The 57,671-nt window shown below is 65.2% G+C and carries 41 protein-coding genes and 1 pseudogene (2 of these 42 only partly in view); 26 read left to right on the top strand and 16 right to left on the bottom strand.

Going from position 1 to position 57,671, the window contains the following annotated elements:
• The 15 genes and pseudogenes from gltA to AC1PQG_RS14275 form a co-directional block, all read left to right on the top strand.
• Positions 1 to 1,255, top strand: the 3' portion of a protein-coding gene (gene gltA, locus AC1PQG_RS14345) for a citrate synthase (protein WP_481118520.1). Its footprint begins 41 nt before the window's first position; 1,255 of the gene's 1,296 nt are visible here — the last part of the coding sequence; the start codon falls outside the window, past its left edge; it ends in the stop codon at positions 1,253 to 1,255.
• 162 nt (positions 1,256 to 1,417) lie between these two features.
• Positions 1,418 to 4,243, top strand: a complete 2,826-nt coding sequence (locus AC1PQG_RS14340; RefSeq protein WP_481118519.1) for a 2-oxoglutarate dehydrogenase E1 component — start codon at positions 1,418 to 1,420, stop codon at positions 4,241 to 4,243.
• Positions 4,244 to 4,282: 39 nt separating this feature from the next.
• On the top strand, positions 4,283 to 5,467 hold the full coding sequence (gene odhB / locus AC1PQG_RS14335; RefSeq protein ID WP_481118518.1) for a 2-oxoglutarate dehydrogenase complex dihydrolipoyllysine-residue succinyltransferase: 1,185 nt from the start codon (positions 4,283 to 4,285) through the stop codon (positions 5,465 to 5,467).
• Between the two features lie 81 nt (positions 5,468 to 5,548).
• Positions 5,549 to 6,970 carry a dihydrolipoyl dehydrogenase gene (lpdA, locus tag AC1PQG_RS14330; protein WP_481118517.1) on the top strand — a complete coding sequence of 474 codons (1,422 nt, stop codon included), beginning with the start codon at positions 5,549 to 5,551 and terminating at the stop codon, positions 6,968 to 6,970.
• Between the two features lie 140 nt (positions 6,971 to 7,110).
• On the top strand, positions 7,111 to 8,229 hold the full coding sequence (gene zapE, locus AC1PQG_RS14325) for a cell division protein ZapE (RefSeq protein WP_481118516.1): 1,119 nt from the start codon (positions 7,111 to 7,113) through the stop codon (positions 8,227 to 8,229).
• 7 nt (positions 8,230 to 8,236) lie between these two features.
• A complete protein-coding gene (locus AC1PQG_RS14320) occupies positions 8,237 to 9,025 on the top strand; it encodes a hypothetical protein (RefSeq protein WP_481118515.1) in 789 nt (262 codons plus the stop codon).
• A 23-nt stretch (positions 9,026 to 9,048) separates the two neighbouring features.
• Positions 9,049 to 11,004 carry a DNA repair helicase YoaA gene (gene yoaA / locus AC1PQG_RS14315; RefSeq protein WP_481123009.1) on the top strand — a complete coding sequence of 652 codons (1,956 nt, stop codon included), beginning with the start codon at positions 9,049 to 9,051 and terminating at the stop codon, positions 11,002 to 11,004.
• A 517-nt stretch (positions 11,005 to 11,521) separates the two neighbouring features.
• Positions 11,522 to 12,706 (top strand): AAA family ATPase, encoded by a 1,185-nt coding sequence (locus tag AC1PQG_RS14310; protein ID WP_481118514.1) that lies wholly within the window; start codon positions 11,522 to 11,524, stop codon positions 12,704 to 12,706.
• 38 nt (positions 12,707 to 12,744) lie between these two features.
• Positions 12,745 to 13,278, top strand: coding sequence for a DUF4276 family protein (locus AC1PQG_RS14305; protein ID WP_481118513.1), 534 nt, complete (start codon positions 12,745 to 12,747; stop codon positions 13,276 to 13,278).
• 129 nt (positions 13,279 to 13,407) lie between these two features.
• A complete protein-coding gene (mobB, locus tag AC1PQG_RS14300) occupies positions 13,408 to 13,902 on the top strand; it encodes a molybdopterin-guanine dinucleotide biosynthesis protein B (protein WP_481118512.1) in 495 nt (164 codons plus the stop codon).
• A pseudogene (locus tag AC1PQG_RS14295) lies at positions 13,899 to 15,123 on the top strand (molybdopterin molybdotransferase MoeA). The gene mobB and the pseudogene AC1PQG_RS14295 overlap by 4 nt, the downstream one beginning before the upstream one ends.
• The gene (moaD, locus tag AC1PQG_RS14290) at positions 15,120 to 15,374 is read left to right on the top strand and encodes a molybdopterin converting factor subunit 1 (protein ID WP_481118511.1); all 255 of its coding nucleotides are present in this window, start codon (positions 15,120 to 15,122) and stop codon (positions 15,372 to 15,374) included. The pseudogene AC1PQG_RS14295 and the gene moaD overlap by 4 nt, the downstream one beginning before the upstream one ends.
• Before the next feature lies 1 nt (position 15,375).
• Positions 15,376 to 15,867: a molybdopterin synthase catalytic subunit MoaE gene (gene moaE / locus AC1PQG_RS14285; RefSeq protein WP_481118510.1), complete on the top strand. Its 492-nt coding sequence runs from the start codon at positions 15,376 to 15,378 to the stop codon at positions 15,865 to 15,867.
• Positions 15,868 to 16,144: 277 nt separating this feature from the next.
• Entirely contained in the window at positions 16,145 to 19,324 is a 3,180-nt protein-coding gene (locus AC1PQG_RS14280) for an efflux RND transporter permease subunit (protein WP_481118509.1), read from the top strand.
• Complete coding sequence (locus tag AC1PQG_RS14275) at positions 19,321 to 20,559, top strand: efflux RND transporter periplasmic adaptor subunit (protein ID WP_481118508.1); 1,239 nt, start codon at positions 19,321 to 19,323, stop codon at positions 20,557 to 20,559. Before AC1PQG_RS14280 ends, AC1PQG_RS14275 begins: the two co-directional genes overlap by 4 nt.
• 55 nt (positions 20,560 to 20,614) lie before the next feature.
• On the opposite strand, the gene AC1PQG_RS14270 is transcribed toward AC1PQG_RS14275, so the two are convergent.
• The 8 genes from AC1PQG_RS14270 to AC1PQG_RS14235 form a co-directional block, all read right to left on the bottom strand.
• On the bottom strand, positions 20,615 to 22,432 hold the full coding sequence (locus AC1PQG_RS14270; protein ID WP_481118507.1) for a TRAP transporter large permease subunit: 1,818 nt from the start codon (positions 22,430 to 22,432) through the stop codon (positions 20,615 to 20,617).
• Positions 22,433 to 22,554: 122 nt separating this feature from the next.
• Positions 22,555 to 23,559, bottom strand: coding sequence for a TRAP transporter substrate-binding protein (locus AC1PQG_RS14265; RefSeq protein ID WP_481118506.1), 1,005 nt, complete (start codon positions 23,557 to 23,559; stop codon positions 22,555 to 22,557).
• A gap of 67 nt (positions 23,560 to 23,626) precedes the next feature.
• Positions 23,627 to 24,535 (bottom strand): TRAP transporter TatT component family protein, encoded by a 909-nt coding sequence (locus tag AC1PQG_RS14260; RefSeq protein WP_481118505.1) that lies wholly within the window; start codon positions 24,533 to 24,535, stop codon positions 23,627 to 23,629.
• A gap of 120 nt (positions 24,536 to 24,655) precedes the next feature.
• Entirely contained in the window at positions 24,656 to 25,327 is a 672-nt protein-coding gene (locus AC1PQG_RS14255) for a hypothetical protein (RefSeq protein ID WP_481118504.1), read from the bottom strand.
• Between the two features lie 131 nt (positions 25,328 to 25,458).
• On the bottom strand, positions 25,459 to 26,124 hold the full coding sequence (locus AC1PQG_RS14250; protein ID WP_481118503.1) for a hypothetical protein: 666 nt from the start codon (positions 26,122 to 26,124) through the stop codon (positions 25,459 to 25,461).
• Between the two features lie 100 nt (positions 26,125 to 26,224).
• A complete protein-coding gene (locus AC1PQG_RS14245) occupies positions 26,225 to 27,637 on the bottom strand; it encodes an alkaline phosphatase (protein WP_481118502.1) in 1,413 nt (470 codons plus the stop codon).
• A 16-nt stretch (positions 27,638 to 27,653) separates the two neighbouring features.
• Positions 27,654 to 29,069: an alkaline phosphatase gene (locus AC1PQG_RS14240; protein WP_481118501.1), complete on the bottom strand. Its 1,416-nt coding sequence runs from the start codon at positions 29,067 to 29,069 to the stop codon at positions 27,654 to 27,656.
• A 212-nt stretch (positions 29,070 to 29,281) separates the two neighbouring features.
• Positions 29,282 to 30,502: a glycerophosphodiester phosphodiesterase gene (locus tag AC1PQG_RS14235; protein ID WP_481118500.1), complete on the bottom strand. Its 1,221-nt coding sequence runs from the start codon at positions 30,500 to 30,502 to the stop codon at positions 29,282 to 29,284.
• A gap of 161 nt (positions 30,503 to 30,663) precedes the next feature.
• Between AC1PQG_RS14235 and AC1PQG_RS14230 the strand changes: the two genes are divergently transcribed.
• Positions 30,664 to 33,159 carry an alkaline phosphatase D family protein gene (locus tag AC1PQG_RS14230; RefSeq protein ID WP_481118499.1) on the top strand — a complete coding sequence of 832 codons (2,496 nt, stop codon included), beginning with the start codon at positions 30,664 to 30,666 and terminating at the stop codon, positions 33,157 to 33,159.
• A 1-nt stretch (position 33,160) separates the two neighbouring features.
• Here AC1PQG_RS14230 and AC1PQG_RS14225 read toward each other — a convergent pair whose 3' ends face one another.
• The 5 genes from AC1PQG_RS14225 to AC1PQG_RS14205 all read right to left on the bottom strand — a co-directional run bounded on the left by AC1PQG_RS14225 (position 33,161) and on the right by AC1PQG_RS14205 (position 40,959).
• The gene (locus tag AC1PQG_RS14225) at positions 33,161 to 34,774 is read right to left on the bottom strand and encodes a PEP/pyruvate-binding domain-containing protein (RefSeq protein ID WP_481118498.1); all 1,614 of its coding nucleotides are present in this window, start codon (positions 34,772 to 34,774) and stop codon (positions 33,161 to 33,163) included.
• 3 nt (positions 34,775 to 34,777) lie between these two features.
• Positions 34,778 to 36,724 carry a phosphate transport regulator gene (locus tag AC1PQG_RS14220; RefSeq protein ID WP_481118497.1) on the bottom strand — a complete coding sequence of 649 codons (1,947 nt, stop codon included), beginning with the start codon at positions 36,722 to 36,724 and terminating at the stop codon, positions 34,778 to 34,780.
• A 128-nt stretch (positions 36,725 to 36,852) separates the two neighbouring features.
• Positions 36,853 to 37,356, bottom strand: coding sequence for a phasin family protein (locus tag AC1PQG_RS14215; protein WP_481118496.1), 504 nt, complete (start codon positions 37,354 to 37,356; stop codon positions 36,853 to 36,855).
• Positions 37,357 to 37,531: 175 nt separating this feature from the next.
• The gene (locus tag AC1PQG_RS14210; protein ID WP_481118495.1) at positions 37,532 to 39,535 is read right to left on the bottom strand and encodes an acyl CoA:acetate/3-ketoacid CoA transferase; all 2,004 of its coding nucleotides are present in this window, start codon (positions 39,533 to 39,535) and stop codon (positions 37,532 to 37,534) included.
• Positions 39,536 to 39,567: 32 nt separating this feature from the next.
• Complete coding sequence (locus AC1PQG_RS14205) at positions 39,568 to 40,959, bottom strand: GntP family permease (protein WP_481118494.1); 1,392 nt, start codon at positions 40,957 to 40,959, stop codon at positions 39,568 to 39,570.
• A 1,113-nt stretch (positions 40,960 to 42,072) separates the two neighbouring features.
• On the opposite strand from AC1PQG_RS14205, the gene AC1PQG_RS14200 reads away from it, so the two are divergent.
• On the top strand, positions 42,073 to 44,481 hold the full coding sequence (locus AC1PQG_RS14200; protein ID WP_481118493.1) for a putative bifunctional diguanylate cyclase/phosphodiesterase: 2,409 nt from the start codon (positions 42,073 to 42,075) through the stop codon (positions 44,479 to 44,481).
• 33 nt (positions 44,482 to 44,514) lie between these two features.
• Here AC1PQG_RS14200 and AC1PQG_RS14195 read toward each other — a convergent pair whose 3' ends face one another.
• Complete coding sequence (locus AC1PQG_RS14195) at positions 44,515 to 46,194, bottom strand: sigma 54-interacting transcriptional regulator (protein WP_481118492.1); 1,680 nt, start codon at positions 46,192 to 46,194, stop codon at positions 44,515 to 44,517.
• Between the two features lie 192 nt (positions 46,195 to 46,386).
• Here AC1PQG_RS14195 and AC1PQG_RS14190 point away from each other — a divergent pair, with 192 nt between their 5' ends.
• The gene (locus AC1PQG_RS14190; RefSeq protein ID WP_481118491.1) at positions 46,387 to 46,827 is read left to right on the top strand and encodes a 2Fe-2S iron-sulfur cluster-binding protein; all 441 of its coding nucleotides are present in this window, start codon (positions 46,387 to 46,389) and stop codon (positions 46,825 to 46,827) included.
• Between the two features lie 10 nt (positions 46,828 to 46,837).
• On the opposite strand, the gene AC1PQG_RS14185 is transcribed toward AC1PQG_RS14190, so the two are convergent.
• Entirely contained in the window at positions 46,838 to 47,833 is a 996-nt protein-coding gene (locus tag AC1PQG_RS14185; protein ID WP_481118490.1) for a cytochrome-c peroxidase, read from the bottom strand.
• Positions 47,834 to 48,347: 514 nt separating this feature from the next.
• On the opposite strand from AC1PQG_RS14185, the gene AC1PQG_RS14180 reads away from it, so the two are divergent.
• The 8 genes from AC1PQG_RS14180 to AC1PQG_RS14145 all read left to right on the top strand — a co-directional run bounded on the left by AC1PQG_RS14180 (position 48,348) and on the right by AC1PQG_RS14145 (position 56,780).
• Positions 48,348 to 50,804: a TonB-dependent receptor plug domain-containing protein gene (locus tag AC1PQG_RS14180; protein ID WP_481118489.1), complete on the top strand. Its 2,457-nt coding sequence runs from the start codon at positions 48,348 to 48,350 to the stop codon at positions 50,802 to 50,804.
• A gap of 219 nt (positions 50,805 to 51,023) precedes the next feature.
• Positions 51,024 to 51,290 (top strand): phenol hydroxylase subunit, encoded by a 267-nt coding sequence (locus AC1PQG_RS14175; protein ID WP_481118488.1) that lies wholly within the window; start codon positions 51,024 to 51,026, stop codon positions 51,288 to 51,290.
• Between the two features lie 52 nt (positions 51,291 to 51,342).
• Positions 51,343 to 52,341, top strand: coding sequence for an aromatic/alkene monooxygenase hydroxylase subunit beta (locus AC1PQG_RS14170; protein WP_481118487.1), 999 nt, complete (start codon positions 51,343 to 51,345; stop codon positions 52,339 to 52,341).
• A gap of 11 nt (positions 52,342 to 52,352) precedes the next feature.
• Positions 52,353 to 52,622, top strand: a complete 270-nt coding sequence (locus AC1PQG_RS14165; RefSeq protein WP_374483633.1) for an MmoB/DmpM family protein — start codon at positions 52,353 to 52,355, stop codon at positions 52,620 to 52,622.
• A 22-nt stretch (positions 52,623 to 52,644) separates the two neighbouring features.
• Positions 52,645 to 54,201: an aromatic/alkene/methane monooxygenase hydroxylase/oxygenase subunit alpha gene (locus AC1PQG_RS14160; RefSeq protein WP_481118486.1), complete on the top strand. Its 1,557-nt coding sequence runs from the start codon at positions 52,645 to 52,647 to the stop codon at positions 54,199 to 54,201.
• A gap of 75 nt (positions 54,202 to 54,276) precedes the next feature.
• Positions 54,277 to 54,636, top strand: a complete 360-nt coding sequence (locus AC1PQG_RS14155) for a phenol hydroxylase subunit P4 (RefSeq protein WP_481118485.1) — start codon at positions 54,277 to 54,279, stop codon at positions 54,634 to 54,636.
• A gap of 3 nt (positions 54,637 to 54,639) precedes the next feature.
• Positions 54,640 to 55,695 carry a 2Fe-2S iron-sulfur cluster-binding protein gene (locus AC1PQG_RS14150; protein WP_481118484.1) on the top strand — a complete coding sequence of 352 codons (1,056 nt, stop codon included), beginning with the start codon at positions 54,640 to 54,642 and terminating at the stop codon, positions 55,693 to 55,695.
• Between the two features lie 155 nt (positions 55,696 to 55,850).
• A complete protein-coding gene (locus tag AC1PQG_RS14145; RefSeq protein WP_481118483.1) occupies positions 55,851 to 56,780 on the top strand; it encodes a catechol 2,3-dioxygenase in 930 nt (309 codons plus the stop codon).
• A gap of 83 nt (positions 56,781 to 56,863) precedes the next feature.
• Here the strand turns inward: AC1PQG_RS14145 and AC1PQG_RS14140 are convergent, their stop codons facing one another.
• On the bottom strand, positions 56,864 to 57,671 hold the final stretch of the coding sequence (locus AC1PQG_RS14140; protein ID WP_481118482.1) for an EAL domain-containing protein. 2,195 nt of this gene lie beyond the right edge of the window; only the last 808 of its 3,003 coding nucleotides appear in the window; its start codon lies off the right edge, out of view; the stop codon is at positions 56,864 to 56,866.

Genomic DNA, 57,671 nt, shown 5'->3' with positions numbered 1-57,671 from the left:
GGCCGTAGATTTTCCGATCATGTCGGGAACCCATGGCAATGATGTGATCGACATTCGTACCCTGGGTGGTAAGACTGGGTACTTCACGTATGACTCCGGCTTCCTGTCCACGGCCAGCTGCCAGTCCAAGGTCACGTACATCGACGGTGACAAGGGCGAGCTGCTGTACCGCGGCTACCCGATCGAGCAACTGGCCGAGAACTGCAACTTCCTGGAAGTCACCTACCTGCTGAAGAACGGCGAGCTGCCGAACGCCACGCAGAAGACCGACTTCGAAAAGACCATCAAGAACCACACGATGGTCCATGAGCAGCTGACCAAGTTCTACTCCGGCTTCCGCCGCGACGCCCACCCGATGGCCGTCATGACCGGCGTGGTCGGTGCCCTGTCCGCGTTCTACCACGACGCGATGGATTTCTCCGATTCCGAGCATCGCAACATCAGCTTCAACCGCCTTGTTGCCAAGATGCCGACCATCGTTGCGATGGCCTACAAGTACAGCACCGGCATGCCGTTCATGTATCCGGACAACGAGCTGGACTACACCGCCAACTTCATGCGCATGATGTTCGGCAACCCGTGCGAGAAGTACCAACCGAACCCGGTTCTGGTCCGCGCCCTCGACATCATCTTCACGCTGCACGCCGACCACGAGCAGAACGCGTCCACCTCCACCGTCCGTCTGGCCGGTTCCTCCGGTGCCAACCCGTTCGCCTGTATCGCTGCCGGTATCGCCTGCCTGTGGGGCCCGGCGCACGGTGGTGCGAACGAAGCCTGCCTGCAGATGCTGGAAGAAATCGGTGACGTGTCCCGCGTCGGCGAGTACATCAAGCGTGCGAAGGACAAGAACGACTCCTTCAAGCTGATGGGCTTCGGTCACCGCGTCTACAAGAACTTCGATCCGCGCGCCAAGCTGATGGGCAAGGTCTGTGCCGACGTGCTCGGCGAACTGGGCCTCGAGAACGACCGCCTGTTCAAGCTGGCCAAGGAACTCGAAAAGATCGCCCTCGAAGACGAATACTTCGTCGAGAAGAAGCTCTACCCGAACGTGGACTTCTACTCCGGTATCGTCCAGAAGGCGCTCGGCATTCCCACTGAGATGTTCACCTGCATCTTCGCGCTGGCCCGTACGGTCGGCTGGATGACCCAGTGGGAAGAAATGATTACCGATCCCGAGTACAAGATCGGTCGCCCGCGTCAGCTGTACATCGGCGCCGCTCGTCGCGACGTCGTCCCGCTGGCCCAGCGCGGCTAAGTTTGCCCGGAAGGGGAGGGGGAAACAGGGGAGCGAATGCGGGATGGTCGAAGCATCAGGCCATCCCGCTTCGTTTTTCTGAAGAAGTGAATCAAACAGGGATTTCTCCCCACCGAAAGCAAGTACCTTCAAAAAGACAAGATATAAGCCAGGTGGTCGCCCATGATGAAACAGCTTTTTGAGAGCTCCCAACTGTTCGGCAGCAATGCGCCGTTCGTTGAAGAGCTTTACGAGAACTATCTCGACAATCCGGATTCCGTCTCCGACGAATGGCGGACATATTTCGACTCGCTGCAGAATGTGCCCGGCAAGGGCCGCGACGTCGCGCACTACCCTATCATCAACGCCTTTGCCGACATGGCGAAGCGTGGCCCGGTCCGCACCGTCGTGGCGTCCGGCGTGGACCAGAAGCAGGTCAGCGTCCTGCAACTGATCAACGCCCACCGCTTCCTCGGTACCCGCTGGGCCCAGCTCGATCCGCTGAAGCGCACCGAGCGTCCCGAGATCCACGAACTCGAGCTGTCCCACTACGGTTTCACCGAGGCGGATCTCAACCAGTCCTTCAATACCGGTTCGTTCCATGGTCTGCCCGGCGATCACGCCACCCTGCGCGAGATTCTCGACGCGGTGCGCCAGACCTACTGCGGCGCCATCGGCGCCGAGTACATGTACATCACCGACATCGGTGAAAAGCGCTGGATCCAGGCCCGCCTCGAGCCCACCAAGGGCCGTCCCGGCTACCAGGCCGAGCAGCAGCGCCGCATCCTCGAGCGCCTGACCGCCGCTGAGACCCTCGAACGCTACCTGCATACCAAGTACGTTGGCCAGAAGCGCTTCTCCCTCGAAGGCGGTGAGAGCACCATCGTCGCGATGGACGAGCTGATCCGCGTCGCCGGCGGCAAGGGCGTGCAGGAAATCGTCATCGGCATGGCCCACCGTGGCCGCCTGAACGTGCTGGTGAACACCCTCGGCAAGTCGCCGAGCATGCTGTTCTCCGAATTCGAGGGCAAGGCTGCGTCCGACCTGTCGGCCGGCGACGTGAAGTACCACATGGGCTTCTCCAGCGACGTCATGACCGCCGGTGGTCCGGTGCACCTGACCCTGGCCTTCAACCCGTCCCACCTGGAAATCGTCAACCCGGTGGTCGAGGGTTCCGTGTATGCCCGTCAGACCCGTCGTGGCGCCAAGGGCAAGGCCGAGGTCATTCCGGTCCTGATCCACGGTGACGCGGCCGTTGCCGGCCAGGGCGTCAACCAGGAAATGCTGAACTTCGCGCAGACCCGCGGCTACGGCACGGGCGGCACGATCCATATCGTGGTGAACAACCAGATCGGCTTCACCACCTCCGATCCGCGCGACTACCGTTCTTCGCTGTACTGCACCGACATCTTCAAGATGGGCGAGGCGCCGATCTTCCACGTCAATGGCGACGATCCGGAAGCCGTGGCCTTCGTGATGGGCCTGGCCGTCGAATACCGCCAGGAGTTCAAGAAGGACGTCGTCGTCGACATCGTGTGCTACCGCAAGCTGGGCCACAACGAGGCCGACGAGCCGATGGTCACCCAGCCGCTGATGTACAAGAAGATCGCCAAGCACCCCGGCACCCGCAAGCTGTACGCGGACAAGCTGGCCCAGCTGGGCATCGTCAAGGCCGACGAGCCGGATCAGTTCATCAAGGACTACCGCGCTGCCCTCGACAAGGGTGAGTTGCTGTCCAACCCGGTGCTGTCCGACTTCAAGCGCCAGTTCGCGCAGGACTGGGCGCCGTACGCCGGCAAGGCTTACACCGACAAGTGCGACACCACCGTGCCGACCGCCGAGCTCGAGCGTCTGGCTACCGCACTGACCACCACGCCGGAAGGCTTCGTGCTGCACCCCCGCGTGCAGAAGATCATCGACGACCGCAAGGCGATGGGCGCCGGCAAGCTGCCCTTCGACTGGGGCATGGCCGAGAACCTGGCCTACGCCAGCCTGGTGGTACAGGGCTTCGGCATCCGCCTGTCCGGTGAAGACGTCGGCCGTGGCACCTTCTTCCACCGCCACGCCGCGCTGCACGACCAGAACCGCGACCAGTGGCACGACGGCACCTTCTACCCGCTGCAGAACATCCGCGAAGGTCAGGGCCCGTTCTACTGCTACGACTCCGTGCTGTCCGAAGAAGCCGTGCTGGCCTTCGAATACGGTTACGCCTCGGCTGAACCGAACCAGCTCGTGATCTGGGAAGCCCAGTTCGGCGACTTCGCCAACGGCGCCCAGGTGGTGATGGATCAGTTCATCAGCTCCGGCGAAGCCAAGTGGGGCCGTCAGTGCGGCCTCGTCATGATGCTGCCGCACGGCTATGAAGGTCAGGGCCCCGAGCACTCTTCCGCCCGTATCGAGCGCTACATGCAGCTGTGCGCCGAGATGAACATGGAAGTGTGCATCCCGTCCGGCCCGTCGCAGATCTTCCACCTGCTGCGTCGCCAGGCCCTGCGCAAGCTGCGCAAGCCGCTGGTGATCATCACGCCGAAGTCCCTGCTGCGCCACAAGGATGCGATCTCCTCCCTGGACGATCTCTCCAAGGGAACGTTCCAGACCGTCATCGGCGAAGTGGACGAGCTCGACGTCAACAAGGTCAAGCGCGTCGTGATCTGCTCCGGCAAGATCTACTACGAACTGCTGGCCCATCGTCGCGCCAACAACATCGACGACATCGCCCTGGTCCGCCTGGAACAGCTCTACCCGTTCCCGCGCGAAGCCTTCGCGGCCGAGGTCAACAAGTACCCCAACGCCAAGGAAGTGGTGTGGTGCCAGGAAGAGCCCCGCAACCAGGGCGTGTGGTACTGGCTGGCGTCCCGTCACCATCTGGACAGCGCCCTCGGTGACGAGCGCAAGTTCCTGCTGGTGGCCCGTCCCGCTGCCGCCTCGCCGGCGGTCGGTTACTACGCCAAGCACAATGCGCAACAAAAGGCAGTCATCGAAAATGCGTTTGGCGAAATCAACGCCTGATGCAAACGTCCACGCCGAACTGAAAACAAGGGAGAAGATATGCTGATCGAAGTCAAAGTGCCCCAACTGTCCGAGTCCGTTTCCGAAGCCACGCTGGTCAGCTGGCACAAGAAGGAAGGCGACGCCGTTTCCCGTGACGAGAACCTGATCGACATCGAGACCGACAAGGTTGTGCTCGAGACCCCGGCTCCGGCCGATGGCGTGCTGGTCAAGATCGTCAAGAACGGCGGCGACTCGGTGACTTCCGGCGAAGTGATCGCCACCATCGATACCGAAGCGAAGGCTGCCGCCGGCGCTCCGGCTGCTGCTGCGGCTCCCGCTGCGGCCGCTCCTGCTGCAGCCACGGCTGCCGGTGCCGCCAGCCCGTCCGCCCGCAAGATCCTCGACGAGAAGGGCATCGCTGCCGCTGACGTCGCCGGCTCCGGCCGCGGTGGTCGCGTGATCAAGGAAGACGCCGTCGCTGCCCAGCCGAAGGCTGCCGCACCGGCTGCTGCGGCTCCGGTCGTGGCCGTTCCGGCTGGTGATCGCGTCGAACAGCGCGTTCCGATGACCCGCCTGCGTGCCCGCATCGCCGAGCGCCTGCTGCAGTCGAAGAACGAAAACGCCATCCTGACCACGTTCAACGAAGTGAACATGGCTCCGATCATGGCGCTGCGCAAGCAGTACGGCGACAAGTTCGAGAAGGCCCACGGCGTGCGTCTGGGCTTCATGGGCTTCTTCGTGAAGGCTGCCGTTGCCGCCCTCAAGAAGTTCCCGATCCTGAACGCCTCCGTCGATGGCAACGACATCGTGTACCACGGCTACATCGACATCGGCATCGCCGTCGGTTCGCCCCGTGGCCTGGTGGTGCCCATCCTGCGTGATGTGGACAACATGTCCATCGCCGACATCGAGAAGAAGATCGCCGAGTTCGGCCAGAAGGCCAAGGACGGCAAGATCTCCATCGAAGAGCTCACCGGCGGCACGTTCTCCATCTCCAACGGTGGTGTGTTCGGTTCCATGATGTCCACCCCGATCATCAACCCGCCCCAGTCCGCGATCCTCGGCATCCACGCCACCAAGGACCGCGCCGTGGTGGAAAATGGTCAGGTCGTCGTGCGTCCGATCAACTACCTCGCCATGTCCTACGACCACCGCATCATCGACGGCCGCGAAGCCGTCCTGGGCCTGGTCACCATGAAGGAAGCCCTGGAAGATCCGGCCCGTCTGATCCTGGACGTCTGATCTCCCTAACCGCGGGCACGGTTGCACCCCCTCCGGGGGTGTTTCCGTGCCGCGTTTTCATCTGCACAAGGAAGCGACTAAATGGCGAAGCAATTTGACGTGCTGGTCATCGGCGGTGGTCCCGGTGGCTATGTGGCTGCGATCCGCGCCGCACAACTCGGTTTCAACACGGCCTGCGCCGAATCCAATCCCTACGCCGACCCGAAGGGCGAGCCCCGTCTTGGCGGCACCTGCCTGAACGTCGGCTGCATCCCGTCCAAGGCGCTGCTGCACACCTCGCACCTGTTCGAGGAAGCCGGCCACGCCTTCGAGGAGCAGGGCATCTCCGTCGGCACGCCGAAGATCGATGTGGCCAAGATGATCGGCCGCAAGTCCAAGATCGTCGAGCAACTCACCGCCGGCATCAAGGGCCTGTTCAAGAAGAACAAGGTCACCTTCCTGGCTGGCCACGGTGCCTTCATCGGCAAGACCGACGCCGGCTGGCAGGTCAAGGTCGGTGAGGAAGTCGTCGAAGCCAAGCAGGTCATCGTGGCGACCGGCTCCACCGCCCGTCACCTGCCCGGTATCCCGGTCGACAACAAGCTGGTCTGCGACAACATCGGCGCCCTCGACATCGACGCTGTGCCCAAGCGCCTCGGCCTCATCGGCTCCGGCGTGATCGGCCTGGAAATGGGCTCCGTGTGGAAGCGCCTCGGCGCCGAGGTCACCATCCTCGAAGCGATGGACAGCTTCCTCGGCGCTGCCGACCAGGACGTGGCCAAGGAAGCCCTCAAGCTGTTCACCAAGCAAGGCCTCGACATCAAGCTGTCGGTCAAGGTCGGCGCCGTCACCGTCGGCAAGAAGTCCGTCACCGTCGAATACGAAACCAAGGACGGCGCCCAGACGGCTGAATTCGACCGCCTGATCGTCTCCGTCGGTCGCGTGCCCAACACCGCCGGCCTCAACGCCGAAGCGGTCGGCCTCAAGATCGACGAGCGCGGCTTCGTCGAAGTCGACGGCCACAACCGTACCAATCTGGACGGCGTGTGGGCGGTGGGCGACGTGGTGCGTGGCCCGATGCTGGCCCACAAGGCCATGGAAGAAGGTGTCGCGGTGGCCGAGACCATCGCCGGCCAGAAGGGCCACACCAACTTCGACACCATCCCGTGGGTCATCTACACCTCGCCGGAAATCGCCTGGGTCGGCAAGACCGAACAGCAGCTCAAGGCCGAAGGCGCCGCCTACAAGGTCGGCAAGATCCCGTTCATGGCCAATGGCCGTGCGCTGGGTGCCGGCACCCCGGCCGGTTTCGTGAAGATGATCGCCGACGCCAACACCGACCGTATCCTCGGCGTGCACATCATCGGCGCCAACGCCTCCGAGCTGATCGGCGAAGCCGTGGTGACGATGGAGTTCGCCGGTGCGTCCGAAGATCTGGCGCGCATCTGCCACGCTCACCCGACCCTGTCGGAAGTGGTGCACGAAGCCGCCCTGGCGGTGGACAAGCGTCCGCTGCACTTCTGATGACGGCGGCCGGCGCTGTGTAGTCCTTTGTAGCCGGCTCCGCGCATCACCCGGGGGTGGTCAGGCAGTAAAATGCCTGACCACCCCCGTTTCCATAAGTGGCGCGACCTTAGAGCGCCCAGACAACACCTGCCACGACGATGCCCCATCGAATCCTCAAGGTTGCCGAGCACGGCATGCTCGAAGCCTACGACGCCACCCTCAAGGCCCGCGGCTTCAAGTCCGATCCCGCCCAGCGCGCCGCCGCCCAGCGCCTGCAAGGCCTGTATTCCGAGCTCATCGCCTTCAAGGCGGCCCGCAAGGGCACCCTCCGCAAGCTGCTGTCGCGGCCCAAGCAGCCGCGCAGCGTGTACTTCTGGGGCGGCGTGGGGCGCGGCAAGAGCTTCCTGATGGACTGCTTCTACGATTCGGTCCCGTACCAGCGCAAGCGCCGCGTGCACTTCCACGCCTTCATGCAGGAAGTGCAGAACGACCTAAAGAACCTCAACAACGAGGCTGATCCGCTGCAGAAGGTCGCCGACCGCATCGCGCGCCAGACCCGCCTGCTGTGCTTCGACGAGTTCCATGTGTCCGACATCGCCGACGCGATGATCCTCGGCCGCCTGCTCGACGCGCTGTTCGCCCGCGGCACCATCTTCGTGATGACCTCCAACTACCCGCCGGACGGCCTCTACCCCAACGGTCTGCAGCGCATCAACTTCCTGCCGACCATCGACATGATCAAGCGCCGCTTCGACGTGGTCGAGGTGGATCACGGCACCGATTACCGGTTGCGTACGTTGGAGCAGATGGACGCCTTCCTGGTGCCCGCCGACGAGGCTGCCGACAAGCACCTGGCGGCGGATTTCGAGAAGATCGCCTGCACCAAGGGCAAGCCCGGCGAGATCGAGGTGCTGGAGCGCAAGCTGAAGGTTCAGCGCATCGCGCCCGGCGTGATCTGGTTCGACTTCGACACCCTGTGCGGCGGCGCGCGCTCCCAGAACGACTACCTGGAGATCGCCCGCGAGTACCACACGCTGATCCTCTCCCGCGTGCCGAAGATGAGCGCCGCGATGGCCTCCGAGGCGCGCCGCTTCACGTGGCTGATCGACGTGCTCTACGACCACCGGGTCAAGCTGCTGGTCAGCGCCGAATGCCAGGCCTACGACCTCTACGTGGAAGGCCGCCAGGCCAACGAGTTCCACCGCACGGTCAGCCGCCTGATCGAGATGCGCTCCCGCGACTACCTCGCCGAAGCCCACCGGACCTCCGCGGTCTGAGCCCTGTATGAAGCGCCGCCAGGCCTGCCTCGCCCTTGCCTTGCTGGCCGTGCTCGCCACGGCCCGGGCGGAGCCGCGCCTGGAGATCGTCACGCTGCGCCACCGGCCCGCCGAGCAGATCCTGCCCGCGCTGCGGCCGCTGGTGGAGCCCGGCGGGGCCGTGTCCAGCCTGGGCGACAAGTTGTTGCTGCGCGTGTCGCCGGCCAACCTGGCCGAACTGCGTGCCGCCATCGATGCGCTGGATACGCCGCTGCGCCGCCTCGTGGTGTCCGTGCGCCAGGACCAGGACGTGGCGGGGCAGGGCGGCGGTGCCGGCGTCAATGCCCGCCTGTCGCCTGGCAACAGCCGCGTGATCGTCGAGGCCGGCGCCGGCAGCGCCCGCCGCAACGAGCAGCTCAGCCAGCAGGTCCAGGTGGTGGAGGGCGGACGCGCGCTGATCCGCGTCGGCCAGTCCCTGCCCATCGCGATGCGCGAGTGGCGCGCCGGCCCAGCCGGCTGGCAGGCCGTGGACAGCGTGCGCTTCCTGGACGTGGGCAGCGGCTTCATGGCTGCGCCGCAGCTGATCGGCGAGCAGGTCAGCATCGACATCACGCCGGCCGTCGAGCAACTTCGCCCTGACGGCAGCATCGAATCCTCCCGCCTGTCCACCCAGGTCCGCGGCCGCCTCGGCGAGTGGATCCCCCTCGGCGGCAGTCAAACCGACAGCCGCCGCTCCGACTACGGCACCGGCGGCGTCCGCCAGGGCGACAATCAGAGCCGCGGCCAGGTCTGGCTGCGGGTCGACGCCCTCGACTGAGCCGCCCCTTGCTTTTCAGTACCATGAACGTCGAACAAGCCTTCGCGCCCGATGGCCCCCTGGCCAAGGCCATTCCCGGATTCGCGCCGCGCCGCCAGCAGATGGAGATGGCCGAGCACATCGCCTTCACGCTGAAGGAGAACCGCGTGCTCGTCGCCGAGGCCGGCACCGGCACCGGCAAGACCTACGCCTACCTGGTGCCGGCGCTGCTGGGCGGCGGCAAGGTAATCATCTCCACCGGCACCAAGACGCTGCAGGACCAGCTCTTCAACCGCGACCTGCCGACCATCCGCGCCGCCCTCAAGGTGCCCGTCGCGGTGGCGCTGCTGAAGGGCCGCGCCAACTACGTGTGCCACTACCACCTGGCCCGCAACCTGGCCGACGCGCGCCTGCAGACCCCCGAGGACGCCGCCCACCTGCGCGCCATCGGGCGCTTCACGGAGATCAGCCAGACCGGTGACAAGGCCGAATGTCCCGAGGTGCCGGAAGACGCCGCCGCCTGGATGTTCGCCACCTCGTCGCGGGACAACTGCCTGGGCCAGGAATGCCCGAACATCAAGGAGTGCTTCGTCGCCGCGGCACGCCGCAACGCGATGGACGCCGACGTGGTGGTGGTCAATCACCACCTGTTCTTCGCCGACGTGAGCCTGCGCGACGCAGGCATGGGCGAGCTGCTGCCGTCGTGCAACGCGGTCATCTTCGACGAAGCCCACCAGCTGCCGGAAACCGCCAGCCTGTTCTTCGGCGAGAGCGTGTCCACGTCCCAGCTGCTCGAACTGGCCCGCGACACCCGTTCCGAAACCGTGGCTGCCGCCCGCGACTGCCTGGACCTCATCGAAGCCACCCGCAAGCTCGAAAAGGCCACCCGCGACCTGCGCCTGTCCGTGCACGCCGAGAACGCCCGCTTCGGCTTCGCGCAGATGGAAGACAACAAGCCCTTCCACGAAGCGCTGGAAGCCCTCGGCGACGAGCTGGCCGACTTTTGCGCCATCGTCGAGACCCAGGCCGAGCGCTCCGAAGGGCTGGCCAACTGCCTGCGCCGCACCCAGGAACTGCAGGAGATCCTGGCCCGCTGGATCAAGCCCGAGAACACCGACTGGGTGCGCTGGGTGGAGGTCTTCAGCCAGGCCCTGTCCCTCAACGCCACGCCGCTGTCCATCGCCAGCATCTTCAAGCGCCAGATGGACGGCCACCCGCGGGCCTGGGTGTTCACCTCGGCCACGCTGGCGGTCGGCAAGGACTTCGGCCACTACTGCCGCGAGCTGGGCCTGCACTGGGTCGAGCCGCCGATCGAAACGGCCGTGTGGGGCAGCCCCTTCGACTATCCCGCCCAGGCCGTCCTCTACGCCCCCCAGGGCATGCCCGAGCCCAACAGCCCGGACTACCCGGACGCCGTCGCCAAGGTCGCCTTCCCGCTGATCCGCGCCGCCCAGGGGCGCACCTTCGTGCTGTGCACCTCGCTGAAGGCCATGCGGCGCATCCACGAGCTGATCGGCGACTACCTGGAACGGGAAAAGCTCGACCTGCCGCTGCTGATCCAGGGGGAGGGCTCGCGCACCGAGCTCCTCGACCGCTTCCGCCGCCTCGGCAACGCCATCTTGGTGGCCAGCCAGAGCTTCTGGGAAGGCGTGGACGTGCCCGGCGACGCGCTGTCGGTGGTCGTCATCGACAAGCTGCCCTTCGCCCCGCCCGACGATCCGGTGCTCGCCGCACGCATCGAGCACATGCAGAAATCCGGCCGCAGCCCTTTCATGGAGTACCAGCTGCCGCGCGCCGTCATCAACGTCAAGCAGGGCGCCGGCCGCCTGATCCGCACCGAACGCGACAAGGGCGTCCTCGCCATCTGCGACCCGCGCATGCTCACCAAGCCCTACGGCAAACGCGTCTGGCAGAGCCTGCCGCCGATGACCCGCTCGAAGGTCGAGGCGGAAGTCGTCGCCTTCCTCGAAGACCTGCCACCGCCGGCCAGCGGGCGCTGAGATATCGCCGGGGGGGCCGCCAAAACGGCGGGCGCCGAAGCACTTTTCGATGAAATTTGCCGAAAAACGGAATTCAATCATCCGTTGATGGATGGACTCCTTCCAGTCTCGCAACCAGGAATCCGAAATTTCCATCATTTTCATCGAAATTTCGGCCTAATTCATCGAATTGCGGATGGGCGGGCTCGAAGTTTCGGTGATTGAGTTCGAACTTTCGGTGTTTAAGTCCGAATGTTCGAACTCCGAGTCCGAAGTTTCGGACTCAATCATCGAAACTTCGGACTCGGCGCTCGAAAGGTGGAAGGTTTCCTTCCGTTTTCACAGGTGTCGCGCCTCAGTCCTGATGGCGAGCCCGTCTTGTCCCGGTGTAACCTACCGGCCTTTCTCCGGCGGCGTCTGCGGTATGGCATCCGGGCTTGTCCGGGGGCTGTCATTCACCCTCCACAAACCCGTCTTCCCCGCCTGATCTCCGGCCGGCTATCCTTGTCGGACATCGCGCACGAAACAAAAACCCGCCATGCAGATTGAATCCATCGAGATCAAGAACTACCGACTTTTCCGGGATGCAAAGATGCATGCCATACCGCGCTTGTGCGTGTTGGTCGGCGCAAACGGCACTGGAAAGTCCACCCTGTTCGACGTGTTCTCCTTCCTGAAGGATGCGCTGAGCATGAACGTGGGCAAGGCGGTATCCAAGCGTGGGGGCTACAAGGAGCTGGCCAGCCGGGGTTTTGCACAGGAGCCCATCGAACTGACGATGCAGTTCCGCCTGGAGATCACCGGCTATGAACGCTTGGTGACTTACATCCTCAGGATCGAGCCAGACAAGGCGGGACGTGCCGTGGTGGCGCGGGAGATCCTGCGCTACAAGCGCGGTGCCAACGGCAAGCCCTTCCACTTTCTCGACTTCGCCTACGGCAAGGGCTACGCGATTGCCAACGAGGAAGACTTCTCAAAGGTGGATGAAGCCCTGCGGCGCGAGGAGGAGGAACTGGATGCGCCGGACATCCTGGCGGTCAAGGGGCTGGGGCAGTTCGAGCGCTTCAAGGCGGCCAGCGCGTTCCGGCTGATGATCGAGAACTGGCACGTCTCCGATTTTCACGTCTCAGAAGCCCGCCCGAGCCAGGAGGAGGGTTTTGCCGAGCATCTGTCCACGCGGGGCGACAACCTCCCGCTGGTGGCGAACTATCTGTTCGAAAACCACCCGGATCGCTTCAAGCGGGTGCTGTCGTCCATGCAGCGCCGAGTGCCGGGCGTCAGCCTGGTCGAGCCGCGGCAAACGGAAGACGGGCGGCTGGTGCTGCGTTTTCAGGACGGCAGCTTCAAGGATCCGTTCATCGCCCGGCACGTGTCGGACGGCACGATCAAGATGTTCGCGTATCTGGTGCTCTTGAACGATCCCAAGCCTTATCCGCTGCTGGCTGTCGAGGAGCCCGAGAACCAGCTCTATCCGGAACTGCTGCCTGAGTTGGCCGAGGAGTTCCGGGATTACGCCCGGCGCGGTGGGCAGGTCTTCATCTCGTCCCATTCGCCAGATTTCCTGAATGCTCTGGCGCTGGATGAAATCTATTGCCTGCGCAAGGCCCAGGGCTTCACGACGATCACCCGGGCCTGCGAATCGGAAAACCTGCGCTCCTTGTACGACGCGGGCGATCTGCCAGGCTACCTGTGGAAGCAAGGTCTGTTCGAGGGCCTCAATTGATGGCGGGGCGCCTCATCTTTTTGCTCGAAGAACCTTCGATGAAGGCCTTGCTGGATGGATTGCTGCCGCGCCTTTTACCGGGCTGGGAGGCGGAGACGCATTTCAAGTGCGTGCCCCATCAGGGCAAGAGCGATCTGGATACCAGCATTCCCCGCAAGCTAAGTAGCTGGAAGATCCCGGGTGACCGTTTCGTCATCGTGAGGGACAACGACAATGCCGACTGCGTTGATCTGAAGAAGCGCTATCTGGCGACCTGCCATGCCAGTGGGCGGCCGGAGACGCTTGTCCGCTTGGTGTGCCAGGAACTCGAGAGCTGGTATGTCGGTGATCTCGTGGCCCTGGCCGAGGCGTTTGATGATCCGAAACTCAATTCTCCTACGCTGCGAAAGCGCTTCGCCAATCCGGACGAATGGGAGAAGCCGTCCGTCGAGTTGAAGCGGCTGATTCCAAGCTTTCAGAAGACCAGTGCGGCAAGGTCGATGTCGGCATGTCTGCAGATCGAAGGAAACCGCTCAAGGAGTTTCCAGGTCTTCGTGGACGGCGTCCGCAGGCTTGCACGGGAAATGGGTTGAGACGACCGAGGCCGCGTTGAACGTTGATTGGGCCTTGTAGCCAGAATGAGATCCAATCGGGAGTTCGGGCCTTTCGCTCCGCCCCCTTGCTACAATCCCGCGCCTGTCAATCCGTTGGTGGCGCGGCTCATGAAGGTATTCGGGTTTGCCGGCTGGTCCGGTTCGGGCAAGACCACGTTGATCGAGAAGATCATTCCGGAGATCACCGCCCGGGGCTTCCGGGTGTCGGTGATCAAGCATGCGCACCATGGTTTCGACATCGACAAGCCGGGCAAGGATTCCTGGCGGCACCGGGAGGCCGGGGCCAGCGAGATCCTGCTCGTGTCCGACGAGCGCTGGGTGCTGATGCACGAATTGCGCGGGGAGACGGAACCCGATCTGGGCGCCCAACTCCAACGCCTGTCGCCCTGCGACATCGTGCTGGTGGAAGGCTTCAAGGCGGTGCCGATACCCAAGATCGAGGTCTATCGCCCGGCCCATGGCCGTCCGCTGCAGTATCCCGACAATCCGTCCGTCGTCGCGATCGCCACCGACGCGGCACTCGATGCCCCCATGACCTGTCTGAATCTCAACGATGCGGCCGCCGTGGCCGATTTCATCCTCCACCATCAGGGGCTCCTATGAATACTTCCCTGCGTCCTTTCGAAGAGGTGCGCGACGCGCTCTTGGCCGCCGCCGAGCCGGTGACGGCCGTCGAACACGGTGCCCACGTCGGCGGCCCTCGGCCGTGTGCTGGCCGCGGACCAGGTGTCCGGCCTCAACGTGCCGCCCCTCGACAATTCCCACATGGACGGCTACGCGGTGAGCAGCGCCGATCTGCCGGCCGCCGGCAAGCGCCTCGTCATCGGCCAGCGCATCCCGGCCGGCAGCGTCGGCCACACGCTGGCCCGTGGCACGGCGGCGCGCATCTTCACCGGCGCGCCGATCCCCGCTGGCGCCGATGCGGTGGTGATGCAGGAGCTGTGCGAGGCGGACGGCGACGGGGTGGTGATCAACCACCTGCCCAAGCCCGGCGAGTGGGTGCGCCGGGCCGGTGAGGACATCGCCCAGGGTAGCACCGTGCTGTCGGCCGGCGTGCGCCTCAATCCACAGATGCTCGGCCTCGCCGCGTCGGTGGGCTGCGCGACGCTGCCGGTGCTGCGGCGCCTGCGGGTGGCGCTGTTCTCCACCGGCGACGAGCTGGTGATGCCCGGCGAGCCGTTGCCGCCCGGCGCCATCTACAACTCCAACCGCTACGTGCTGCGCGGCCTGCTGGAAGCCCTCGGCTGCGAGGTCAGCGACCTGGGCATCGTGCCGGACAAGCTCGACGCGACCCGCGCCGCGCTGCGCGAGGCGGCCGGCCGGCATGACCTGATCGTCACCAGCGGCGGCGTGTCGATGGGCGAGGAAGACCACATCAAGCCGGCGGTGACGGCCGAAGGGCGGCTGGACTCCTGGCTGATCGCCATGAAGCCCGGCAAGCCGGTGGCCTACGGCCATGTGAACGATCCGGCCGGCCGCGCCGGCGCGGCCTTCATCGGCCTGCCCGGCAACCCGGTGTCGAGTTTCGTCACCTTCATCCTGCTGGTGCGGCCTTTCGTGCTGCGCGCCCAGGGCGTCAAGGACTGCCTGCCCAAGGCGATTCCGCTGGAGGCGGCCTTCGACTGGCCCAAACCCGACCGCCGCCGCGAGTTCCTGCGCGCGCGCCTGGGCGCCGACGGCCGCGTCGAGCTGTATCCCAACCAGGGGCCCGGCGTGCTCACGTCCACCGTGTGGGCCGACGGCCTCGTGGACAATCCCTCCGGGCAGGTCATCAAGGCCGGCGACCGGGTGCGTTTCATTCCTTATTCCGAACTACTGTCATGAGCGTCAAGGTTCTGTATTTCGCCAATCTGCGGGAGACCCTCGGTTATTCCCACGAAACCCTCACGCTGCCCGCCGGCATCGCCACGCTGGGCGACCTGCGCGCCCACCTGGCGCGCCGCGGCGGGGTGTGGGAAGCCCTCGGCGAAGGCCGCAACGTGCGCGCGGCGATCAACCAGGAAATGGTCGGCCCGGACGTGGCGGTGGCGGACCGGGACGAGATCGCCTTTTTCCCGCCGGTCACCGGAGGCTGACATGAGTGAAATTCAGCGGCAGTTCGATTCCGTGGCGGTCCAGGAGGCCGACTTCGACGTTGGCGCGGAGATCGCGGCGCTGTCCGCCGGCCGTGCCGACGTGGGTGCGGTGGCCAGCTTCGTCGGCCTGGTGCGCGCCGACAAGTTGAGCGGGGAAGGCAGCGAGGTATCGGCGATGACCCTCGAACACTATCCCGGCATGACCGAGAAGTCCCTTGAAGCCATCGTCACCGAGGCTTACGGCCGCTGGAGCCTGCTCGGCACGCGGGTGATCCACCGCTTCGGGCGGCTGGTGCCCGGCGAGCGCATCGTCTTCGTCGGCGTGGCGTCGTCCCACCGGGGCGACGCCTTCGCCGCCTGCGAGTTCATCATGGACTACCTGAAGACCCGCGCCCCGTTCTGGAAGAAGGAAGACACGCCGGAAGGCGGGCGCTGGGTGGATGCCCGCGAGGCGGACGACGATGCGGCGTCCCGCTGGGACGCCTGCGACTGAGCGGCCTGCACGCAGCGCAGCAGGGGGCTGTTGGCGGAGTGTTGGTTTTGCCGCAGTCCGTCGTCGTGCCGGCCCTGGGTTCCGCGTCTGGGGCGGGTCTGCGGGGGTGGCGCAATTGCTGCTATTGAATGGGCTTCGGCCCGACTGTTTGTAAGTCCGCACCTGCGCATTTCTCCGGAACTCCAATGCCCATCTTGCGTCGGAGCACCGTTCATTCCTCACTCTCCTGCCAACCGTCCCTGTCGCTTTCCGGGCGCTGACCCAACAAGCCTAGATCATGTGGATCGTCAATATCGCCCTGCGGCGCCCCTACACCTTCATCGTGATGGCGCTGCTCATCTTCCTGGCTACGCCGCTGGTGCTGCTGCGCATCGCCACCGACGTGCTGCCGGAGATCAACATCCCGGTGATCAGCATCATCTGGAGCTACAACGGGCTGTCGCCGCAGGAGATGGCCCAGCGCATCACGACGCCCAATGAGCGCCTGCTGGCCACCACGGTCAGCGACATCGAGCATTTCGAGTCCCAGTCCTACAACGGCATCGCGATCATCAAGGTGTTCCTGCAGCCCAACGCGAGTGTCGACACCGCGATGGCGCAGATCGCCTCGACGGAGGGTGGGGCACTGCGCCAGCTGCCGCCAGGAATCAACCCGCCGCTGGTGATCAAGTATTCCGCGTCGGCGATTCCGGTGGTGCAACTTGGCGTGTCGAGCAAGTCGCTGCCCGAGCAGGGGCTCTTTGACACCACCTTCAACACGCTCAGGCCCAAGCTGGTGTCCATTCCCGGCATCGCCATGCCTTATCCTTACGGCGGCAAGAGCCGGGTGGTGTCGGTGGATATCGACAGCGGCGCGCTGCAGGCCAAGGGTCTGGCGCCGCTGGACGTGGTCAACGCGATCAACGCGCAGAACCTGATCCTGCCCGGCGGCACTGCCAAGCTCGGCGAGACCGAGTTCAACGTCAAGATGAACGGCTCGACGCGCACCGTCGAGGAACTCAACGACCTGCCGGTGCGGGTCGGCAACGGCCAGGCCATCTACCTGCGCGATGTGGCGGTGGTGCGCGACGGCTTCTCGCCGCAGACCAACATCGTGCGCATGGACGGCAACCGCGGCGTCGTGCAGTCGGTGCTGAAGAGCGGCGGCGCGTCCACGCTGCAGGTCATCGACGCGCTGCGCACGGCCTTGTCGGAGGCGCTGCCGAGCCTGCCCGACGACATCCAGGTCACGCCGCTGTTCGACCAGTCGGTGTTCGTCAAGGCGGCGATCTCCGGCGTGGTCCATGAGGGCCTGATCGCCGCTTGCCTGACCGCGGCGATGATCCTGCTGTTCCTCGGCAACTGGCGCACCACCTGCATCATCGCGATCTCTATCCCGCTGTCGGTACTGTCGTCGATCATCGTGCTGTATGCGCTGGGGCAGACCATCAACATCATGACCCTCGGCGGCCTGGCGCTGGCGGTGGGGATCCTGGTGGACGACGCGACGGTGACCATCGAGAACATCGAGCGCTACCTGCACCTGGGCCACGACCTGGAAACCGCGATCCGCGAAGGCGCGGGGGAAATCGCCGTACCGGCGCTGGTGTCGACGCTGTGCATCTGTATCGTCTTCGTGCCGATGTTCTTCCTCACCGGCGTGGCGCGTTTCCTGTTCGTGCCGCTGGCCGAGGCGGTGATCTTCGCGATGATCGCCTCCTACATCCTGTCGCGGACCCTGGTGCCGACGCTGGCCCTGCTGTTCATGAAGAACATGCAGCACGGGGCCGCGGCGCCGGACAGCCTGCTGCAGCGGGTGTACCGGCGCTTCGACGCCGGCTTCGAGCGCATGCGCGGCGGCTACATCGTGATCCTCAGCGCGCTGCTGCCGCGCCGCCGCAGCTTCATCGCGATCTTCCTGGGCGGCTGCGTGCTGTCGTCGGGGCTGTATTTCTTCCTCGGGCGGGATTTCTTCCCGGCGGCCGACGCGGGCATCATCCGCCTGCATTTCCGCGCCCCGACCGGCACCCGCATCGAGGAGACGGCGCGCCTGGCCGACCGCATCGACGCGGTGATCCGCGAGCAGATCCCGGCCGACGAGCTGGACACCATCCTCGACAATCTGGGTCTGCCCTACAGCGGCATCAACTTGTCCTACAGCAACGCCGGCACCATCGGCACGTTGGACGGGGAGATCCAGATCGCCCTCAAGGAGAATCACGGCTCGTCGGCCCACTACATCGACCGCCTGCGGGAGGAGTTGCCGCGCCGCTTCCCAGGTGTGGAGTTCTTCTTCCAGCCCGCCGACGTGGTGACCCAGATCCTCAACTTCGGCCTGCCGGCGGCCATCGACGTGCAGGTGGCGGGCAGCAAGCTGCAGGACAACTACCGCTTCGCCGCCATGGTAGAGAAAGCGGTGCGCCAGGTGCCGGGGGCGGTGGATGTGCATATCCATCAGCGTCTCGACCAGCCGTCCCTGCGCCTCGACATGGACCGCAGCCGCCTGCAGCAGATGGGACTGAGCGCCGCCAACGTGGCGCAGAACGTGCTGATCCCGCTGTCCGGCAGCTCCCAGACTGCGCCGAGCTTCTGGCTCAACCCGAAGAACGGGGTGTCCTACAGCATCTCCGTGCAGGCGCCCCAGTACCGGGTGGATTCCATCGACTCGCTGCTGCAGATCCCGGTGGCGGGGGCCAGCGGGGTGCCCAACCAGTTGCTCAGCAACCTGGTCCAGGTGTCGTCGGCGCGGGAGCCGGCCATCGTGTCGAGCTACAACATCGAGCCGGTGATCGACCTCTACGTGAGCGTGCGCGGGCGTGATCTCGGTTCGGTGGTGGCCGACGTGGAGCGCATCGTCGAGGAACTCAAGCCGCAGCTGGCGAAGGGCAGCAAGGTCACGCTGCGCGGCCAGGCGCGCACGATGAACTCGTCCTTTATCGGCCTCGGCATCGGCGTGGTGATGGCCATCGTGCTGGTCTATCTGCTGATCGTCGTGAATTTCCAGTCGTGGGTGGACGCCTTCATCATCATCACCGCGCTGCCGGCGGCCCTGGCGGGCATCGCCTGGATGCTGATGCTGACCGGCACCACGCTCAGTGTGCCGGCACTGACCGGGGCGATCATGACCATCGGTGTGGCCACCGCCAACAGCATCCTGATGGTGTCCTTCGCGCGTCAGCGCCTGCTGGCCGGCGAGCCACCGCTGTCGGCGGCATTGGAGGCCGGGGCGACCCGCCTGCGCCCGGTGCTGATGACGGCGCTGGCGATGATCATGGGCATGCTGCCGATGGCCATCGGTCTCGGCGAGGGCGGGGAGCAGAACGCACCCCTCGGCCGCGCCGCGATCGGCGGCCTGCTGTTCGCGACGCTGTCCACACTGGTTTTCGTGCCGCTGGTGTTTGCCTCGGTGCATCAATATTTTGCCCGCCGGGCCGCCGCTGCCCCAAGGCGGCCTTGCCGAAGGACATTCCTGACATGACTGACAATCGCCATTCCAGTATCGGCATCCATGGCCTGCACGCCCATGAGGGCGCCCAGGGAATCCACCGCCTGCGCCTGCTCAAGCGCACCCGCAACGTGGCCCTGGTGGGGCTCGCGGTGCTCGGGGCCGGCCTTGCCGGCGTCGTCGTCCATCGCTCGGCCACCGCCCGCGATCTGGCCACGGCGGCGGACATCCACGCCGCCCGCCATGTGAGCGTGGTGTCGCCGAAGGACAGTAGTAGCGACAGCGTGCTGAGTCTGCCCGGCACGCTGCAGGGCTACACGGAGGCGCCGATCTACGCGCGGACCAGCGGCTACCTGGCCGCCTGGTACAAGGACATCGGCGACGGTGTGAAGCAGGGCGAACTGCTGGCCCGCATCGACACGCCGGAAGTGGCCCAGCAACTGGTCGAGGCCAAGCAGGCACATGCCCAGGCCGTTGCCGCGCTGGTGCTGGCCAAGAGTTCGGTCGAGCGCTGGGAAGGCCTGCGCAAGCTCGACTCCGTCTCTCAACAGGAGGTGGAAGAACGCCGCAATGCCTATGCCCAGGCGAGTGCGGCCAATGCCTTGACCGCAGCGACGGTTCAGCGCCTGCAGAAACAGCTCGATTACAACCAGGTGGTGGCGCCGTTCGCCGGGGTGATCACCAAGCGCACGGTGGATGTGGGCAACCTCATCGACGCGGGCGGCAGCAGCAAGCAGCTCTTCGTGTTGACCCGCAGCGATCCGCTGCGCATCTACGTGCAAGTGCCCCAGGGCTTCACCCGCCGCGTGCAGCCCGGCGACAAGGCCAGCGTGAGTCTGGCCGAGTGGCCAGGCAGGGTGTTCACCGGCAGCATTGTGCGTACCGCCAAGGCCATCGACACCACCAGCCGTACGCTGCAGGTGGAGATCAATCTGCCCAACCCCAAGGGGGAACTGTTGCCCGGCGCCTACGCGCGGGTCGACATCAAGGCCCCGGCGACGGCCGGCGAGCCGAGCTTCCGGGTGCCCAGCAACACCTTGCTGTTCCGCCCCGAAGGGCCGCGGGTGGCGGTGGTCGGCAGCGACGGCAAGGTGCATCTGCAGGCTGTCACCATCAAGCGCGAGCTGGGGGTGGAAGTGGAACTGGGCAGCGGCGTGAAGGCCGACGACAGGATCGTGCTGAATCCGGCCGACTCCCTGGCCGAAGGGGATGCAGTGGTCGTCGCGCCGGTGGCCGACAAGAAGCCCGAGGCCAAGAAGGCCGGTTGAGGCAGGCGCGCAGGGCTTGGCTTATTGCGGGGCGCTACGGCGCCCCGCATCACTTTCAACCGCCGCTGCCGCCGACGAGGGCCGGCAGCCCGGTGGCCAGCCACGGCAGCCAGGAGATCGCCAGTGCGCCGAGGAAGATCGCCAGCAGGGCCGGCAGCACCGACACGGCGACCTCGCGGATCGGTTTGGCGAACATTGCCGACGCGAAGAAGATGTTCATGCCGGCCGGTGGGCACAGGAAGCCCATCTCCATCACCGCCAGGAAGATCACCCCGAAGTGCACCGGGTCGATGCCGTAGCTGATCGCCACTGGCAGCAGCAGCGGCACCAGCACGACGATGGCGGCGTAGATCTCCATCAGCGCGCCGGCGAAGAACAGGAACACGTTGAGCGCCACCAGGAAGGCGAACTTGTTCGGCAGCGCCTGTTGCACCCATTCCACGGCAGCGTCCGGAATGCCGGCGTCCACCAGGTAGTTGGTGAGGCCCAGTGCCATGCCGAGGATCAGCATCACGCCGCCGATGACCTGTGCGCAGTCGGCCAGGCAGCGGCGCAGCAGCGCCCAGTCCAGCTCCCGGTGGGCGACGGCCTGGGTGAGGATCGCGTAGGCGGCGGTGAGGGCCGCGCTCTCGGTGGGCGTCGCCACGCCGCTGACCAGGGAGCCGATGGCCACCAACGGGGCGAGGATCTCCCAGCGGGCCGCCCAGGCGGCGGACAGGGCTGCGCCGGCATCGGGCCGGGGTTGCGTGGTGTTCGTGGCCGTACCCTTGCCGCGACGCAGGTAGCCGCCGACCAGCAGCAGGGAGGCGACCATCACCAGCGCCGGGACGATGCCGGCCAGGAACATGGTGTTGATCGGCACGCGGGCGATGATCGCGTACATGATCAGCGGCACCGACGGGGCCAGCAACACGCCCAGGGCGCTGGCGCTGGTCACCAGGCTGATGCCCTTGCGTTCCGGAAAGCCGGCGTCGCGCAGCAGCGGCAGCAGCAGCCCGCCAAGCGCCAGGATCGTAACGCCGCTGCCGCCGGTGAAGGCAGTGAAGAAGGAACACAACAGCGCCGCGGCGATGGCCGTGCCGGTGACGCCGCCGCCGAAGCAGGCGGTGAACAACGCGCCAAGGCGGCCAGCCGCGCCGCTGCGGGCGAAGACCAGGCCAGCCAGCGTGAACAGCGGCAGGGCCGGCAGGGACGGATTGACGGTGATCTGGTAATGGCTGAGCGGCACCGAGGCCAGGGGTTGGCCCTCCGACCAGAACAGGGCCAGCGCCAGGCCGCCAAGGATGGCGAAGATCGGCGCGCCAGCCAGCAGGGCCAGCACCAGCCACAGGGCCAGCGGCGCCAGGGGCAGGGTGGCGTCGTCGAAATGGCGGGCGAAGGCGAAGCCGCCGGCGGTCAGCGCAAGGCCGAGCAGCAGACCGGTGATCCGGTGGCGGGCGCAGCGGCTGCCCAGCTTGAGGCCCAGCAGCAGGAAGCCGGCCGGCATCAGGGCCTGCACGCCCCACACCGGAATGCCGTAGGCCAGCTCGCGGCCGGCCTCCAGTTCGCTGGCGACGAAGTTCCAGCTGGCGCTGCCGAGCATGCCGCACAGCACCGCGGCGCTGCCCTTGGCGAACGCCGTCGAGGCCGCGCGTACGAGCGGATTGCGCGACGTGGCGAAGCCGTTGCCGAGGTTGGTCAGGTGTCCGCCGCGTTCGGCGAGGAGGGCCCCGAACATGGCCAGCGCGAGGCCCAGGTGCTGGACCAGCAGCGGCGCGTTGTCGATCCCCTTGCCATGCAGTGGGCGCAGGGCGATCTCGATCAGCGGGATCAGGGTCATCAGGGCCAGCGCGGCAGAGGCGATGGCTTCGTCGAAGGAGAGCAGGCGGCGCATGGGGGATCAGTCGGGGAGGTTGCTCGTGGGGGCCAGTTCAGGCGCCCCCCGGTGAGCAGGGCCGGTTGGGGGACGTTGCCCGAGCGAAGTCGGCGGGCGGATAAGCGCGCCCGCCGCACCGTTCAGCGCTTGCCGGCGCGGTAGGCCTTCAGCAGCGCGAAGACTTCGTCGAAGGTGTCGGCCGGCACCATCTTGCCGCGGATGCGTGGGTAGAGCTTGTCGGCCAGATCGTTCCATTCCTTCATCTGCTCGGCGTTGGGCTTGTGCACCTGCAGGCCGCGCTTCTTCATGGCTTCGACGGCCTCGTCCACTTCCTGGCGGGCCTTGGTGCGCATCTGTAGGCCGGCCTTGGCGCCGGCGCTGCGCAGGGCTTCCTGGGCGGCGGGGCTCATCTCGTCCCAGCTCTTTTTGGTGACGACCAGCGCGCCGACGATGGGCGCCCAGTTGATGTCGAGCATGTGCGGCGCGGTGTTATAGACCTGGCTGGCCAGCGCGAAGTAGGGCGTGGCGGGCACCGCGTTGATCATGCCGGTCTGGATGGACGGCAGGATGTCGGAGGTTTCCAGCGGCACCGGCGTGTAGCCGAGGCTCTTCATGATCTCCTGCTGTTCCGACTCCCCCGCCCAGGCGAAGAACTTCATCTTCTTGTAGTCGTCGGGGCGCAGGGCCGGCTCCTTGGAGAAGAAGCGTACCCAGCCGGCGTCGCCCCAGGCGAGGACGACGAAGCCCTTGTCGAGGAACTTCTTTTCCATGCCGGCGCGCATCTTTTCGCGCACATAGTCCACTTCTTCCCAACTGCGGAACAGCAGCGGCATGTTCTGCAGCGCGGCGATGGACGGCTCGATCTCGCGCAGGCCGACCACCGACAGTAGGGCGCCCTGCAACTGGCCGATGCGCATGCGGCGGGCCATGTCGGTTTCGCCACCCTGGCTGCCGTCCGGGTAGATCACGTACTTGGCGCCGTCGCCCTGGGCGGCGCGCCAGGCTTCGCCGACTTCCATCAGCTGGCGGTGGTAGAGGGAGTTCTTGGGGGCGAGGGTGCCGATGCGCAGCTGGCCGGCGGCCATGGCGTTGGCGCCGAGGAGGAGTCCGACAGCGAGGGCGGCAAGGCGGCTGAACTTGAACATGGGGCGTCTTTCTGTACGTTGAGGGCGAGCGGACGGCGCCGTGGGCGGCGGCCGACCGGGGCGGGCGTTAGAACAGGTCGTCGGCGGAGTCGAGGAGCCAGCGCGCGCGGCGGCGCATGACTTCGTTGGACAGGGCCAGCGGGCTGCCCGGTGGGTCCTGGATGGCGACGGCCTGCTGGAGCAGGTCGAGGAAGGCCGCCTTGTCGCCGGCCGGCTGGGCGATGCCTTCGGCCTTGCCGACGAAAGCGCCGGCATTGCGCCCGTTGCCGAGGCGTAGGGCTTCGTCGAAATAGGCCAGGGCCTGCTGGCGGCTGCCGCCGGGGCGGGCGGCCTCGAAGGTGCCCATCAGGCCGGCCAGGCTACCGTTGCCGAAGCCCGGTTCGGTGCGCCAAGCGAGCTGGGCCAGCGCGACGGCGAGGGGCAGGTCGGCGACGGTGTCGGGATCGTCCTTGGACAGGGAGATCAGGCCGCCCCAGGAAGCGGCGCCCCAGTAGGCGAGGGCGACCTGTTCGGGGGCGAGGCGCAGAGCCGCGAGTTGGGCCGGGTCGGCCAAGTGCTGGCGGAAGCCGGGCTGGGTCCGTTCGAGGGCGGCGAGGGCGTGGTCCCGGCCGCGCCGGTACAGGCGGGCGGCCCGCTCGCGCAGGCGCTGGGCGGCCTTGGCGTCGGTGGCTTCCAGGCGGTCGGCCTCAAAGGCGACGAAGGCGTAGGCGTACTGCGTGAAGCCACCGGCGACGGCGGCGGCCAGCGGGGCGTGTCCGGGCTGCTGGCGCAGCACCGATTCGGACAGCTTGAGGTAGAAGGCGCTGGCTTCGTGGGCCAGTTCCAGGTCATCCTCGCTGGACTGACCCTGGGCGGCCAGCTGGTCGGCGACGCCGCGCATGACCAGTTGGGTCGGGGAACAGGCGCTCAGGCCGGCAGCGAGCAGGATGGGGGCAGCGAGGCGCGCCAGACGGGCTGGCGTGGCGGTGATCGGCATGGGAGGGCGTGGGTCTGGTGGGCCGGCGTTTCGAGCCACATGCTCGAAACGCCGAGAAGATAGCCCGCCAATGTTGCGCGGGCGTGACCACCGGCCGCGCGCCGTCCCATGCCGACGGGATCAGCGGATCAGCTCGGCGAGCTTGCCCTTGGGAACGTTGAGGAAGCTGCTGATGGCGGCGAGGTGCTCGTTGTGTTCCGTGAGCTGGATGGGCCGCGGTTCGAGCACGTGCAGGTCGAAATGTCCCGGACGGTTGCCGTCCTGCTGCACCGAGTAGCCCCAGGTGATGCCGATGTTGAAGAGGCGGCCGATCGGGCCGTCGAGTTCGACCACGTAGTTGGCGAACTTGGTGTTGGTGAGGCCGGTGAACACGCCCCGTTCAAAGTTGCCGTTGATTTCCCGCGGGGTATCGATCAGCCAGCATTCGCTCTCGCCCAGCTGACGCATCTGCTGCCCGGCATAGGTGGCCGAGTGGGTGCCGATCTTCACGCCGTCGCTGCCGTACAGGCACTGTTCGAGGACGATGGCGGTGTCGTCGTCGGGGTATCGCTTGTCTACATTCCAGTCGCCGACGACGGTGTGGGCGAACAGCTGGGTCTGCGGCCGGATGAGCTGGAGCAGCCCGAGCTTGTGCTCGTGGCTGCCCTGGCGGGTGAAGCGGACCTTGAAGTCGGCACCGTACTGGACGGCAGTGCCGGCTTCATGGGGATTGAGTTCCCGGGTGACGTAAGGCGTGATGTCGAGTGCGAAGTGATCGAGCTGGTAGCTTTCGTGGTTTCCGTAATTGCTCATGGCCGTACCTTTCATGCTTGGGTAGGGGCAGGAATGCCCCGCGCGGCACCCGGGTCTTCATGCGAATGTTCTCCCTCCGCAGTCCGGGTGTCTGTTTATATAAATAGCATTTTTCGGTGCGGCCGGGGGACTCAGTCGAGCAGATCGGAATATTCCTTTTGAACATAGCCGTCGAGACGCGTCCATGGCAGCTTGGTGGGCATCGCCTCGCGGGTGGCGATCATCGTGCTGCGGTTGGTGCCGGCCTGGTTGGCCGATTCGATGCGGCGCGGGTACTGCTCCTTCTCGTCCCACAGTACCTGCACGCGGGCCTGGGCGGTGCCGCCTTCGTACCAGCGGGTGCCGGCTGGTGCGCTGCGGCTGCTGGCCTTCATGCGCTTGATCTGCTCCGGGTCGAGCAACTGGTTGGCGGTGGTCCATTTGCCGTCGAAGCCGATGTTGGTGTAATCCACCGGGGCGATATCCACGACCATCTTTTCGTGTTCATTGACGATGCGCACGCGCAGCTTGCCGTCATTGCCGCGCTGAACCCAGCGGGCAGCGGCGGAGGTGTCCATGTGCTTGTGGTTCTTGTCGCCGGCCCTGTGGTCCTCGGCTTCGTGGGCGTGGGCCGGCAGGATGCGCTCGACCCAGCTCTGGTTGTCGCGGCGGACCAGGCGCTCACCGAAGCGCACGATGCGGGTTACGCCGTCGGCGCCAAGGGTGGTGATGTCGTGCTCGACCTTGAGGGCCAGATCGTCGGCGAAGGCCGGGGCGGCGAGGAGGGTACCCAGTAGTGCGGGAAGCAGTCGTTTCATGATGTCGCGGGAAAAGAAAAAAGCCCGACCTGGGAAGGTCGGGCGAAAAAGGGGCCAGTCTTTCAAGCTAGGGCAGCCCCCCTGGATGGCTCGGTAGGGATCAGAGACCGAGGGCGGACTTCACCAGACCGAAGACCTTGGTGTTGACCATGGTGCCCTTGAAGCCGGCGTTGCCGGCGCCGGTGGAGAACAGCATCACGTCGCCGCCGCCGTGGGTTTCGTTGCCGACGGCGCCGAGATTCACGCCGACTTCCTGGATGTAGTCGTCGGCGGTGGTGTCCACACTGGTCAGGTCGTCACGGACGGCCTTGCGCGGGCCGCCGCCGTTGCCGAAGACCAGGGTGCCGTAGGGCTTGCCGTCGGCGGCGTTGGCGAGCACCGGCTTGCCCTGGACGGTGGTCTGGGTGATGTCGGTGACCTTGCCGAGGATCGGGTTGCCCTTGTGGGAGTAACCGTTGATGGTCATCGTGTGGTCGTGGTCGGCGGTGACGACGATCAGCGTGTTCTTGAGATCCACCAGGCTCAGGGCGCGCTTGATGGCGTCGTCGAAGGCGATGGTGTCTTCCAGCGCGCGCTTGGCGTTGGTGCCGTGCAGGGCGTGGTCGATACGGCCGCCTTCGACCATCAGGAAGTAACCCTTGCTGTTCTTCTGCAGGATCTTGATGGCCTTTTCGGTCATGTCGGCGAGGCTGGGCTCGTCGATGTTGTTGGCCGCCTTGGCGCGGTCCAGCTCGTAGTTGAGGTGATCCGCGTTGAACAGGCCGACCAGCTTGCTGGTGGACGCCGGATCAATGGCCTTGAAGGCAGTCCCGGTGTTCACGTAAGTGTAGCCGGCAGTCTGCAGCAGGGCGGTGAGGTCCTTGCCGTCGGTACGCTTGCCGCCGGCAGACGTGGGCCGGAAGAACTTGGAACCGCCGCCGAGCAGCACATCCACGCCGGCGCCGAGGGCCGCATTGAACTTGCCGGAGCCGGGCACGAACTGCGCGGCGATGTCGTTCTCGCCGTCGCGGTGGCAGATGTGGGAGTAGGTGACGGCCGGGGTGGCGTGGGTCACGCGGGTTGTCGTCACCGCGCCGACGGACTTGCCGGCGGCCTTGGACAGTTCCAGCAGGGTCGGCACGGCGGTGCCGTTGCCGGCGGTCGGGCAGGTGCTGTCGCCGGTGGCGCTGTTCACGTACGGGGTGGTGCCGTTGTAGGCCTTGGTGTCCGCACTCATGGACACCACCTCGTTGTTCATCTTCACGCCGGTCATGTAGGCGGCCATCGACGGGGCGGAGTCGGTGGTCTGGGCGTCGTTGGAGTAGGTCTTGATGCGCGCGGTGCGCTTCAGGCTCTCCATCGTCAGCTGGCCGGCTTCGCCGTACTTGTAGATGCGGCTGGCGGTGACGGTGGTGGGGCCCATGCCGTCGCCGAGGAAGAAGATGACGTTGGTGGCTTCGCCGGCGGCGAAGGCGGAGGAGGTGGCGCCGATCAGGGCGATGGCGGCCGCGCAGGTCTTGAAGTGGGTTTTCATCGTGGGTGAGCTCCGCTTACAGGCCGACCGACTGGCGGATCAGGTTGAAGACTTCGGTGTTGGTGATGACGCCGGTGAACTTGTCCGCACCGCGGCCGATGGCGCCGAGGAAGACGTCCGTACCGCCGTGGGTTTCGCTGCCGGCAGCCATCGGGATGGCGGCTTCCTGGTGGTAGTTCTTGTCGGCGACCTGGGCATCGGTCAGGGCGGTGCGGGTGGCCGGACGGTTTTCGCCGTTGCCGAAGCCAATGATCGTGAAAGGATTGCCGGAGCTGTCGAGGTTGAGGGCGCCGGTGACGAAGTTCTTCAGCAGGCCGAGCACGCCGGGGTTGCTGTCGGTGGTGGCGCCGGTGCGGGCAGCGTAGCCGTTCAGCACGATGGTGTGGTCGTGGTCGGCGGTGACGACGATCAGCGTGTTGGACAGGTCCGCGTCGATGGTCTTCATCTTGGCGATGGCGGTCTTGATGGCGTCATCGAAGGCCACGGTGTCCTGCAGCGCCTTCCTGGCGGTGGTCTCGTGCAGGGCGTGGTCGATGCGGCCACCTTCGACCATCAGGAAGAAGCCCTTGTTGTTCTTCGACAGGATGTCGATGGCCTTGGTGGTCATCTCGGCCAGGCTGGGCTCGACGGCCGGGTCGCGGTCGATGTCATAGCTCATGTGGCTGCTGGTGAACAGGCCGACGAGCTTCTTGGTGGAACTGGCCGAAGCGGCGTCGAACTCGGTCTTGTTCTTGACGTAGGTGTAGCCCTTGTTCACGAACTCCGCGGTCAGGTCGCGGCCGTCGGTGCGTTTGCCGCCGGCAGTGGTGGGCAGGAAGAACTGGCGGCCGCCGCCGAGGAGGACGTCCACGCCGTCGCCGAGGGCGCTGTTGTAGCCGGCGCCGCCAGGCACGGCCTGGGCGGCGATGTTGTTCTCGGCGTCGCGGTGGCAGATGTGGGAGTAGGTGACGGCCGGGGTGGCGTGGGTGATGCGGGTGGTGGTCACTGCGCCGGTACCCCAGCCGGCGGACTTGGCCAGTTCGAGCAGGGTGGTGACGGCCTTGCCATTGCCGGTGGTCGGACAGGTGCTGTCGGTGCCGTTGAGGTAGTTCTTGCCGGTGGCGTCGAAGGCGGAGGTCTCCGGGGTCATGGAGATGACCTCGTTGTTCATCTTCACGCCGGTCATGTAGGCGGCCATCGACGGGGCGGAGTCGGTGACCTGGGCATTGTTCGAGTAGGTGCGGACGAAGGCGGTCTCCGGCAGGGTATCGATGGTCAGGTCGCCGTCTTCGCCCACCTTGTAGATGCGCGCCGCGGTCAGGGTGTTGATGCCCATACCGTCGCCGAGGAAGAAGATGACGTTCTTGGGCGCGTCATGGCTGCTGCTGTTGCCGCCGCAGCCGGCGAGGAGTGCCGTTGCTGCAGCGACGGCGAGGAAGACGGGTTTCAACATGCTTCGGAAGCCTCCGAGGGAAAGGGAATTTGCAACGAGGATTTATCAAAGACGGCAAATATGGCAGCGATGTATTTCGATTACATGAAAGCCCGGTGAAAGCTTTGAAAGGTGCCACTGCCGAGATCCCCTTCCGTGGGGGCGAATCCACTCGCCTCCACGGGAAAATCGGGGAAAGTCGCCGGATGGCGCCCGTCTGTCGGGGCGGGGTGTCAGCGGCCCATTTCCTTCAGATAGGCCTTGCGGGCGGCCAGCGCGGTGTCGGCGAAGTCTGAGAACACGCCGTCCACGCCGAGGCGGTAGTAGGCGAGGTACTCGTTCTGCGGGTCGCCCTTGTAGTCGCTGGCGAGGCGGCGCTGTTCGTTGCGGAAGGTGTAGGGATGGACGAACAGGCCAGCCTTGTGGGCGTCGGCGATCAGTGTGGTGGCGGGTTGGCTGACGGTGTCGGCTTCGTTGATCTTGCCGTCGCCGTTGATGTCCGTCAGGTTGCCGCTGGCGTCCAGCGTGCCCTTGACGGTGATGATGTAGCGCTTCCACGGGCCGATGCCGTCGGCGTAGGTCTTGATCTCGGCGAGGCCGGCCGGGGTGACCATGGCGCTGAACAGACGGCTGTCGCCGGCCTTGGCCCAGTCGTAGGGCTTGTCATAGGGGGCGGCGTAGGTGAGGGCGCCGGTCTTGAGGTTCACATCGTCGGCATCGATGAGCTGCACCATCTTCGTGTTCAGGCCCTTGCTGCGCATGTACTTGAGGCTGCCCGGCTCGAAGGACTGCACGAAGATCGGGGCGGTCTTGCTGTTCCAGCCGGCCTTGTTGATCAGGTCGATGAGCTTGTCTTCCAGCGGCAGGCCGAGATCCCGGTGGTAGGTGGGGTTCTTGGTCTCCGGGTAGACGGCGATCGTGCGGCCGGTGGCGGCACTCCTGGTCTTCACCAGGTCGATGAGCTCCTGGAAGGTGATGACCTTGTAGAGGCCGTTGTACTGCTGCGGGCGTTCGGCATCGGTGGAGATGCCACCGAGGGTCTTGATCTCGGCCAGCGTGAAGTCGCTGGCGAACCAGCCGGTCTGGGTTTCGCCGTCCACCTGGGTGGTCTTCTTGCGGGCCGCGAACTCGGGGTGGTTGGCCACGTCGGTGCTGTAGGCCAGGTTGGGGTCGTGGCGGGCGATCAGCACCCCGTCCTTGGTGGAGATCAGGTCCGGCTCGACCACGTCGGCGCCCATGTCGATCGCCATGCTGTAGGCCTCGAGGGTTTCTTCCGGCAGATAGCCCGAGGCGCCGCGGTGGGCGACGACGAGGGGCGTGTCGCCGCTGAGCGTCGGCAGGCTGTTGTCGTCGTTGGAGCCGCCGCAGGCGGACAGCAGCAGTACGCTGCAACAGGCCAGCGCGATGGGCGTGAGGCCGAGGGAGGTGGACGGGGTGCGGGTCGGCTTGTACATGGGAATCTCCTGGTAAAAGCCGGAAAAGATGCCATTTTCCTATGACGAATTCGTTATTTCATGGTGGTGTTGAAGGTTTTTCTGTTTGCTTGTTGCCGTGCAATAAGCGTGTAACCGCTACGCCCTAGGCTCGCGGGCTTTCCCTTCCCCGGAGCATCTCCATGGATCGCCGCAGCTTTCTCCGCAACAGTGGTTTTCTGACCATCTCGGTCGCCCTTGGCGGGTTGGCCGGCTGTGGCAGCAGCGGTTCGGGCCTGCCGCCGCGGGCACTCGGCAGTGACTGGAAGTTTCCGCAGAGCGTCGGTTCGGGGGATCCCTCGCCGGACGGGGCGGTGCTGTGGACCCGCGTCGTGCCCATCGGTGTCGACGATGTGGCGAGCGCGTCGGGGACCGCCGACATGACGATCCGCCTGATCGTCACCGATGCCGACAACGGTGCGGCGCTCGGCAGCAATGCGGCGCTGGCCGGCCGCCTGCTGGTGGACAGCCTGGTGCCGGTGTATGCGAGCTACGACGCCACGGTACGCAACAAGGTCACCGGCCTGGCGCCGGGCGGCCTCCACTACTACCAGTTCATCGCCGGTGAGGTGCGCTCCCGCGTCGGCCGTTTCCGCACCGCGCCGGCCCGCGGCGCCAACGTGGACCAACTGCGCCTGGCCTTCATGACCTGCCAGGACTGGAGCGTGAATCACTGGGCGGCCTTCGACTACATCGCCCGCAACGAGGAGGTGGACCTGATCGTCCACCTCGGTGACTACATCTACGAGACCGTCGGCGAGGCTTTCCAGACCGGTTCGGTGGAGAGCCGCCACGACCGCCTGGTGCTGCCCGACGGTGTCGCCACCAGCAGCGGCGGCGGCGCGAAGTACGCCAATACGCTGGCCGACTACCGCTATCTGTACAAGAAATACCGCACCGATCCGCGCCTGCAGGCGGTGCATGAGCGCTTCGCTTTCGTCGCCACCTGGGACGATCACGAGTTTTCCGACGACTGCTGGGGCGACGCCGAAACGTACGACAACGGCAGCTACGACGCGGCTACGCAGCGCGGTGACAACACCCACCAGAGCACCCGCCGCCGGGCCGCCAACCGGGCCTGGTTCGAGTTCATGCCGGCCGACGTGAAGCTGGACGAGAGCATCGCCAGCTTCGATACGGTGCACCTGTACCGGGATATCCAGTGGGGCAACCTGGCCCACCTGGTGGTGACAGACGAGCGCATGTTCCGCTCCGACCACATCATTCCCGAAGCGCTGCCGAACCCGGCCACGGGGGCTCAGCTTGGCCAGATCGGCGCCCGCTACGTGGTGTCGCAGACGACGCGGGACAGCTTCGAGACGCTCAAGATGGCGGCCGCACCGGCGGACGATCCGCTCGCCAACGTGTCCATCCTCGGCCGCGCGCAGCGGGACTGGTGGAAGAGCACGATGAGCAACTCGACGGCCACCTGGAAGCTGTGGTGCAACGAGGTGTCCCTGCTGCGCATGCAGCTCGACGGCACCGACGCGATCGCCACGCTGTTCGCGCTGCAGGCGGTGAGCACGCTGGCGACCAGCGTCCAGGGCGCGCTGTCGGCCACCGGCGGCAATGTGCCGGTGGCGTCGGCGCTGGTGGCGGCGATGACCGCCGGCGCCAGCCAGGCCGTTGCGGTTGCGGCGGCAACGGCCATTGCAGCAGCGGCGGCCAGCGGCGGCAACACCAGCGCTGCGGCGACCGGTGCCGGGCTGACGGCTGCGCAGGCGGCCATCGCAGTCGCCGCCTTCGGTGCCGCCAGTGCGGCCAGCGGTACGGCGCCCCAGGTGTCGGCGGCGGCGCAGACCATCGCCTTCGGCTACATCAAGCCCGACATCCAGGCCAAGGGTGTCGCCTCGTCCTTCATCCAGTCGTCTGGCAAGGCTGCGGCGCTGGGCAGTTACTTCACCCGCTTCCTGTTCAACTGCGATCAATGGGACGGCTACAATGCCGAGCGCAAGGCGCTGATGGCCCACCTCAAGGCCGGTGGCATCCGCAACGTGGTGGCGCTGACCGGTGACCTGCACTGCTTCGACGCCGGTGTGGTGATGGACGATTTTGACGCGGCCAGCCCGCAGCCGGTGATGGTGGATTTCGTCACCGCCGGCATCAGCTCCGAGTCCCTGTTCACCTTCTACGCCGACGCGGTCGGGTCGGTCAGCCCGGACCTGGCGACGTTGATCTATTACCCGCTGTCGGTGCCGGTCAGCGGCGTGGGGACGCTGGAGCTGCGCTTCAACCTGTTCGACTTCACGATGGCCGCTGCGGCGCCGAGCCTCGACCAGTTCGCCGAGCAGGCGCGCGTGCGGGTGCGTTCGGCGCTGGCGGCGCAGGGCGTGCCGGAGGCGTCCCTGGATGCGACGACGACGGCGGTGCTGAACGGCCTGAAGGCCGACCCGACGTTCTCGACCCAGTTGCTGGGCCTTGCGCAGCAACTGGCCGGGATATCGAGGAACCCGTGGATCAAGTGGGTCAGCACTGACGCCCAGGGCTATGGGGTGGTGACGGTGACGCCGAGCGGCCTCACCTGTGTCTTCAAGCAGGTCAATCGGCTGGTGGGGACCGCCGCTCCCAGCGTGAATCCGATCGCCCGCACGCTCACTGCCCGCGTGGTGGCGGGCAGCGCGGCGCTGAGCATGGTCTGATTCAGCGGGTCTGGCCGGACACGCAGGCCCAGGTGGCCAGCGCGTCCAGCCAGGCATCCGGGCGCTCGCGTTCGATGCGCCCGGCACCGGCGAAAACCAGCCCGTTCTCGCTATCCACGGTCAGGGCGTCGCCTTCCTGCAGGCGCCGTTCGCCAAAGCTGATGGTGCGCTGCTGCAGGTCGATGGCCAGCTCGCCGCAGCCCACGAGGCAGGGCTTGCCGAGCTGACGGGCGATTACCGCCGCGTGGGCTGTGCGGTTGCCACGGGCTGTCAATATGCCGGCGGCGGCCTTGATGCCGGGCAGGTCGGTGGTGCTGAAGTCGTTGCGTACGAGGATGCAGGCCTGGCCGGCGGCGGCATATTGGCCGGCACGGGCCGCGTCGAGGGCGATTGCGCCCGCGGCGACGCCGACGCTGGCCGGGATCGCGGCGGCCAGGCGTTCGAGGGGCGGATCGGCGACGAGGTGAGTGCGGGCGATCTGGGCGACGTCTACGCCGGCGAGCCGCTCTAGAGCGGTGGCCGGCGACCACGCGCCGCTGTTCACCTGATCGACGGCGATGCGCAGCGCCGCCCACGGCGTGCGCTTGGCGTCGCGGGTCTGCAGGAGGTAGAGCACGCCGTCCTGGACCGTGAATTCGAATTCCTGCACGTCGCCGAACTGTCGCTCCAGCAGTGTGCCGAGGGCCTGCAGGTGGGCATGCACGTGGGGCAGTACGCTGGCCAGGCGGGCGGCGTCGGAGGCCGAGTGCTGGCCCGACACCACGTCCTCGCCCTGGCTGTTGAAGCGGAAGTCAAGGTAGGGCGCGGGATCGCCGTTGGCCGGATTGCGGGTGAAACCGACGCCGCTGCCGGAGGTGCCGCCGGCGTTGCCGAACACCATCCGTTGCACGGTGACGGCGGTTCCCATACGGTCATCGATATCGTGCAGTTGGCGGTATGTGGTGGCGCGGGGGGACTGCCAGGAGTCGAACACGGCTTCGCTGGCGGCAAGGAGCTGCTCCAGCGGGTCCTGGAGAAAGGGCCGGCCGACCACGCTTTCGTAGACGTCGAGGTAGCTGCGGGCCAGGCTGGCCAGCGCGCGGAAGTCCAGTTCGGCGGGGCGGCTGACGCGGGCATGCTCAAGGGCCAGCCGCAGTGCCGCGTTGAAGGGCTCCGGCGGGGCGTGGTGCACCACTTCGGCAAACTGGTGGATCAGGCGCCGATACGAATCCCAGGCCAGGCGCGGGTTGCCGGTGAGGCGCAGGAGGCCGCGCAGGGTGGCGTCGGTGAGGCCGACGTTGAGCACGGTGTCCATCATGCCGGGCATCGAGATCGGGGCGCCGGAACGGACCGAGACCAGCAGCGGCTTGCGGCCCGAGCCGAGTTCCAGCCCGCAGGCTGCCTCCAGCCGCTCGACCTGGCTTTCGAGCAGGGCGCGGAGCGGGGCACGGAAGCCGGCGGGGTCGGCGCACCGTGCCCGCTGTACGGCGGTTCCGAGGATGAAGGCCTGCGGTACCGGCAGGCCGATGGAGGCCATGCGGACCAGGTTGAAGGCCTTGAAGCCCATCCCGTCGACCGTGCCGTCGATGCGCGGACCGGGCAGGCCAATGGCGTAGATGTGTGCCTGGAGATCCATGGTCTACTCGCTCAGCATGGCGGCCAGCAGGTGGTCGCGGAGTTTGAGGGCGGTGTGCAGGAGGGCGTCCGCCGCGGCTTCGAGGTTGCGCGCGCATTCGGTGCTGGCGAAACGCTGGGGAAAGGCGTCGCCGGCGACGATCAGCGCGCGCTTGAAGCTGCGATGGGCGTCGTCGCTCCGTCGTTCGGCGGCCATGATCTGGTGCACCGCTTCGAGGAAGTCCTGCAGCTCTTCCCGCGGGCAGCCGCGGCGCACGTTGCGGGCACACTCCAGTGCCTTGAGGAATTCCTGCGTGCTGCCGACCACCATGCCGGCCAGGTTTTCCAGCGCGTCGAGCAGCGCGGTGCAAGGCGGGGTGGAGGGGATCAGGCTGAGGTGGAAGGCCGCTTCTTCCAGTTCGTCAGTGATGTCATCGGCGCTTTCGAGCAGCGTGCAGTAGAAGTCGTTCTGGCCGCCGCCGCTGTGGCGCAGCTCGCGGGCGAGGTTGACCAGCTCGTCGGCCCGGTGCTCCCACGCCTTGGCGCGTTCGGCGTTGAAGGCGATACGCGCGCTGCCGTCCGCAGTGCGCAGCTCAAGGAGACTGTCGCGCACGCCGCTGGCGAGCTCGACGGCCAGCGCGGCATGCTCGGCGGCGATGTCGATGAGCTGGTGGCGGGTGCTGCGGAAGCAGCTCACCAGTTCGGCGTGGATGCGGTCGCGCAGCATGTCGTCCGGCTCGCCCTGCTGCTGGCTCTCCGAGGATGCGCGCAGCACGAACTGCATGAAGGCGGTGGCGCGGCTGCGTTCCAGCATGTCGTCGAGGCGCGAGCCGAAGGCGGGCGGCGTCTGCGCCGCGAAGGCGAGGGCGTCGAAGACCAACTGCTCTCCGCCCGCCCGCAGCCAGCCCATGTGGCCGAGGTTCTCGTCGGCCGCCCACTTGAGCAAGGCCAGGCTTTCCTTCTTCGGTAGCAGCAGGCGGAGGCGCTTGCGGGCGCGGTTCCAGTCGATCAGGAAGACCAGCCGGGAGCCGAGGAACTGCAGGTAGTCGCACAGCCCGGCTTCGTTGTTGGCGGTGAAGCGGCCGGTGCCCATGTGGTAGACGCCGTCTTCCAGATCCCGGTCGGTGCGGGAGCGGGTGTCGTCCCAGCTCACTGCCCAGTGCTCGAAGAGGCTCTGGAAGAACACCAGGCGCTGCATGTGGATGTCGGTGTAGGTCAGCGTTACGCAGCGCTTTTCCACGTGCACCACGAGGACGTGGGCGTCCGTCGTGCCGATGTCGTTCTGCAGGATCAGCCGGCCGCCGTTGCGGGTGGCGGTGGTGCCGAGACCGGGGTGGTCGAACTTGAGGGGGCGGGTGGCGTTGACCCCGCGCATGAAGGCGGCGATCAGCGGGCGGTCGTCCGGTGCGGTGTCGTAAGTGGCTGCACCGTCGATGTCTTCGCTGGCGATGCGGGTCTGCAGTCGGTTGAGAACCTTGTGCATGTCCATCACCAGCAGGTGGGCACTGTCACCGCGTTCCCGGTCGCCGGAGGTCAGGCGGTGAATCTGGGCCGCGCTGAGGGTGTCGGCGCTGTCGCACCAGGCCTGGGCATGAAGAGCCGCCAGACGGGCCGCCAACAGCACCGAGACGTCCTCGCCGCTGTTGCGGATGGGCTCGAACATGCTCTCCAGCTCGGCGGAGATACGTCCGCACAGGGCGTCGGCCGATGGAATGTGGAATAGATCGGTATCGAGCTGGCAGCTGTTGCCGGGAATGTCGTCCAGGCTTTCGTCGCCGATACCGGCGGCGATGCGCTCCAGACCGAGGGAGGCGAGGGGCCGTTCCGGATTGAAGGCATGGGCCCGTGCCGTCTGGATCAGGCTGAGGTAGTACTTGGCGCGGTCGTTGGCGCCCAGTGCCTCGGCCAGCAGCGCCGGCAGGAGCAGGCTGGGCTCTCCCAGCGCGTCGATGATGCGGGTCTTTTCCGTCATGATCCTCTTCCGCTGGGGATGGAGGGGAAAGACTGCGCTGCTAGGGTGACAGGCGTATTGCTGTAGGGGCTCCCAAAAAAGAAAACGGCGCCCGGAGGCGCCGTTCGGCAATGCGTGCAGCGGACCGCTTACTTCTTGGGGGTCAGCTTGGTGAAGGCCTGGAAGGCTTCGGTGGAGGCCTTGGTCATCTGCTCGTAGGCGGCACGAGCGGTGTCCATGGCGCTCTGGATGGAGCCCAGGGCATTGTGGTCGCCGATAGGCAGGCCCTTGAAGAGCTTCTGGAAGGAGTCGACGACGTCCTGGCCGCCGCCGGTCAGCTGTTCGGTGACCATCTTGCCGACTTCGGCTTGGGTCTTGGCGGTGATCTCGGCGATTTCGCGCGCACAGGTCAGCATCTTCTCGGTGGTGCTCTGGGCGTAGGCGGTACGCAGGTTCAGGGCTTCGGCCGGATCCTTGACGCCGGACAGGGCCTTGGCATTGGCGACGCCTTCTTCGAACAGGGACTTGGCGGTGCCGACCTGCAGTTCCATGATGCGCTGGGAGTTCTCGATGGAGAGCTGGGCCAGACGCATGGCGGCTTCCAGGTTCTTCTTCTGAATCTCGTTGAATTGCTGTTCTTGCTTTGTAGCCATAGATTTTCTCCACACGTTGTTATTGAACAGTAAGAGCCCCAGACTGAATCCCTCCCGTGGCCTCCTGTGAAAAACGATAGCACAGGCTCTTATGAGGGCGATGGCAGGAGGGCAAAAAAACGGTGTGCAATAGTGCATTATGTTGCACTGCAGCAACAGCTGTGGCGTAGAACCCTCACTGTCCGTCCGTCAGCCCGGCCCGGGCCTCTTCGGCCGAATCGAAAATCCCGGGCGAAAGGTGCCGGGCGCTGAGTGCATCGCCGAGCTTCGTACGCAGGAAGGGGTTGGTGGCGTAGCGGGTGACCTGGGAATAATGGGTTTCCATCAAGCCCTTGATCATGTTTGCGTAGGGTTCGATCAGCTCGTCGAGAATGTCGAAGCCGTGGTAGTTCACCACCACCGGCACCTTGTGGCCGACCGGGTCGAGAATGCCGGTGACCAGGCGGCGGATCCGGTCCACGTCGTCGGCGTGGCGCAGGCGCAGGTTGTCGAAGTCGATGAAGAACAGGTTCTGTCCGGCGTCGTAGTGGAAGCGCGATTCCAGCGGTGTGGCGAGGATGGTCTGGCGCAGCTCCATCGGCGCGTCGCGGAAGATGCGTTCGTCCATCACGCACGGCGTGCCGCGGATGATCGGCTTGAAGGCCATGTGGGCGAGGATGTCCCGTTCCACGTCGATGCCCGGGGCAACCTCGATCAACTCCACGCCGGCGGGGGTCAGCTCGAAGACGCAGCGTTCGGTGATGTAGAGCACCGGTTGCTTGCGCCGCACGGCCTCGGCGCCGCTGAAGGTGCGGTGCTCCACTTCCTTGACGAACTTGACCGCCTTGCCTTCGACGAGGATCTTCAGCCGGCCGTCCTGCAGCGCCACTTCGAGGCCACCGGCGGTGAAGGTGCCGACGAAGACGACTTTCTTGGCATTCTGGCTGATGTTGATGAAGCCGCCGGCGCCGGTCAGCTTGGGGCCGAACTTGGAGACGTTGAGGTTGCCCTGCTCGTCGGCCTGGGCGAGGCCCAGGAAGGCGAGGTCAAGGCCGCCGCCGTCGTAGAAGTCGAACTGGCTCGGCTGGTCCACGATAGCCGCGGTGTTTACCGCCGCCCCGAAGTTGAGCCCGCCCTGGGGAATGCCGCCGATCACGCCGGGTTCGGCGGTGAGGGTCAGCAGGTCGATGACCCGTTCCTCCGCCGCCACCGCGGCGACGCCTTCGGGCATGCCGATGCCGAGGTTCACCACCGCGTTGGGGATCAGCTCCATTGCTGCGCGGCGGGCGATGATCTTGCGCTCGCTCATCTCCATCGGCTCGAGGGATGTGACCGGGATGCGGATCTCGCCCGAGAAGGCCGGGCTGTACTGCTCCATGAAGGTCTGCATGTGCCACTCGGGGCGCTCGGCCACCACCACGCAGTCCACCAGGATGCCGGGGATCTTTACCTGCCGCGGGTTTAAGGAGCCCGATTCGGCGATGCGCTCCACTTGTGCGATGACGATGCCGCCGCTGTTGCGTACCGCCATCGCGATGGCCTGGCCTTCGAGCGTGAGGGCTTCCTTCTCCATCGTGATGTTGCCGTCCTGGTCGGCGGTGGTGCCGCGTACGATGCCGACGCTGATCGGGAAGGCCTTGTAGAACAGGTATTCCTCGCCGTCGATCTCCATGATGCGCACCAGGTCTTCGGTGGTGCAGCTGTTCACCTTGCCGCCGCCGAAGCGGGGATCGACGAAGGTGCCGAGGCCGACACGGGTCAGCGTGCCTGGCTTGCCGGCGGCGATGTCCCGGTACAGGTGGGTGATGACGCCCTGGGGCAGGTTGTAGCCCTCGATGCGGTTGGCGACGGCCAGTTCCTGCAGGCGCGGCACCAGGCCCCAGTGGCCGCCGACCACGCGCTTGATGAGGCCCTCGTGGCCGAGGTGGTTGAGGCCGCGGTCCTTGCCGTCGCCCTGGCCGGCGCCGTAGACGAGGGTCAGCCCCTCGGGCTTGCCGCGGCCGTCGCTGCTCTGGTCGCGGGTTTCGAGGAAGCGCTGTTCGAGGGCGATGGCGATGTTCTCGGGAAAGCCGATGCCGACGAAGCCGGTGGTGGCGAGGGTGTCGCCCGAGCGGATCAGCTTGACCGCGTCGGCGGCGCTGACCACCTTGCCGGTGTTGCGGCCTTGCGGCGGGGAGAGTTTAGGTTTTGTCGGGTTCATTTTCGGGTCTCCTTTGGCGGTCGGGGCGTGGCTCAAACGATACCGAAAAGATAGTAGGCGGTGATCACCACGAAGACCGCGGAAGTCTTGATGACCGTGATCGCGAAGATGTCGCCGTAGGACTGCCGATGGGTCAGGCCGGTGACCGCCAGCAGCGTGATCACGGCGCCGTTGTGGGGCAGGGTGTCCATACCGCCGGAGGCCATCGAGGCGACCCGGTGGAAGACTTCCAGCGGAATGCCGGCCGCCTGGGCGTTGGCGATGAAGGTCTCGGCCATCGCCGCCAGCGCGATGCTCATGCCGCCGGACGCCGAGCCGGTAATGCCGGCCAGCGTGGTGATGCTGATGGCTTCGTTGATGAGCGGGTTGGGGATCGCCTTGAGGGCGTCGGCGATGTAGATGAAGCCCGGCAGCGCGGCGATGATGGCGCCGAAGCCATACTCGGAAGCGGTGTTCATCGACGCCAGCAGGGCGCCGCCGACGGCGGCCTTGGAGCCTTCGGCGAATTTCTCCATCACCGGCTTGAAGGCGAAGGCCAGTACGCACAGGATGCCCAGCAGCAGCGCTGCCTCCACGGCCCAGATCGCGGCGATCTTGGTGACGTCGGTGGAGATCGGCTTGGCCAGGCCGGGCAGAACGAGGTCATGCATCTTGCCGTAGAGGTCGGGGATCACATTGGTAAACACCTTGTTGAAGATACCGACGACGAACAGCGGCAGGATTGCGACGACCGGGTTGGCGAGCTTCTCGTGGGTGAAGGGTTCCGGTTCGTTGAGCAGCTTGTCGCCGTAGCCCTCGCCGGCGTTCTGGGCTGTGCGGCGGCGCCAGTTGAGGAAGGTCAGGCCGACGATCAGGATGAACACCGCGCCGATCACGCCGAGGGACGGGGCGGCCCAGGTGTTGGTCTTGAAGAAGGTGGTCGGGATGATGTTCTGGATCTGCGGCGTGCCGGGCAGGGAGTCCATCGTGAAGGTGAAGGCGCCCAGTGCGATGGTGCCGGGGATCAGGCGCTTGGGAATGTTGCCCTGGCGGAACATCTCGGCGGCGAAGGGGTAGACCGCGAAGACCACCACGAACAGGGACACGCCGCCGTAGGTGAGTAGCGCGCAGACCAGCACGATGGACAGCATCGCCCGCTCGCGTCCGACCATGTTGATCACCGATGAGACGATGGCCTTCGAGAAGCCCGACAGCTCAATGACCTTGCCGAATACGGCGCCGAGCATGAAGACCGGGAAATACAGCTTCACGAAGCCGACCATCTTGTCCATGAAGAGACCGGTGAAGGCGGGGGCCACCAGGCCGGGGTCAGTGAACAGGACGGCCCCAAGGGCCGCCACCGGAGCAAACAGAATCACGCTGTAACCCCGGTAGGCGATGAACATCAGAAATACCAGGGCTGCGATGACTATCAGGAAATCCATGGTCCTTACCTTTCTGTAACAACGACGAGACGGAATCGAAGCGGAAACGGGAACGGAAATGCTGATGTTGCGGAACTGCGTGGCGACGGAATAAATGGAAAAAATGGTCATCAAAGATTACGCCATATGGGTGATGCGTATGGCGTTGTTTTGTTAGGGGTATTCCCTTAGGCATAAGGACCTAGGGGAATACCCGGAAGGTTCTGCGGCGGGAGGCGAAAGGGAAATGGATACCGGGGCGGTGGAATACACTCTCGATTAGAAAGACTGATTCTCCCGGGCTGAATGGCGGAGGTCGGGCCGATGGCGGGCAGTCACTGTCAGCCACGATTGGAAGCACAGATAAGCTTGCGGTGTCGGGAAACTTTACGGACGTCGCCCAGGCCGGACTTGGAGAGCAGGTAAGCGATTGAATCGATTTTTATTCTTTTCCCTGGCGTATAAATTGCTGTTTCCAGGCACCGGGGAATGTTTGCATTACCCATGCGAATAGGAGGGGTAATGCAAACAATAAAGAAATATTGTTGGTTCTCCGCGAGGTAATCCGGGCACACGCAGGGCTGGCAGGCGCGAGTCAGTGCTGCTGTATCGTATGTCGCGTTTTTTGGCTTTGGGCATGTTCCGCATGCGGGGCCAGCGTGAGCTTCTAGCATTGCACTGGTCTGTTCCGGGTTCTCTTGCGGTATCAAGCACAAGCCGGGGAGGAGCAGAATCATGAGCCCGCTGAGTTGGTGGTTCGATTACTGGGCCGGCGCTTTCGACGCGTACCTGTCGCACGTGGGTGGGGGGCGGTACTTGTGGTCGTCGGAGGAACGTCTCCCGGACTGCGGCTGGAGGTGATCCGTTAGCCTGCCGCCCAACGGCGTTGCCGGGGGCGACGGTGGAATGGTGCACGTATAAGAAATGCCTTTCGTCGGTCGACGAAGGGCATTTCTTTTTTTGAACTCGGCGGGATTGTGTGTGGAATACGGCACGCTGGTCCTCCTGCCGTGTTCAAGTCCGCGGAGCTTGAGTCGTTAAGGGCAAGTTTGTCCGGCCCGGGAAAGGGCCGGGCAAGGTCGGGACGCACATTGGCCTGCGTGCCGGCTGTAGTCTTGTCCGAGATGCATCCGAATGGAAAACGAAAACCGCCACGATCAGTTGTTACGCTGGTCCCTGATCGAAAACGCCTTCGCCCAGGGGCAAGGGGGGGCCTTGCTCAATGGCCTCGCGGTGCTCTGCGTTGCCTGGCTGCACAAGTCCATGACGGGGGACTGGCTGGCGATTCCGTGGCTGCTGGCGATGCTGGCCGCGGTCGTTGTCCGGGTTGCCACGTTGCGGCTGGGTGAGCGGACGTTTGCCGCACGGTCGCTGAATTTCATGGAGCGCCTGTTCTGGATGCCGCTGGCGGCGGTGTCTGTCCTGTGGGCGCTGTTGCCGTTCCAACTTCGGCCGGATATCAGTACCGGGGAGGTGCTGGTGCTGGCGCTCATCCATTTCGGTCTGGCCGGCCGGGCGGCATCGGTGCTGGCGCCGGTGTTGTGGTCGGCACGCTTCTACATCGCCTGCCTGCTGTTGCCGGGTGCCTTGCTGTTCGTTGCGCTGCCGTTGCCCGGCTCCGCGGTGCTCGGTGGGCTGACGATGTGCTACCTGGCGACCATGCTGTCGGCCCACTGCTGGGCGCGGAAAACCTTGCTGGCGGCCCGGCGCAGCCTGATCGAGAACCAGGGGCTGCTGGGTGAGGCGCGTCGGCAGCAGGAGGTCGTCGAGTCGCTGAACCGGGATCTGGTGGCTGCGCGTGATGCGCTGACCTCGCAGAACGCCGGGCTGGAGCGCATGGTGGCAGAGCGTACCGCCAAGGTCCGGTTGGCCTCGGCAGCCATCGAGAACATTGCGGCGGGCGTCATTGTCACGGACGCGGAAGGCCTGATCGTCGAGGCCAATCCGGCCTTTTGTGCGATGACCGGAATGTCGCCGGTGTCCATCGTGGGGCAACCCATCGGAACCCTGAATCCTGCCGACCACGATCCGCTGGCGGTCGAGGCCATGTGGGGCGAACTGCGCCGCCTCGGCCACTGGTCCGGTGAAGTGTGGAGCCGCAAGGCGGACGGCGGTTTGTTCCTTGAGCGTCGTTCCATCGATGCGGTACGTGACGCGGACGGGAAGGTTACGCACTACGTGTTTGCAGTCACCGACATCACGGAGTCCCAGGAGAAAGATGAGCGGATCCGCTTCCTGGCCTTCCATGATGCGCTGACCGGCCTGCCCAACCGCTTCCTGCTGGAGGATCGCCTGCGCCATGGCATCGAGATGGCGCGCCGGGATCGGGAGCAACTGGGCTTGATGTTCCTCGACCTGGACCAATTCAAGAGTGTCAATGACAGCCTCGGTCATCAGGTTGGCGACATGCTGCTGGTGGAGGTCGCCCAGCGGGTGAAGAGCCTGGTGCGCCAGTCCGACACCGTGGCGCGGCTGGGCGGCGACGAGTTCGTGGTGCTGGTGCGCGGCCTGCAGAATGGTCGGGTCTGCGCCACACTGGCTCGCAAGATCATCGAGGCGATCAGTGAGCCCATTCAGGTCCTGTCCCATCGTATCAATATCGGCACATCGGTCGGTGTGGCCGTGTTTCCGGACGACGGCAGCGATGGCACCACCTTGATGAAGAACGCCGACGTGGCGATGTATGCGGCGAAGGCTGCGGGGCGAGGCGTCTATCGCTTCTTCGAGCCTGCCATGTCGGAGGCCGCACGCTTGCGGCTGGAACTGGAAACCGCCTTGCGCCACGCATTGGCTCACGGGGAGCTGAGTCTGCACTACCAGCCCAAGGTGGGGGCCACTAACGGTGAGATCGTCGGCTACGAGGCGCTGCTGCGCTGGCACAACGCCGAGCGGGGCGCCATCCAGCCGTCTCAGTTCATTCCGGTGGCGGAGGATTGCGGCCTGATCGGCGAGTTGGGGCGGTGGACCCTGCGTGAGGCCTGCCGGCAGATTGCTGCCTGGCATCGTGCGGGCTACGGATGGCAGCGGGTGGCGGTGAATATCTCGGCGCGCCAGTTCGTCGAGGGCGACCTGGTCGGCGAGATCCTGTGCCAGGCCGAGGCCGCCGAGATCCCGCCGACCCTGCTGGAGATCGAACTGACCGAGAGCATGGTGATGAACCGTCCGGAAGAGGCGGCCCAAACCCTGCAGGCACTCAAGGAGCTGGGTGTGACGGTGGCCATCGACGACTTCGGCACCGGCTATTCGAGCCTCGCCTACCTGCGCCGTCTGCCAATCGATGTGCTGAAGATCGACCGCTCCTTCGTCGGTGAGGCCGACCTGGACGAACACGGTGTTGCAATCATCCATACCATCCTGGCGTTGGCGCGCACCCTTGGATTGGCGGTGGTTGCCGAAGGTGTTGAGACGGAAAGCCAGGCAGATCTGTTGCGGCGCGGCGGCTGCGATTTCCTGCAGGGCTACCTGTTCAGTCGGCCGGTGCCGGCCGGGCTCATCGAGGAGCGCTGGCGGGCTGCGTCCGGTACGGTGGCGGCGGTCTCCTGACCCCCGCCGCCGCCACGGGCCGCCACCCGTCGCTCACACCGAGGCTTCCTTCTTCTTCAGGCGGTAATTGAGTTGGGGGCGGGTAATGCCGAGCAGGCGCGCCGCGCCTGACAGATTGCCCTTTGCCTCCTTGACCGCGTGCTGGATCAACGCCTGCTCAAGGCTGTCCAGCCCGATGCCGGCAGCGATGACCTGGCTGCACAGGGTATTGGTGGCGTCTTCTGCATTCGTTGAACTCAGGCTGCCGGCGTCATTGATGCCTTCCTGACGAGCCTCGAAGTCCTGCGGACCGGCGAACAGGTGTTCGACCTCGATCCATTCGTCCTGCGGAGCGAGGATCACGCCGCGCTCGATGGTGTTCTCCAACTCGCGGATGTTGCCGGGCCAGGCATGACCCTTTAGTGCGCGCAAGGCCTTGTCGGTGACGCCGGCAATGCGCTTGCCGTGCAATGCGCCGAAGCGCTTCAGCATGGCTTCCACCAGCAGAGGAATGTCGGCGACCCGTTCGCGCAGCGGCGGGATCACCACCGGATAGACGTTGAGCCGGTAGAACAGGTCACTGCGGAAACGCCCGGCCTTGACCGCGGCGTGCAGGTCCACGTTGGTGGCGGCCACCAGGCGCACGTTGATCTTGCGCGTGCGGTCATCGCCGAGGCGCTCGATCTCGCCTTCCTGCAGCACGCGCAGCAGCTTGGCCTGGGCGGCCAGCGGCAGTTCGCCGACCTCGTCGAGGAACAGGGTGCCGCCGTCGGCGCGCTCGAACTTGCCCATCCGCGATACCTGGGCGCCGGTGAAGGCGCCGCGCTCGACGCCAAAGAGCTCTGACTCGATCAGATCATGGGGAAGGGCCGCACAGTTGATCGCTACGAAGGGGCCGGCGGCGCGGGGGCTCATCTCATGCAGCGCGCGGGCGAAGCGCTCCTTGCCGACGCCGGTTTCACCGAGCAGCAGCACCGTGACCTGGGTGGCGGCGGCCTTGTCGATCAGCGTGTAGGCGTGGCGGAAGCCGGCCGACGAGCCAATCAGGCTGGGTGGCGGCAGGCGGCGTTCCAGCGTGGCGCGCAGCGCATCGACCTCGCTGCGCAGTTCGAGCATGCGGCTGACGATGGAGTCAGCCTCGTAGTAGGGCGTGTAGTCGGCGGCGTCCGGCCATTCCTCCACGGGCTTGCCAACGATGCGGCAACGGTTGCGGCCGGTGGCGACGCACTCGGTTTCCTTGAAGAGGATGAAGCGCCCCATGAAGGCTGAGGTGTAGCCCGACGCGTAGCCGATCTGCATCCAGCACACCGGATGTTCCGCGTGGCCGAATTCCCGTACATGAACTTCCGCCTCGACGGAGTTCTCCCACAGGAAGTCGCCGTAGAAGTGGCTGGCGTCCTTGTCGAAGTCGAGCTTGAATGGGGTTACGTGCACCATGCCCTCCAGCATGTGCAGCTGGGGGCCGACCACGAAGGCGTCCTGAAGACTGTGGTCGCCGCGGATCTTCTTGGCCAGCTCGGCGTCGCGGGCACCTGCAGCATAGCCCATGCGGGTCAGGATGCGGCGGGCCTGGTCGATGCCGACCGAGTTGATGAGCTCCTTGCGCAGTTCGGACAGTGCCGCCGCATGCATCAGGATCATGCGGCTTTCGTGGAGCCATATCAGGCCCTTTTCGGAACAGAAGCGCACGAGGCTGCGCAGATCGGCGTTCTGCGGGTAATGGATGTCGCTCACGATGTCTCCTCCAGCGTCTTCCGCCGCTTGATAGGAATAATGATGGCCGGCGCAATGCCGGGCGGCGGGAGACAGGGTCTTATACCACGTGGCCGATATGGGCTCGCGGACGCTCCGCACAGCGGAGCGCCGATTCCTCATCAGCTTGCGTTATAAGTTTATTGGCGATAATAATACATAATCTCGAGAAAAATGAAGCCGGACCGATTCGCCATCCAGAGCGAGCAATCCGGATCGATGATGTGCCAGGAGGAGACCATGGCCCAGAAGTACCTGATCCATATCGGAAACAGCGGTGAGGATTACACCTGCGATGCCGAGCTGAACCTGTTGCGTGGCATGGAAGTGCTGGGACGGCGGGGCATTCCCGTTGGTTGCCGCGGCGGTGGCTGCGGGATCTGCAAGGTGGCGATCCAGTCCGGCAGCTACGAGGCCCGCAAGATGAGCCGCGACTGCGTGAGCGCGGAGGAGGAGGCGAGTGGAGTGGTGCTGGCCTGTCGTGTCTTCCCCCGTGGCGAAATGTCCCTGACCGTGGTCGGCAAGATGGTCAAGGCGTTGGAGCGGGGCGTCGAAAAGAAGGGGGCATCCTTGGATGCCCCCGTGCCGGCGATGCCGGCCAGGCCAGCGAACTAGACAGTTAGCTTCAGAACGGCTGCGGCCGTGGCGTGGCGTCGGTGGACGGCGGCAGCACCGGCAGCTTGAAGGACGGTTGCTGACCGGTCAGCGTTTTCAGGAAGGCCACGATCTTGGCGTTTTCCTCGGCGCTGAACTTGCGGCCCAGCTGCAGGCGGCCCATGGTGTCCACCGCTTCGCCAAGGGTTGCCGCACCGCCGTCGTGGAAGTACGGATAGGTGAGCTCCACGTTGCGCAGCGTGGGCACCTTGAACAGGAAGCGGTCGGCGTCCTTGCCGGTTACCGCGATGCGCCCTTCAGCCGGGCTGTTCGCCTTGTAGGCCTCCACCACCCCCATCTTCTGGAAGGAATTGCCACCCACGGCTGGGCCGTTGTGGCAGGCCACGCAGCCGCTGTCCTTGAACAGCTTGTAACCGGCCAGTTCTTCCGTATTCAGCGCTTTCTTGTTGCCCTTCAACCATTGGTCGAAGCGCGAGTTGGGCGTCACCAGTGTCTCCTCGAAAGCAGCGATCGCGCCAGTGATGCGGTCCACGTTGATCTCGTCCGAACCGAAGGACTTGCGGAAGGCTGCTACGTATCCTGGGATCGTTTTCAAGGTATCAACCGCGAGTTCGTGGCTGAAGGCCATTTCGCCAGGGTTGGCGATCGGCCCGCCGGCCTGCGCCTTCAGGTCGGCCGCGCGGCCGTCCCAGAACTGGGCCAGGTTGTAGCGGGCATTGAGTACCGTCGGTGAGTTGATCGGCCCTTTCTGCCAGCCGTGGCCGATGGAGCTTTTGAGGTTGTCGCTGCCGCCCATCGACAGGTTGTGGCAGGAGTTGCAGGAGATGAAGCCCGACTTGGACAGGCGTGGGTCGAAGAACAGGGCTTTGCCCAGTTCGACGGCTGCGGGGTTGGTGATCTTGGGTGGAGCGATCGGCTGGATAGGTTCGGCGGCCGAGGCTGCATGGGCGCTGCCGATGGTGCCCAGTGCCAGAGTGACGAGTACGACGGTACGACGGATGGTCATCAGGGACTCCTTGCGGTTGGGGAGGTTTTGGGGCGCAGCCGGGAGGGCGGTCGTGCCTCGGGCGGCCCGGTAGGAATATTCCGTGAAGAGCTTTAAGGAATCCTTAAAGAATATGCGTTTGGATATTGTTGATGTCAAATGCCTATTTTGGGCGCATTTTTATCCCCGTTCAGGACACCGTTGGATGACCCGAATTCAAGCCGATTTGATGACGTTGTGTTGAGGTGCAAACACCTGTAAGAAAAAGGGGGGTGATTCCGGCCATCCATGGCGGGTGCGGTCGGATGCTATTTCACTGGAATATCATCCATTTGAAATTGTGCGGAAGGTCTTCTGGCGGGATATGACCGGTCGAATTTCATTGGCATGATTGCTGCCATGGCATGCGCTTTCCAATCAGGAGGTGATGTCGATGAAGTCTTCTTCCACTCAAGCCGGCTTTGTTTGCCGGGTGCGGGCTGACAATCCCGTTCCGCGCCGATCCGTATTGGCTGTTGCGATTGCAGGCGCTTTGTTGGGCGGTGCACCCTTGCAGGCTGCGGAAGGTGGCGGCGACAAGCCCGCCGCAGCCGAGAGCACTGGCAGCTCGCTGGACACCGTCATCGTCACCGGGGTGCGCGGCGGCCGGCGAACGGTGGTCGAAAGCCCGGCGCCGATCGACATCATCAGCGCGGACCAACTGGCGCGCAGCAGTGGCCGGGCCGAGCTGGGAGAGGCGCTCACCAGGCTGCTGCCGTCCTTCAATTTCGGTTACCACGTGGCCGGCGTGAACTCTATCGTGCGGCCGGTCTCAAACCGCGGTCTCGGCCCGGCCTATACGCTGGTGCTGGTCAACGGCAAGCGCCGCCACAACAGCGCCTTGCTGACCAACGGCGGCGGCGACAGCAGCGGCGTCAATCCGGTGGATCTGGACCTGATCCCCCTCAGCGCGGTGCATCACATCGAGGTGCTGAAGGACAGCGCGGCAGCGCAATACGGCACGGACGCGGTGGCCGGCGTGGTGAACATCGTGCTCAAGCGCAACTTCGGTGGTCACGTGGGTCTGTCCAGCGGCCGCCTCTACGAAGGCGACGGGGATCTGACGACCACCAAGGGTGAGGCGGATTTCGGAACCGAGCTGGGGACGGATGGCTTCATCCATTTCAGCGTCGATGCGCGCAAGCGCGGCCAGTCGTGGAACAATTTCCCTGCCACCAACACCGTCAATTGGTCGCCGGCCTCCAACCCGAAGAACGCCACCTGGAACCGGGACGGCGCCCACAACGGGGATCCGCAGATCGAGGCCTGGAACCTGTCCTACAACGCAGAGCTGCCGGTCAATAGCGAGGTGTCCCTGTACTCATTCGGTACTGGCGGGCAGCGCGATACAGTGGCCGGCAACAACTTCCGCCGTGCCAATGGCCTGGCGACGATCACCCAGCTGTTTCCCGACGGCTACTTCGCCCTCAACAATTCCCACGAGATCGACTTCCAGTTCGTGTTCGGCGCGAAGGGGAGGAGCAACGACTGGGACTGGGATCTGAGTACGTCTTACGGCAAGAGCCGCAATCGCCAGTTCAGCGACCTGACCATCAACCCGTCCCTCGGCCCGGCCTCGCCGACGCGCTTCGACAACCTGGCCACCTACCAGTTTTCCCAGTGGGTGAACAACCTGGATGTGACCCGTGCCTTCGACATCGGCCTGAAGAAGCCGCTGCAAGTGTCCTTCGGCGGGGAGTTCCGCCAGGACGGTTTCGACACCTTCGCCGGCGACCCCCTCGGCTATACCAATGGCGGCTACGTCTTCAAGGCGGGCGACCAGGAGGGGGACCCCAATGTGGGCAAGCCGGCCAATGTTGGCGCTCAGGCAGCGGTGGTACTGGCGCCGATTGACGAGGCGCACCTCAAGCGCAACGTGGCGGCGGCCTATGTGGACCTGGGCTTCCACCCGCGGGAAAACTGGTTCGTCGGTACGGCGGTACGCGCCGAACGTTATGGCGACAGCTCCGGCAATACGGTGAGCGGCAAGCTCAATTCCCGCTATGACCTCACGCCGCAGTTCGCAGTGCGCGGCACCGTGGGCTCGGGCTTCCGTGCGCCGTCCCTGTCCCAGATCGGCTATGCGCAGACGGACAACCGCACTAACACCGACATCAATGGCAACCTCGTGCCCAGCTTGTCCAAGCTGCTGCGCAACACCTCGTCGCTGGCGCGGGAACTGGGTGCCGAGGACCTGAAGCCGGAAAAGTCCACCAATTTCGGGCTCGGCGTGACCTTCCAGCCAAACCGCCAGACCAGCATCACGCTTGATGCGTACCGGGTGGACATCCGCGACCGCATCATCCGTACCGGCTATCTGTATGGCCCGGCCTTCGCACCGCTGTTGCAGAAGTACGGCTACGCCGGCAGCGAGTGGGTGCAGTATTTCGCAAACGCAGCGGATACCAGGACCACCGGCGTGGATCTGGTGGCGGAAACCACGCGGGACTACGCCCGCTTGGGTACGGTGCGCTGGAGCGCCGCCTTCAACTGGAACAAGACCGAGGTGGAGAGGATCAAGAACACGCCGTCGGCGATTGCCAAACTGGGTGCCAACCCCGGCGGCAACACGATCTGGTTCCCGCGCTCGTCGGTGGGCGGGCTCACCGACGGCTATCCGCAAACCAAGCTGATCCTCGGCGCGCGCTGGTTCATCGACCGTTTCGACATCAATCTTGCCGCTACCCGCTATGACAAGCTGACCTGGTTCCGTTCCGAGAGATCGGCCCAGGACGTGAACTTCGGCGCCAAGTGGATCACTGACCTGGATGTTAACTACGCATTGACGAAGTCGTGGAGGCTCACCGTGGGAGCGGCCAACCTGTTCAACGTGCGTCCCGACAAGAATGGGCCTGGCGAACCGACCACTGGGACGTCGAGCGCCGTCTACGGCACCCAGCCTTACGCCACTGGTGGCGGCTTCTACTACGGCAAGATCGCTTACGACTTCTGACCCGAAAGAAGTCGAAGCCGGCGTGGCCGGGGTCGCCTGGCCGCTTCACCAGATCATCAAGCTGCACTGCAGCATTTGATCAATTGATTCATCAATAAAATCCGCTTTTTCTCGTAATCTCGAGAAAAAGCGGATTTTGTCTTTCTGGATCAGTGGTTTGCCAGATCTGGTACGGGGCTTGATAAGGAGAAGCCTGTTGCAGACCAGACCGAGGACACGATGATCGATCCGACCACCCCGCTGCCCGTGGATGTGAACCGCAAGTACGTACGCCTGGTGGAGCGGCGCCCCGACGGCCTGGTGGAGTTCGAGTTCTCCATTTCCGATCCCGCGCTCTTCGTCGAGATGCTGCTGCCCGAGGCGGCTTACGAGGAGTTCTGCCAGACCAACCGGGTGATCCTCCTTGAGGGTTCCCGGCCGGAGGCGGAGGAGGACGGCGACTTCAACTGGAGCCTCCACGAGGCCACGCACCAACGCTTCAGATGAACCGGCCGGGCTGAGCGCCCGGAATTTGAATAGAAGAAGGAGGAGAGACACCATGCAGATGGATCTGCGCACCGTCACCATCAAGCCGCAGCGGCAGACGTTCGACCACATCGCCCGCCGTATCGGCGCCGACAAGGCGGCGACCCGCTACCAGGAAGGCACGCTGGAAGTTCAGGCGACCCACAACTTTCACTACCGTCCGACCTGGGATCCGGACCACGAGATCTTCGATGCGTCCCGCAGTGCGATCAAGATGGCCGACTGGTACGCCTTCAAGGACCCGCGCCAGTTCTATTACGGCGCCTACACGCTGGCCCGTGCCAAGCAGCAGGAAACCGCCGAGTCGAACTTCGACTTCGTCGAAGGCCGCGGCCTGGCCGACACCCTGCCGGCCGAGCTGAAAGAGACCGTGCTCAAGCTGCTGTTGCCGCTGCGCCACGCAGCCTGGGGCGGCAACATGAACGCTGCTTTCATCACCGCCTACGGCTACGGCACCGCGCTGACCCAGCCGTGCATCTTCCACTCCATGGACATGCTGGGCATCGCCCAGTACATCACCCGTGTCGGCCTGCTGCTCGGCGATGACGTGGAGGTGCTCGACACCGCCAAGCAGAGCTGGATGGAAGACAGCGCCTGGCAGGGACTGCGCCGCTACGTGGAAGACTGTTTCGTGCTGAAGGACCCGCTGGAAGTTTTCGTAGCCCAGATGGTGGCGCTGGACGGCCTGCTGTACCCGCTGGTGTACGAAACCATCATCGACAACGTGCTCTCGTCGAAGGGCGGCACGCCGATTGCGATGCTCACCCAGTTCATGACCGACTGGTACGCCGAAACCAGGAAGTGGGTGGACGCCACGGTGAAGACCGCGGCCGCCGAATCCGCCGAGAACAAGGCCCAGATGGAAACCTGGATCACCCACTGGCGCGACCGCGCCGCCGCCGCGCTGATGCCGATCGCCCAGATCGCCCTCGGTGCCGAAGCCGACGCCATCACCAGCGAGGTGGTGGACCAGTTCAACGCGCGCATGGCCAAGGCCGGCGTCAGCCTCTGAGAGGAAGCACTATGTCCAAGGTATTCATCGCGCTGCAGACCAACGACGACACCCGCCAGATCATCCAGGCCATCCTCGCCGACAACCCCCACGCCATCTGCAACGAGCAGCCGGCGATGGTGAAGATCGACGCCGAAGGCTCGCTGGTCGTGCGCCGCTCGACCATCGAAGAGCTGATCGGCCGCGATTTCGACCTGCAGGAACTGCACATCAACCTGATTTCCCTCACGGGCAACGTCGACGAGACCGACGACGAGCTGACCCTGAGCTGGAACGCCTGAACCCCTCGAGGAGACACGCAAGATGGACATGAAAGTCGGCAAGAAGAAGCTGGGCCTCAAGGAGAAGTACCAGCACATGACCCGCGGCCTGGGCTGGGAAACCACCTACCAGTCGATGGACGACGTGTTCCCCTTCGTCAAGTACGAAGGCATCAAGATCCATGATTGGGACAAGTGGGAAGACCCGTTCCGCCTGACCATGGACGCCTACTGGAAGTACCAGGCCGAGAAGGAACGCAAGCTGTACGCGATCATCGACGCCTATGCCCAGAACAACGGCCACCTCAACGTCACCGATGCGCGCTATCTCAACGCCATCAAGCTGTTCCTGAACGGCATCAGCCCGCTGGAGTACATGGCCCACCGCGGCTTCGCGATGACCGGCCGCCAGTTCCCCGGCGTCGGCGCACGGGTCGCCTGCCTGATGCAGTCCCTGGACGAGATCCGCCACGCCCAGACGCAGATCCATTCCCTGTCCAACTACAACAAGTACTACAACGGCTTCCACGAATACCGGCACATGCTGGAGCGCGTGTGGTACCTGTCGGTGCCGCGTTCCTTCTTCGACGATGCCGTCACTGCCGGCCCCTTCGAGTTCATGGTGGCGATCGGCTTCAGCTTCGAGTACGTGCTGACCAACCTGCTGTTCGTGCCCTTCGTGTCCGGCGCCGCCTACAACGGCGACATGGGCACCATGACCTTCGGCTTCTCGGCCCAGTCCGACGAAGCCCGCCACATGACGCTGGGCCTGGAAGTCATCAAGTTCGTGCTGGAGCAGGACCCGGACAACCTGCCTATCGTGCAGCAGTGGATCGACAAGTGGACCTGGCGCGGCTACCGCGTGCTGACCCTGGTCGGCATGATGATGGACTACATGCTGCCCAAGCGCATCATGAGCTGGAAGGAGGCCTGGGAGGTTTACTTCGAGGAGAACGGCGGCGCGCTGTTCAAGGACCTGGCCCGCTATGGCATCCGTCCGCCGAAGTGGCTCGACCAGATCGAGCAGGACAAGGATCACATCTCCCACCAGGCCTGGGCGACTTTCTACAACTACGCGGCGGCGTGCAACTTCCACACCTGGATTCCCACCGACGACGAGTTGGACTGGCTGTCGCAGAAGTACCCGAACAGCTTCGACAAGTACTACCGGCCGCGCCTGGAGCACTGGCGCGAGGAGGCCAAGAAGGGCAACCGCTTCTACAACAAGACGCTGCCCATGCTGTGCCAGACCTGCCAGATTCCGATGATCTTTACCGAGCCGGGCGACCCGACGCAGATCTGCTACCGCGAGGTCGATTACAAGGACAACAAGTACCACTTCTGCTCCGACGGCTGCAAAGAGATCTTCGAGCACGAGCCGGAGAAGTACATCCAGGCCTGGCTGCCGGTGCATCAGATCTACCAGGGCAACTGCTTCGAGGAAGGCGTCGATCCGACCGCCGAGGGCTTCGACCCGCTGTCGGCCGTGCTCGACTACTACCACCTGGCCCAGGGGCGCGACAACCTGGACTTCGAAGGTTCCGAAGATCAGAAGAACTTCGAGGCCTGGCGCGGCATGGCGACCAAGAACGCCGCCTGACAGACAGGAGTGAATCCGGCCCGGCGCAGGGCGCCGGCCGGATTCCGCATCGGAAAAATACAAGGAGACAAAACCATGGGCGTAGCCGCCATCAAGGAATATTCCTTCGAGTCCGCCGACCGGCTCGAGAACTTTCACGGCAACCAGCTGCTGTACATCGGCTGGGATCAGCACCTGCTGTTCTGCTCGCCGTTCTGCCTGCCGGTCCCGCCGAACATGCGTTTCGGCGACATCATCGACAAGGTGCTGCCGGGCGTTTTCGGTTATCACCCCGACTTCGCGAAGATCGACTGGAGCAAGGTCGAATGGCTGAAGTCCAGCCAGCCGTGGCAACCGGACTTCAACAAGACGCTGGCCGAACTGGGGCTCAAGCACAAGGACGTGCTGCGCTTCCGCACCCCCGGACTTACCGGTATCAAGGGTTCTGCGAGCTGAATCATGTCCTACGAGCTGACCATCGAACCCCTCGGCCAGACCATCGAGGTCGAGGAGGGGCAGACCATTTTGGATGCCTCCCTGCGCGCCGGCATCTGGCTGCCCCATGCGTGCTGCCATGGCCTGTGCGCCACCTGCAAGGTGCAGGTGCTGGACGGGGAGGTGGACCACGGTGAAGCCTCGAGCTTCGCGCTGATGGACTTCGAGCGCACCGAGGGCAAGACCCTGGCCTGCTGTGCGCGCCTCGAAAGCGACGTGACCATCGAAGCGGAAATCGAGGAAGAGCCGGACGCCGAATCGATCCCGGTGAAGGACTTCCCCGGAACCGTGAAGCGTATCGAACAGCTCACGCCGACCATCAAGGGCATCTTCGTCGAGCTCGATGAGCCCATCCATTTCCAGGCTGGGCAATACATCAACCTGGACATCCCTGGCCTCGGCATCAGCCGTGCCTTCTCGCTGGCCAACGTGCCGTCGACGGGGCGGGAGATCGAGCTCAACGTGCGCATCGTGCCCGGCGGCACCGGCACCGGCTATCTCCACGAGAAGCTGGCGGAAGGGGATAGCGTCAAGCTGTCCGGCCCCTACGGCCGTTTCTTCGTGCGTAAGTCGGCCAATGTGCCGCTGCTGTTCATGGCCGGCGGGTCGGGGTTGTCCAGCCCACGCAGCATGATCCTCGACCTGCTGGCCGAGGGCAGCACGCTGCCGATCACCCTGGTGTACGGCCAGCGCAGCCGCGCCGAGCTTTACTACCACGACGAATTCCTGGCGCTGGCGGAGAAGTATCCCAACTTCACCTACGTGCCGGCGCTGTCGGACGAGCCAGCGGATTCAGCGTGGCAGGGCTTCCGGGGCTATGTGCACGAGGCGGCCAAGGCCCACTTCGACAACGATTTCCGCGGTCGCAAGGCCTACCTGTGCGGACCGCCGATGATGATCGATGCCTGTATCTCGACGCTGATGCAGGGGCGCCTGTTCGAGAACGACATCTACACCGAGAAGTTCTTCTCGGCGGCGGATGCGCAGCAGGTGCGCAGCCCGTTGTTCAAGCGGGTTTGATCATTAAATCGATATAAAAATAAAATCTCGAGAATAGTTTGACTTATCGAGATGAGAGTTTAAGATAAACACAGTGCTCGCCGGGTCGGGAAACCGCGCCGCAATGCGGTCTCCCGGGCGATGCCGGCATCCACAAGGACAAGAGGAGATTACAAATGGCAATGACCGGAGTTCTGCGTCCCGGCCACATGCAGCTGCGCGTGCTGGATCTGGAAGAGGGCGTCAATCACTACAAGAATGTGCTGGGCCTCATCGAAACCGGCCGCGACGCTCAGGGCCGGGTGTACTTCAAGGCTTGGGACGAGCGCGACCACAACAGCCTGATCCTGCGCGAGGCGGAATCCGCCGGCATGGACTTCTTCGCCTTCAAGGTGGCCGACAAGGCCACGCTGGAAAAGCTCAACGCCGACCTGCGGGCCTACGGCGTCCAGACCGAGCGCATTCCCGCCGGCGAGCTGCTGGAAACCGGCGAGCGCGTGCGCTTCGAGATCCCGTCCGGCCACCAGATCGAGCTCTACGCCGAGAAGACCGACGTCGGCAACGGCATGAAGTACGTCAATCCGGACCCCTGGACCCCCGATGCCGAGCGCGGCATCGCGCCGGTGCGCCTCGATCACTGTCTGCTCTACGGGCCGGACATCGAGAAGGTGCAGAAGCTGTTCGAGGACGTGCTGGGCTTCTACCTCGTCGAGCGCGTGCTGATGGAAGACGGCGAGACCAATCTGGCGATCTGGCTCTCGTGCTCCCATAAAGCCCACGACATCGCTTTTGTGCGCCACCCGGAGCCGGGCAAGCTGCACCACGTGTCCTTCCTGCTGGATACCTGGGAGAAGGTCCTGCGCGCCGCCGACATCATGTCCATGAACAAGGTGTCCATCGATATCGGCCCGACCCGCCACGGCGTGACCCGCGGCACCACGATCTACGCCTTCGATCCGTCCGGCAACCGCTTCGAGACGTTCTGCGGAGGCTATCAGCCTTACCCCGACTACGCGCCCATCACCTGGACCTGGGAAGAGGTCGGCACCGGTGTGTTCTACCACGACCGCAAGCTCAACGAGCGCTTCCTGACGGTCGTCTCCTGAGCGCCTCTCGGGGTGGGCTGTGTCTGGCTCGCCCCGGGAGAGACAAGGAAACCCGGGGTGGCCCGGCGTTTCCTTGGGATCTTTTAGTGATGTCGGCCGGCCGCGGTGCCCGTGGTCAGGCCGGCCCCCAGCGCGGCCGCCTCGACAGGGCGGCCCAGCAGGTAGCCCTGCACCTCGTGGCAGCCGATGCCCGCCAGGAAATCCAGCTGTTCGCGGGTTTCCACCCCTTCGGCAATCACCCTCAGCCTCAGTGACTGGCCCATGCGTACGATGGCTTCGGCGATGGCCCGGTCTTCCTCGTCGTCGGGGATGTCCTTGACGAAGGAGCGGTCCACCTTCAGTTTGCTGACCTGGAAGCGCTTCAGGTAGGCCAGGCTCGAATAGCCGGTACCGAAATCGTCGATGGCCACCGACATACCCAGGTTGCGCACATAGGCGATCAGCTCGATGAAACGGGCGGCATCGCTCATCAGTGCCGATTCGGTCAGCTCCAGCTCGATCAGCTGCGGCGCCACGCCGGTGTCTCGCAGCACGGCGGCCAGCGTGGCGGAGAAGTCGTCCCGGTGCAATTGCACCGCCGACACATTGACGGCGATCTTGATGGGCTGGCCGCTATCGGCCCACTCCCGGGCCTGCCGGCAGGATTCGTGCAGCGCCCATTCTCCGATCGGCAGGATCAGGCCGGTGTCCTCGGCCAGCGGAATGAAGCGCGCAGGGCTGATCTCGCCGTATTGGGGCGAGCGCCAGCGCATCAGGGCTTCGGCGCCGATCATGTGGCTGTCGCCGATGGCGAACTGGGGCTGATAGACCAGGCGCAGTTCGCCGGCCCCGAGGGCGCGGCGCAGATGCGTGGTGAGCGACAAGCGCTCGGCCGAGTCCTGGTTCATGCGC

It is taken from the genome of Zoogloea sp. GDB6, assembly GCF_056724105.1.
Note: the sequence above shows the minus strand (reverse complement) of the source record. Positions and strands in the feature narration are given on the sequence as shown.

Coding starts and splice junctions, on each gene's coding strand:
- AC1PQG_RS14270 (WP_481118507.1), bottom strand. CDS start 22,432: ATGCGCCGCCTGCTCTCCTTCGACGAAGCCATCGCCTCTGCCGCGCTG.
- AC1PQG_RS14210 (WP_481118495.1), bottom strand. CDS start 39,535: ATGAACCCGACAAAACCTAAACTCTCCCCGCCGCAAGGCCGCAACACC.
- AC1PQG_RS14260 (WP_481118505.1), bottom strand. CDS start 24,535: ATGCCGATCACCGCCACGCCAGCCCGTCTGGCGCGCCTCGCTGCCCCC.
- lpdA (WP_481118517.1), top strand. CDS start 5,549: ATGGCGAAGCAATTTGACGTGCTGGTCATCGGCGGTGGTCCCGGTGGC.
- AC1PQG_RS14320 (WP_481118515.1), top strand. CDS start 8,237: ATGAAGCGCCGCCAGGCCTGCCTCGCCCTTGCCTTGCTGGCCGTGCTC.
- AC1PQG_RS14200 (WP_481118493.1), top strand. CDS start 42,073: ATGGAAAACGAAAACCGCCACGATCAGTTGTTACGCTGGTCCCTGATC.
- AC1PQG_RS14265 (WP_481118506.1), bottom strand. CDS start 23,559: ATGTTCAAGTTCAGCCGCCTTGCCGCCCTCGCTGTCGGACTCCTCCTC.
- AC1PQG_RS14245 (WP_481118502.1), bottom strand. CDS start 27,637: ATGAAAACCCACTTCAAGACCTGCGCGGCCGCCATCGCCCTGATCGGC.
- AC1PQG_RS14190 (WP_481118491.1), top strand. CDS start 46,387: ATGAAGCCGGACCGATTCGCCATCCAGAGCGAGCAATCCGGATCGATG.
- mobB (WP_481118512.1), top strand. CDS start 13,408: ATGAAGGTATTCGGGTTTGCCGGCTGGTCCGGTTCGGGCAAGACCACG.
- AC1PQG_RS14145 (WP_481118483.1), top strand. CDS start 55,851: ATGGCAATGACCGGAGTTCTGCGTCCCGGCCACATGCAGCTGCGCGTG.
- AC1PQG_RS14280 (WP_481118509.1), top strand. CDS start 16,145: ATGTGGATCGTCAATATCGCCCTGCGGCGCCCCTACACCTTCATCGTG.
- yoaA (WP_481123009.1), top strand. CDS start 9,049: ATGAACGTCGAACAAGCCTTCGCGCCCGATGGCCCCCTGGCCAAGGCC.
- AC1PQG_RS14310 (WP_481118514.1), top strand. CDS start 11,522: ATGCAGATTGAATCCATCGAGATCAAGAACTACCGACTTTTCCGGGAT.
- AC1PQG_RS14250 (WP_481118503.1), bottom strand. CDS start 26,124: ATGAAACGACTGCTTCCCGCACTACTGGGTACCCTCCTCGCCGCCCCG.
- AC1PQG_RS14155 (WP_481118485.1), top strand. CDS start 54,277: ATGGGCGTAGCCGCCATCAAGGAATATTCCTTCGAGTCCGCCGACCGG.
- AC1PQG_RS14235 (WP_481118500.1), bottom strand. CDS start 30,502: ATGTACAAGCCGACCCGCACCCCGTCCACCTCCCTCGGCCTCACGCCC.
- AC1PQG_RS14255 (WP_481118504.1), bottom strand. CDS start 25,327: ATGAGCAATTACGGAAACCACGAAAGCTACCAGCTCGATCACTTCGCA.
- AC1PQG_RS14175 (WP_481118488.1), top strand. CDS start 51,024: ATGATCGATCCGACCACCCCGCTGCCCGTGGATGTGAACCGCAAGTAC.
- AC1PQG_RS14165 (WP_374483633.1), top strand. CDS start 52,353: ATGTCCAAGGTATTCATCGCGCTGCAGACCAACGACGACACCCGCCAG.
- AC1PQG_RS14205 (WP_481118494.1), bottom strand. CDS start 40,959: ATGGATTTCCTGATAGTCATCGCAGCCCTGGTATTTCTGATGTTCATC.
- AC1PQG_RS14170 (WP_481118487.1), top strand. CDS start 51,343: ATGCAGATGGATCTGCGCACCGTCACCATCAAGCCGCAGCGGCAGACG.
- odhB (WP_481118518.1), top strand. CDS start 4,283: ATGCTGATCGAAGTCAAAGTGCCCCAACTGTCCGAGTCCGTTTCCGAA.
- AC1PQG_RS14225 (WP_481118498.1), bottom strand. CDS start 34,774: ATGGATCTCCAGGCACACATCTACGCCATTGGCCTGCCCGGTCCGCGC.
- AC1PQG_RS14150 (WP_481118484.1), top strand. CDS start 54,640: ATGTCCTACGAGCTGACCATCGAACCCCTCGGCCAGACCATCGAGGTC.
- AC1PQG_RS14160 (WP_481118486.1), top strand. CDS start 52,645: ATGGACATGAAAGTCGGCAAGAAGAAGCTGGGCCTCAAGGAGAAGTAC.
- moaE (WP_481118510.1), top strand. CDS start 15,376: ATGAGTGAAATTCAGCGGCAGTTCGATTCCGTGGCGGTCCAGGAGGCC.
- AC1PQG_RS14275 (WP_481118508.1), top strand. CDS start 19,321: ATGACTGACAATCGCCATTCCAGTATCGGCATCCATGGCCTGCACGCC.
- AC1PQG_RS14220 (WP_481118497.1), bottom strand. CDS start 36,724: ATGACGGAAAAGACCCGCATCATCGACGCGCTGGGAGAGCCCAGCCTG.
- AC1PQG_RS14305 (WP_481118513.1), top strand. CDS start 12,745: ATGAAGGCCTTGCTGGATGGATTGCTGCCGCGCCTTTTACCGGGCTGG.
- moaD (WP_481118511.1), top strand. CDS start 15,120: ATGAGCGTCAAGGTTCTGTATTTCGCCAATCTGCGGGAGACCCTCGGT.
- AC1PQG_RS14230 (WP_481118499.1), top strand. CDS start 30,664: ATGGATCGCCGCAGCTTTCTCCGCAACAGTGGTTTTCTGACCATCTCG.
- AC1PQG_RS14240 (WP_481118501.1), bottom strand. CDS start 29,069: ATGTTGAAACCCGTCTTCCTCGCCGTCGCTGCAGCAACGGCACTCCTC.
- zapE (WP_481118516.1), top strand. CDS start 7,111: ATGCCCCATCGAATCCTCAAGGTTGCCGAGCACGGCATGCTCGAAGCC.
- AC1PQG_RS14340 (WP_481118519.1), top strand. CDS start 1,418: ATGATGAAACAGCTTTTTGAGAGCTCCCAACTGTTCGGCAGCAATGCG.
- AC1PQG_RS14185 (WP_481118490.1), bottom strand. CDS start 47,833: ATGACCATCCGTCGTACCGTCGTACTCGTCACTCTGGCACTGGGCACC.
- AC1PQG_RS14215 (WP_481118496.1), bottom strand. CDS start 37,356: ATGGCTACAAAGCAAGAACAGCAATTCAACGAGATTCAGAAGAAGAAC.